This window comes from Yoonia sp. 67-2, assembly GCF_035117555.1.
In the GTDB taxonomy this organism is placed as follows: Bacteria; Pseudomonadota; Alphaproteobacteria; order Rhodobacterales; family Rhodobacteraceae; genus Yoonia.
On the sequence record NZ_JAYKPK010000002.1, the window covers coordinates 238,511 to 295,301 of the forward strand.

A 56,791-nucleotide genomic window follows, 5' to 3' on the forward strand; every position below is an offset into this window, starting at 1 on the left:
CAGATGGACAGCCAGGGCGACAAAATCCGGGTGATGACGGTGCATGGGGCCAAGGGGCTTGAAGCCCCTATCGTCATCCTGCCCGAAACCATGAAACGCCGGAATGATTACAAGGGCGAGATTTTGCCCGCCGGTGATGCGGTGATCTGGAAAACGCCCAGCGCCGGATCAGCCGCTGCCGTTGTCGATTTGCGCGAGGCCGCCTTGGCCAAGCAGGAAGAAGAACGCCTGCGGTTGCTCTACGTCGCGATGACGCGGGCCGAGAAATGGCTGATCATCGGGGCGTCAGGCGATGTCGGCGATGGGATGGAGAGTTGGTATAATATTGCCGCCAAAGGCATAAAAGACTGCCGCGGCACGCCTGCGCTGTCAGGCGATCTGGAAGTGATCCGCGTCAGTCATCTTGACTGGGACGCGGCAGCGCTGACGGAGACACCTGTTGCGCCTGCACGTGATATCACGCTGCCAGAATTTGGCGCAGTGCCGGACATCGTGGCGGCCAAGACGCTATCACCATCAGACCTGCCGGGGGCCAAGGCATTACCGGGCGACATCATCGGCGATGAGGAAGATGCCAAAGCGCGCGGCACGTTGATCCATCTTTTGCTGGAACATCTGCCCTTGGCGGCACCTGCGGAGCGCGCTGCCTTGGGACAGACGCTGGCGCCAGATGAAACTGGGCTGATGACTGATGTCATCGCCCTGCTCGATGCGCCTGATCTGGCGCATCTGTGGGGCGCGGAGGCTTTGGTCGAGGTGCCGATCACGGCTGATCTGCCAAATATCGGGCGCATTCATGGCGCGATTGACCGGCTGATCCTGACCGATGGGGCGGTGCTGGCTGTGGATTACAAATCCAACCGGCTGGTGCCCGACAGCGCGGCACAGATACCTTTGGGCGTTCTGCGGCAACAGGCGATTTATCATGCGGCTTTGGCGCAGGTGTTTCCCGACCGACAGATCAACGTGGCGATCCTGTGGACTGCGACGGCGCAGCTGATGGCATTGCCCGCTGACCTACTTCACGAAACCATGACGGGTATTTCATTGCCTTGACCTATCCGCCCTGCGTTCCTAGGTTCGCATTTCATTGATTTTCGCCAAGGAGCATCCCCAATGGCCACTGTAGCAGTAACAGACGCAACCTTTGACGCCGAAGTGCGCCAGTCCGATATCCCCGTTGTCGTGGATTTCTGGGCGGAATGGTGTGGCCCTTGCAAACAGATCGGCCCCGCTTTGGAAGAATTGTCGGTCGAGATGGCCGGCAAGGTGAAAATCGTCAAAGTGAATGTCGATGAAAACCCCAATTCCCCCGCACAGATGGGCGTGCGCGGCATCCCGGCGCTGTTCGTCTTCAAGGACGGTCAGGTCGTATCGAACAAGGCCGGTGCTGCGCCCAAAGCCGCCATTCAAGGCTGGATCGAAGACTCGATCTGATCTTCAACGGGCATGTTTTGACCGCACAGGACCCTGCCGCTGTCCTGTGCGGTTTTTTGTTGCGCCGCGACGCCCAAAACCGCGGGCGGCGGCTGCGGGGTTGTGTCACCCAGCCAGCACCGCCATATAAATCCAAACCGCAAGGAGATGATGATGGCGAATGATACTTTCCCCGGCTGGCACGGCACCACGATCATCGGGGTGCGCAAAGGTGGCAAGGTCGTCATCGCCGGTGACGGACAGGTCAGCCTGGGCCAGACCGTGATCAAAGGCACCGCGCGCAAGGTGCGCCGTCTGTCGCCCGGCGGGCAGGATGTGATCTGCGGTTTTGCCGGATCGACCGCCGATGCCTTTACCCTGCTGGAACGGCTGGAGAAAAAGCTGGAAGCGACGCCGGGGCAGTTGGCCCGCGCATCCGTGGAATTGGCCAAGGATTGGCGCACCGATAAATATCTGCAAAAGCTGGAAGCGATGCTGATCGTCAGTGACGGCAAGGACATGCTGGTCATCACAGGCGCGGGCGATGTGCTGGAACCTGAACATGATGTGACCGCGATCGGGTCGGGCGGCAATTACGCGCTGGCCGCCGGACGCGCGCTGATGGACAGCGATCTGGGTGCGGAAGAGATTGCCCGCAAGGCGATGGCGATTGCCGCCGATATCTGCGTCTACACCAATGGTAAACTGACGGTGGAGTCCATTGGATGATCGGCCGCGATGATCTGAAAGCGGCTGTTGGCAGCGGATTGTTGTCCGAACAACAGGCCGCAAATCTGATCAGCCTCGCTGATAGCCGCCGGGGCGCAAGGGAAGATCTGGCCGCTGGTGATGAACCATTTGAATTGTTCAAAGGCTTCAACGAGATTTTCATCGTCATCGGCCTGTTGATCTTGTCATTCGGCTGGTGGGGTGTCGTTGCCGTCGTGCTGAGCGACCGGATCGTGAATATCCCAACCTTTTCGGCAGTCACTGCAGGGCTGGGCGCGGTGTTTCTGTGGCTCTTGTCGGAATATTTCATCCGCAGACGCCGGATGGTTGCGCCTGCCATCGCCCTGTCGGTGATGTTTGCGGGCAATGCCGCCTTTGGCTTTATTGCCGCGATGTCGGAACCTTTCATGGTCGCGCAGGGTGATTATGCCAGCGTGCCTTGGCCGCTATTCCTCGCCACACTGACGCTGGGCGTCTACTGGTGGCGGTTCCGCGTGCCTTTCGCGATGGCGATGATCGCGGTCGGGTTCTTTGCCGTGGCGATCATCTATACCGCCAGCCGTGGTGGCAGGATTGAAGCAGTGAGCGATCTGTTCCTGCTCTCTGCCGGTGGGCCGTTTGCCTATATCACGCTGGCGCTGGGGCTGGTGGTTTTCGCTGTCGCCATGACATTCGACATGAGCGATCCGCATCGCGTGACCCGCCGGTCGGCCAATGGGTTCTGGCTGCATGTCGTGGCAGCACCGGCGCTGGTTAATACCGTCGCGCTGTCGCTGCTTGATCAGGACAGTGCCGGGTCAAATGTCATCCTGCTCGCCTTTCTGACCCTGTTCGCCCTTGTCGCCATTGTCATTGATCGCCGGTCTTTCCTAATTGCCGCCATCGGCTATATCGTCGTCTTGGCAGGCACTGTGCTGGACGGCGACGGTGCTGCGCTGACCGTGCTGGCGCTGGGTATCGTGCTGTTGCTGCTGGGTGCGTTCTGGGAACGAATCCGCGCGCGCATTCTCCGTATCATGCCGGACATTGTGCCGCTGCATAAACTTCCCCCCTCTCATATCTAAGGACTGACATGACAGACCTGACCCCCCGCGAGATCGTATCCGAACTGGACCGTTTTATCATCGGCCAGGCAGACGCCAAACGTGCCGTCGCCGTGGCTTTGCGCAACCGCTGGCGGCGCAAGCAATTGGGCGATGATCTGCGCGATGAGGTATATCCCAAGAACATCCTGATGATCGGCCCCACCGGGGTCGGGAAAACCGAAATCTCTCGCCGGTTGGCGAAACTGGCCCGCGCGCCTTTCATCAAGGTTGAGGCGACAAAATTTACCGAAGTCGGCTATGTCGGGCGCGATGTGGAACAGATTATCCGTGATCTGATGGATACCGCGATCATAGATACCCGCGAACATATGCGTGAGGACGTGAAGGCCAAGGCCTTTGCCGCCGCCGAAGAACGCGTGATCACCGCCGTCGCCGGCACCGATGCGCGCGAAGGCACGCGCGATATGTTCCGGCGCAAGCTGAAATCAGGCGAGCTGGATGATACGGTCATCGAGCTGGAACTGACCGACACATCCAACCCGATGGGCGGGTTCGAAATTCCCGGCCAGCCCGGTGGGATGATGAATATCGGTGATCTGTTCGGCAAGGCGATGGGCGGGCGCAAGGTCAAGAAACGCATGACGGTTGCCGAAAGCTATGACGCGCTGATCGCGGATGAGGCGGATAAACTGCTGGACGACGAAACCGTCACCAAGGCCGCGATTGAAGCTGTCGAACAATCCGGCATCGTGTTTCTGGATGAAATCGACAAGGTCTGCGCCCGCTCCGACGCCCGCGGTGCAGATGTATCGCGCGAAGGCGTGCAGCGCGATCTGCTGCCCCTGATCGAAGGCACGACGGTTTCGACAAAACACGGGCCGATCAAGACCGACCATATCCTGTTCATCGCCTCGGGCGCGTTTCATGTCGCGAAACCATCCGACCTTTTGCCGGAATTGCAGGGCCGTCTGCCGATCCGCGTCGAACTGCGCGCACTGACGGAGGATGATTTTGTCCGCATCCTGACCGAAACCGACAATGCACTGACCTTGCAATATTCCGCGCTGATGCAGACCGAGGATGTGACCGTCACCTTCACGCCGGAAGGGATCAAGGCTTTGGCCAAGATTGCCGCGAATGTGAATGAAGCGGTGGAGAATATCGGCGCACGCAGGCTGTATACCGTGATGGAACGCGTGTTCGAGGATCTGTCCTTCAACGCGCCGGACCGGGGTGGTGAAGAGATCGCTGTGGATGCTGATTTCGTTGAAAAGCATCTGGGGGAATTGTCCCGCTCGGTGGATGTCAGCCGCTACGTGCTGTAATTTCCAGTTAGCGCTATCATTTTGCGCTTTTAACTTTTGGCAGACCGGATCATTTAAATCTCATGACCGGTCTGCAGACTTACTTCAAATTCATCCGCGACAATGCCCCGTTCCTTGCAACGGGCGCGCTGTTGTCGTTTCTGTCCAGCTTTGGGCAGACCTTTTTCATCTCGATCTTCGGCGGAGAAATCCGCGCGGAATATGGGCTGAGCAATGGCGAATGGGGGCTGATCTATATGGTCGGCACCGGGGCATCCGCGGCGCTGATGGTTTTTGCGGGCGGGCTGGCGGACAGGTTCCGCGTGCGGGTGCTGGGCATTGTCGTGATCTGGATGCTGGCGCTGTCCTGTCTGGTCATGGCGTTCAATCCGGTGGCGGCTTTGTTGCCTGTGGTGATCTTTCTGCTGCGGTTCACCGGGCAGGGTATGACCAGCCATGTCGCCGTTGTCGCCATGGCGCGCTGGTTCGTCGCGACGCGGGGTCGGGCGCTGGCCATCGCCGCCTTTGGTTTCATGCTGGGCGAGGCGACCTTGCCACTGACGATGGTCTGGCTGAAATCCTTTGTCGACTGGCGGATGTTGTTTGTGGGCTGCGCTGTGTTCTGCATGCTGGCGAGCGGCCTGTTGTTCCGCCTGTTGCGGTTGGAACGCACGCCGCAATCTGTCGCAGAAACCAATCAATCTTTCGGGATGCATGGCCGGTTCTGGACGCGGGCAGAAGCTCTGCGCCATCCGTTATTCTGGGTCATGGTGCCTGCGGTGATGTCCTTTTCCGGCTTTGGCACCGCCTTCTGGTTCCATCAGGCGCATTTTGCGGAGATCAAAGGCTGGTCGCACCTATCCTTGGTCGCGGTCTTTCCGCTTGGCACGGCCGCCTTGTTGTTTTCGACAATCCTTTATGGCTGGGCGATTGATCGCTTTGGCGCGATACGGTTGTTGCCGGTCTATCTTGCCCCGCTGGTCATAGCCTTCGTGCTGCATTGGTATGCGCCATCGCTGTGGTGGTCGGCGCTCGCGATCATTCTGATGGGGTTGGCGGGTGGCGGGCAGGCGACGATCCTGAATGCGTGTTGGGCAGAGCTTTACGGCACTCGCCATATCGGGTCGATCAAATCGGTGGCAACCGCGCTGATGGTGCTGGGGTCAGCTATCGGGCCGGGGTTCAGTGGCTGGCTGATCGATATCGGTGTCGGGTTCGAAGTGCAGCAATTGGGCTATGCCGCGCTCTTTGCCTTTGCAGCGCTGGTGCTGATCGTGCCGGCGCGGCGGGCTTATGCGACCTTACCGACGACGCCGTAGATAGACGTAATAGGCTCCATAGCCGCCATGTTTGAAATGCGCGGGCGTGACCTGCAAGATTGCCTGCGACAGCGGCGGCAGGGCCAGCCATTGCGGCACCTGATGCCGCAGCACGCCGTTGCGGGTGGGGATCGGGCCGCCATCGTCACGCTCTTTGCCTTTGCCGGTGATCACCAGCACCAGCCTACGCCCCATCGCCTGTGAGCCGAGGATGAAATGCAACAATTCCGGATGCGCCTCGGCCATGGTCATGCCATGCAGGTCGATCCGGCCCTCTGGCAGCAGCTTGCCGCGTTTCATCTTGCCGAATGACTTGCTGTCCATATGCACCGGTGCATTGGCAAGGCGGTGGGTGATACCGGGCAGCAGGTCATTGGGGCGGTGGGCATTCGCCTTTTGACCGACTTGAAAGTCTGGCAGAGGATCGCGCGGTGCGACAGAGGGTTTCTGCACCGGGGCCAAAGGTGTGGGGTCAGGCCGCGCATCGGGATTCATCGGCGTGGCACTGTCTGCGACACGGTCCCATAGCGCGCGTTCTTCGGGGGACAGATGACGGGGGCGACGCATCAGACCTGCCCTGCAAGACGTTGCGCGACAGTGTTGGGCAAGAGCGTGACCATGCGACCACCATCCTTGATCCGGCCTGCCTGATCACCGGCCCCGGTGCCGGTGCCAAAGAAGATATCCGCACGCTGCGCGCCTTTGATCGCCGATCCGGTGTCTTGTGCGACCATCAGGCGGTTGATCGGCTCCACCCCCTGTTTTTCAATCCAGACCGGCGCACCAAGCGGCACGAAGGCCGGGTCAACTGCAATGGTGCGGCCTGCGGTGACAGAGCGTTTCATCGCGCCCAAAGGCCCGTCATCAGTGGACAGGTCGGTCAGTTCACGGAAAAAGACGTAGCTTTCGTTGACCCAGAGCAATTCACGGCCCGCATCTGGGTTCTGCCGGACCCAGTCTTGGATAAAGCCCGCGGATAGCTGATCTGCAGGCGCAATGCCGCGCGCGATCATTTCCTTGCCGATCGACGCATAGGGCCAGCCGTTCTTGCCCGCAAAACCCAGCCGCATGACTGACCCATCCGGCAGACGCACGCGGCCAGAGCCCTGCACATGCAGGAAAAACGCATCGACCGGGTCGGCCAGCCAGACAAGTTCATGCCCAGCGAAAAGCTGATCTTCCTCGATCTGGCGGCGACTCGCTTTGCCCGCATCGGGGGGGAGCGCATAGACCGGATTCTGATATTGCGCGTCAGCGACACGCGATCCGGCCAGTTCGGGCTCAAAATAGCCGGTGAACAGCATTGATGCGCCATCACTGATCAGGACCGGGGTGAAATACAACTCAAAAAACCCGCGCGGATCGGTGCTGGTGGGTGCTAGATGGCATGCGGCCTGCCAATAGGGATCACTGATCCGGTCGGCGGTTTTGCAAAAAACATCAAGGGCGGCCCGATGATCATCGGCCGCCCATCCGTTCAGGTCGTCAAAGGACAATATCTGATAGGCTGCATCGGCCATCACGTTGCCTCACGGCCGCTGCCGGATCATTCGCCGGTGGCGACCAGTTTCCAGTTCGGATCGTCGCCATCCATCCGGCGCGCAAAGGTCCATGTGTCCTTGAGGCGCTTGATCTCTTTTTCGCTACCTTCGACGATTTCACCATCGGCATTGCGGACGACAGATGTCATTTCGCTTTTGAAGCGGACCGAAATCTCGCCTTCTTTGGTGGATTCGTCAAATTCGGCATGGGCAAGGGTCATGTCGCTGATCCCGATGAATGTCGCCTTGACGGTCAGGCTCTGACGCTGGCGGTCATCGACGACGCTGGCGAAAGCTTCGTAAACATCCTGCGAGATGAACGGGACAATGCTGTCCATATCGCTGTTTTCAAAGGCCATGAGGATCATTTCATAAGCACCGCGCGCGCCGCCCAGAAAATCGCCCACGTTGAAACTCGGGTCCACGCGTTTCATAGCGGCCAATGCCTTGGCTGCAGCGGAATCTGCAGCGACATGGTCGGTGATATCAAGGTCCGGCCCACCTTCGATCACGTCGAAATCCGGTTTGCGGCGCGTTGCGGTGTCTTCCCGCGTGACGGCGGGTTTTTCAAAGCCTTCGCGCGTGCCCAGAACGCCGCGCAAGCGCAGGATCAGGAACACAGCAATGCCCGCAAGCACCAGAAGCTGGATAATCGGAGAATTCATCAGGACCTCGTGTCAGGATAAGGCATGGAAACACGCCCGTTGCCTACCTATGTAGGTCACGGGTCAGGTCAAGTCCACCATGCCCACAAGAAGTTATGAAAGGCACGCGCCATGTGGCTCCTCTTTGCATTCGTTGCGGTCCCGATGATCGAGATTGCGCTGTTCATCCAAGTCGGTGGGTTTATCGGTATCTGGTGGACCTTGCTGATCGTGCTCGCGACAGCGATAGCCGGGTCCTATCTGGTGCGTCAGCAGGGCCTGCGTGAATTGGGCAAACTGCAACGGTCGTTTTCAGAAATGAAAGACCCGTCAGAACCACTGGCCAATGGCGCGATGATCCTGTTTGCCGGGGCGATGCTGCTGACACCGGGGTTTTTCACCGATGCGGTCGGGCTGGCCTTGCTGATCCCGCCGGTACGCAGAACCGCGTTTCATTGGATCAAGGCGCGCCTCAAAGTCGCGCGGTTCGAGGCAGGTCAGCAGCAAGCAGAGCCGCAGCGCCCTGCTGATACCGTGATTGATGGCGATTTCGAAGAGATTGCACCCGATAAACGCCCGACACATGCACCTTCCAAATGGACCCGGCATTGAGCCTGCGGGCGCGGGCTGCTAGGAATAAGCAACCGAATTGCAATCAAAGCAGGTTTTCATGACTGATACACCCGATAACGCCGCCCCAGCCGCAGCCGGTGCCGCACAACAGCAACAACCGATCAACAGCCGCGTGCTGGCGCAATATATCCGCGATATGTCGTTCGAAAATATTCTTGCGCAAAAAGGCGTGAAGGGCGACGCGCAGCCGGAAATTCAGGTGCAGGTCAATCTGGACGCCCGCAAGCGCACGGCGGACCACCAGTTCGAAGTGATCACCAAGCTCAACATCACCAGCAAGACGAAAGCGGCGGGCGAGCCTTTGTTCGTGCTGGAAATCGAATATGCTGGTGTGTTCCACGTCGAAGGCGTGCCGGAAGCACAGATGCATCCCTATCTGCTGATCGAATGCCCGCGCATTACCTTTCCGTTCCTGCGCCGCATCGTCAGCGATGTGACACGCGATGGCGGTTTCCCGGCGCTGAACCTTGAAACCATTGATTTCCTGGCGCTTTACCGGGCAGAACTGGCCCGCCGGGCCGAAGCTGACAAAGCCACGGCGACGGTTAACTAAGCTTTTTCCAGACAGCAGCGTCGCCCAGGGCATCAATGAATGCCGCATGGGCGGCGCTTTCCTCTGCCGTGATCCGCGGCGGCAGCGGGGCAGGGCGGGGACCGACGCGCCATTGATCGATACCAACGGAATTCTGGCTATTGCTGCCTTCGGACAGCGCGAAATCGGGTTGGCGCCCGCCGATCAGTTCCAGATAGACCTCTGCCAGAATTTCACTGTCCAGCAACGCGCCGTGCAAAGTGCGTGACGTGTTATCAATCCCATAGCGGCGACAAAGCGCATCAAGTGATGCGGGCGAGCCCGGAAATTTGCGCCGCGCAATAGCCAGCGTATCAAGCGCACGGTCCATCGCTAGGGCGGGTTTATTGACCCAACTGAGTTCGGCGTTCAGAAACTTCATGTCAAACGCGGCGTTGTGGATCACCAGCTTGGCATCACCGATAAAGGTCAGAAAATCGTCAGCGATATCCTTGAACAAAGGTTTGTCGGCCAGAAAGTCATCGCCAAGCCCGTGGACGGCGAAAGCCTCGGCCGGCATTGACCGCTGGGGGTTGATATATTGGTGATAGGTGCGGCCTGTCGGCACGTGTCCCATGAGCTCAACCGCACCGATTTCGACGATCCGGTCGCCTTCGCCGGGTTCAAAGCCAGTGGTTTCGGTATCAAGAACGATTTCGCGCATATGTCACCCCGTCAGTTTGAGGATCAGTTCTTGCACGGCAGCGCGGGTGTCGTCCAGCGTCAGGGTTTCGATGACGTGATCCGCGCGGGCGCGTTTTTCAACATCCGGCATTTGACGGTTCAGGATCTGGGTCAGCTGCGCCTCTGTCATACCGGGGCGGGCAAGCACGCGGGATCTTTGCACTTCCGCCGGGGCAGTAACGACGAGCACGGAGGACAGCCAATCATCTGCGCCGGTTTCGAACAGAAGCGGGATATCGAAGACAATCAGCGGCGCGGTCTGGCAAGCGATGAATTCCTGCCGGTCAGCAGCGACAAGCGGATGCACAATATGTTCTATTTTGTGCAATGCTTGCTTATCAGCAGCTATTATCTCTTTCAGTTTATCGCGCGACACAGCGCTGTCCAAGATCGCATCGGGATAGATTGCCGCAATCGCAGGCACGGCAGCGCCACCTTTGGCATAGAGACGATGCACCGTGGCATCAGCATCCCAAACGGTAATGTCTGCATCACGAAACATCTGCGCGGTCGTGGATTTGCCCATACCGATTGACCCGGTCAGGCCAAGGGCATGTGTCATGCCAGCACGGCGCGGCGCAAAGCGTCGTCAACCTCTGGCCGCTGACCGAACCAGCGCTCAAATCCCGGCACGCCCTGATGCAGCAACATGCCGAGACCATCGACAGTGGTGCAGCCTTTGTCGGCGGCAGCATCCAGAAATTTTGTACGGAGCGGGTTATAGACGATATCGGTCACCACGGCAGAGGATCGCAGCCCATCGAGCGAGATTTTGAAATCCTGTCCGCCGGTCATGCCCAGCGATGTGGTGTTCACGACCGTCGCCGCATCCGCCAGAACCGTGCCGGCCTGCACCCAATCTACGATGCGGATACGTGCGCCAAAATCGGCACGTAAAGCTTCGGCCTTGGGGCGGGTGCGGTTAGTCAGGATGATTTCGGGTGCCCCAGCCTCGATCAGTGACACGATGATTGCGCGAGCCGCACCGCCAGCGCCAAAGACAAGTGCTGGCCCGACCTTGGCATCCCAGCCTGGCGCACCTTGGCGCAGGTTTTCCAGAAATCCGTAACCGTCTGTATTATCTGCGAAAATTCTTCCATCTTCTTTGAATGTCAAGGTATTGGCAGCACCGATCAGCGTGGCACGATCGGTCAATTGATCGGCCAATTGCATGACATTTACCTTATGCGGCAAGGTCACATTCAACCCGACAAAGCCCTGCGCGGGCAAGGATCGCAGCGTGTCGTGCAACGCATCTTCGGTCACATGCAATGCCTCGTAGCTGCCAGCGATGCCATAGCGCTGCAACCAATGCCCGTGTAATTTGGGCGAAAGAGAATGGCTGATCGGGTTGCCGATCACACCGGCGCGGGGGAAAGCTGTCATTTCGGCAATGTCCCGCGAAGCGTCAGATATGACAAGAGTTCAAGCAGCGGCAGACCCAGAACATTGAAATAATCCCCCTCGATGCGTGTAAAAAGTCGCACCCCTTCTTCCTCCAGCTTATAGGCACCGACGGCGTGACGCAGAGAATCCCAGTTCCGGTCGATGTAATCCGTCAGGTAATCGTCAGATGCGTCGCGCATATGAAGCCGGACGACACCGACATGCCGCCAGAGCGGTTTACCGTCACCATAGATCACCGCAGCAGAAAGAAGCTGGTGCTTTTTGCCCCGCAGCGCCTGTAACTGCGCAAGAGCATCCGCAGGCCTGGTCGGTTTGGCAAAGATCTGCCGGTCAAGCGCCAGAATCTGATCGCAACCGATCACAAGGGCATCTGGATATTTGCTGGCCACGCGCTGCGCTTTGAGTTCGGCGAGCGTGTCAGCGATATCGCGGGGCGAGGCATCTTCGGCCTGAAGCGAGGCACGCAGGGCATCTTCATCGATCCAGGCGACCTGAATATCAAGTGTGACACCGGCGTTGCGCAGCAATTGCGCCCGGATGGCGGAGCCGGAGGCGAGAATGATCTTGTCTTGCATGTGGATAACCTGCTGGAAAAACCCGTGGCAACTGGTCCTGAAAATGCGCTCAGATTTGGTGTTAGCGCCAGCCTGTGCAGAAACCTAGGCTTGTTGACTGCGAGATGGCGCTTTTTCCACGGTGGGAAAGGATAAAGTCTGCTTGTGGAAGAAATCTTGGGAGCGCGGTTGATGAGGGGTTCGTTCAAGGCTCATTTACAAAAAGTACAAATCACAAGCATATGTTTTAAAACATAAATACTATGACAGAGAATTTTTTTCGAAATTTTTATCCATCCTGCCAGCCTGTTGATAAGTCTGCGGATGAAAAAATTAACCACAGAAAAATGTGGCACTAAAATCAACATCATCTTTTCTTTCTATATAATTATTTATTAATGATGCCTGACCCAACCGGAGCGCTTTCGCACATGCCTGATTTTCTGTTCAGCCTCTATCCTTGGGTAAAGGCCCTGCACATCATGGCTGTCATCGCCTGGATGGCCGGGTTGTTCTATTTGCCGCGTCTCTATGTTTATCATGCAGAACGTGCGACGGTTGGATCGGAGCTCGACCAGACCTTTCAGGTGATGGAAGAAAAACTGCTGCGCCTGATCATGAACCCGGCGATGATCGTTGCGTGGCTGGCGGGGCTTTTCCTGCTGTCTCTGGGGGTCTTTGATTGGGGTGCAGCCTGGTCCTGGATCAAGATCGGCGCTGTGCTGGCCATGACAGGCGCGCATGGCTGGATGGCAAAGCGGCGCAAGGAATTCGTGGCAGGGCAGAATACGCGGACAGGGCGAACCTATCGGCTGTTCAACGAGGTGCCGACAGTTCTGATGGCGGTGATCGTGATCGCTGTCATTGTGCGACCGTTTTAAGGATACGTTGACTCTAGTTGTGAGCTTGATTAACAGGGGTCTGTGTTCCGTCCGGGACATTGATTTCCCTATCCGTCCCTATATCGCTGGCTGATTGGCCAGAACTGGATTCTCCCATGCAACAAGACCGTTTGAACCTTGCCGACCTGAAGGCGCAAAGCCCCAAGGACCTTTTGTCGATGGCTGAAGAGCTGGAGATTGAAAACGCATCGACGATGCGCAAGGGCGACATGATGTTCGCGATCCTCAAAGAACGCGCGGATGATGAATGGGTCATCGGTGGCGATGGTGTGCTGGAAGTGTTGCAGGACGGATTCGGGTTTCTGCGCTCGCCCTCGGCGAACTATCTGCCGGGGCCGGATGATATCTATGTCTCGCCCGATATGATCCGGCAATATTCTTTGCGCACCGGCGATACTGTCGAAGGTGTGATGAAGGAACCCAATGATAATGAACGTTATTTTGCGCTGACATCGGTTGAGCGGATAAATTTTGAAGATCCTGAAAAAGCGCGTCACAAGGTGGCTTTTGATAACCTGACACCGCTTTATCCCGAAGAACGGCTGATCATGGAAATCAATGATCCGACGGTCAAGGATCGGTCGGCGCGCATTATCGATCTTGTGGCACCGATCGGGAAAGGCCAGCGGTCGCTGATCGTGGCGCCACCGCGAACAGGTAAGACGGTGCTGTTGCAGAATATTGCCAATTCGATCGAAAAGAATCACCCGGAATGCTATCTGATCGTTTTGCTGATTGATGAACGGCCCGAAGAGGTGACCGATATGCAGCGGTCGGTGAAGGGGGAGGTTGTATCTTCGACCTTTGACGAACCGGCGACGCGGCACGTGGCTGTGGCCGAAATGGTGATCGAAAAGGCCAAACGTTTGGTCGAACATAAGCGCGATGTTGTTATCTTGCTTGATTCGATCACGCGCCTGGGTCGGGCGTTCAACACGACTGTGCCGTCCTCTGGCAAGGTCCTGACCGGCGGTGTGGATGCGAATGCGCTGCAACGGCCCAAAAGGTTCTTTGGCGCTGCGCGGAATATCGAAGAGGGCGGATCGCTAACGATCATCGCGACGGCGCTGATTGATACGGGCAGCCGGATGGATGAGGTGATCTTTGAGGAATTCAAAGGTACCGGTAACAGCGAGATCGTATTGGACCGTAAGGTCGCTGATAAGCGGGTCTTCCCGGCGATGGATATTTTGAAATCCGGGACTCGGAAGGAAGAATTGTTGGTTGATAAGTCGGATCTGGCGAAGACCTATGTGCTGCGGCGGATTCTGAACCCGATGGGAACGACAGATGCGATCGAATTCCTGATCGGCAAGCTGAAACAGACCAAGACAAATTCCGATTTCTTCGATTCGATGAACACGTAACTTATTGTTATTTAACAATGGGTTAGATTGATGGATACGATCTTTGCACTTGCCACCGCCCATGGCCGGGCCGGTGTTGCGGTTATCCGCATCTCTGGCCCGGCTGCGGTTTCGGCTTCTGCGCGTCTCATGTCATCTGTGCCTGCTGATCGCGGTTTGCGGGCTTTGGTCGACGGCCAGGGCGAGTTGATCGATCAGGCGCTGGTACTGCGTTTTGACGCAGGCAAAAGCTTTACTGGGGAAAAGGTGGTGGAGCTGCAATTGCACGGCAGCCCTGCGGTCGTGGCCGCGATGCTGCGCCTGTTAGGAGATGATCCAGCGCTGCGACCGGCGGAACCAGGTGAATTTACCCGAAGGGCGCTGGACAACGGGCGGCTTGATCTGGCGCAGGTCGAAGGGCTGGCCGATCTGATCGACGCAGAAACGGAAAGCCAGCGCAAACAGGCAGTAAGGGTGTTTTCGGGTGCCTTGGGTGCGATTGCGGAAAGCTGGCGAACAAGGCTGGTGCGTGCGGCGGCATTGCTTGAGGCGACCATTGATTTTGTCGATGAAGATGTGCCCGTGGATGTCGTGCCAGAGGTGCGCAGCTTGCTGATTGGCGTCCGCCATGAAATGGCGCGCGAAGCTGCTGGCGTGCGCATGGCAGAGCGGTTGCGCGATGGATTTGAGGTCGCCATCATCGGTGCGCCGAATGTTGGGAAATCGACCTTGATGAACCGGCTGGCCCGGCGCGATGTGGCGATTACGTCCGATATTGTGGGAACAACCCGTGACGTGATCGAGGTGCGGTTGGATCTGGATGGTATCCCGGTGACTTTGCTCGATACGGCAGGGTTACGTGACACGGATGATATTGTGGAAGGCCTGGGTGTCGCCAAGGCGCGCGCCAGGGCGGCGGATGCGGATCTGCGGGTGCATCTGCTGCTGGATGCTGACGTGCCTGACCATGATCTGGCAGCGGGCGATATCTACGTTCGGGCTAAGGCGGATGTGGCAGATGGGGCGGGGCTGCGCGTGTCCGGGCTGACCGGGTATGGCGTGGATGAGTTGGTGGGCTTGATCAGCAGCGAATTGAGCAGGCGTGTCAGCACAGTCGGCCTCGCGATGCGGGAACGGCACAGATTGGCCTTGCTGCGGGCAGTGACCTGTCTGGAGGCCGTGGAGGACGGGCTCGATGCCGATCATGGCATGGTTGACTTGATTGCAGAGGATCTCCGCTCTGCCATTCGTGCGGTGGATAGCCTTGTCGGCCGAGTTGATGTAGAACAGGTCTTGGACGAGATTTTTTCCAGCTTTTGCATCGGCAAATGAGGAGTGTTTCACGTGAAACATCATGACTACGACGTCATCGTGATCGGCGGAGGCCATGCCGGATCGGAGGCTGCGCATGCCGCCGCCCGGATGGGTGCGCGCACGGCTTTGGTCACGCTGACACGGCGGTCGATTGGTGTGATGTCCTGCAATCCGGCGATTGGCGGTCTCGGAAAAGGGCATCTGGTGCGCGAGATTGATGCGCTGGATGGCGTCATGGGGCAGGTGGCAGATCGCGCGGGTATTCAGTTCCGGCTGTTGAACCGCAAGAAAGGCCCGGCAGTGCAGGGGCCGCGGGCGCAGACTGATCGTGCGATCTATCGCGATACGATGCAGGCTATCCTGGCAGCGCACAACGGGCTGACGATTATCGAAGGTGAAGCGACCGATCTGGTGATCGACGGCAATCGCGTCGCCGGCGTACAGCTGCGCGACGGCACCAAGCTGTCAGCGCAGGGTGTGATCCTGACAACGGGCACTTTTCTGCGCGGTGTGATTCATATCGGTGATGTCTCGCGTCCCGGCGGACGGATGGGTGATGACCCATCCGTCGCGATGGCAGAACGGCTGGACAGTTTTGGCCTGCCGCTGGGCCGTTTGAAAACCGGCACGCCACCACGTCTGGACGGGCGTAGCATTGCCTGGGATCAGCTGGAAAGCCAGCCGAGCGATGATGATCCGGTGATGTTTTCCTTCTTGTCGAAAGGGGCATTCGTTCAGCAGGTCAATTGTGGGATCACCCACACCAATGAGAAAACGCATGACATCATCCGGGCCAACCTGGACCGCTCCGCGATGTATGGCGGGCATATTGCCGGGGTCGGTCCGCGCTATTGCCCATCCATCGAAGACAAGGTTGTGCGTTTTGCCGATAAGACGTCGCACCAGATTTTTCTGGAGCCAGAGGGGCTGAACGACCACACGATTTATCCCAATGGAATCTCAACCTCACTGCCGCAGGATGTGCAGGCTGATTATGTCAATTCGATCTACGGCCTTGAAAGGGCTGTGATTTTGCAGCCCGGATATGCGATCGAATATGATTATGTCGATCCGCGCGCCCTGCGGCCGACGCTGGAATTGCGTAACGTGCCGGGGCTTTATTTGGCGGGTCAGATCAACGGCACCACCGGCTATGAAGAGGCTGCGGCGCAAGGTCTGGTTGCGGGCCTGAACGCCGCTGCCTTTGCGCAGGGCAAGGATCCTGTTCAGTTCAGCAGGCGTGAATCCTATATCGGCGTCATGGTGGATGACCTGATCACGCGGGGCGTTTCAGAACCTTACCGCATGTTCACATCGCGGGCAGAGTTCCGCCTGTCGTTGCGTGCGGATAATGCGGATCAGCGGCTGACCGCACGCGGGCGCGATATCGGCTGTGTCGGTGATTCCCGGTGGGCTGCGTTTTCAGAAAAGATGGATCAGATCACGGCAGCACGGACCCGCCTGTCCGATATCAGCCTTTCGGCCCGCGACGTTGCAGCTTTGGGGGTGAAGCTCAATCCAGACGGCCCGCGCAAGACAGCATTGGAAGCACTGGCACTTGCGGATTTCGATTTCAGCCATTTGCGCAATCTTGCACCCGAGACGCAGGATATCGCGGCTGAGGTTCAAGATCAGGTCAAGAAAGACGCGCTTTATGCACATTACATCGCTCGGCAGGAACGGGATATTTCCGCCATGGAACGTGATGAGCAACAGGTGATTCCTGATGATCTGATCTATGCGGATGTCAAAGGCCTGTCCTTTGAACTTGTCACTAAGCTTGAGAAAGCGCGCCCCGTATCCATTGCGCATGCAGGCCGGATTGAGGGGATGACGCCCGCTGCGCTGATGCTGCTTGTCGGCGCGATCAAACGGCGGGCACTTGCCGCGACCGGAAGTTAACCGAATGGGAAATATGATCGGCGGCGTGAATGTTTCACGTGAAACATCTCAGGCGCTGGAAACCTTTGCCGCGCTGGTGCTGAAATGGACGCCGCGTATTAACCTGATCGGAGCGAGCACCAAAGCCGACATCTGGGAGCGACATATCGTCGATTCGGCACAAATCTACCGTTTCGCGCCGGAAAGTTTCGATATCTGGCTCGATATTGGCAGCGGTGGTGGCTTCCCCGGCATCGTCGCGGCGATTCTGGCTAAAGAACATGCGCCAAAGGCGCAGTTCGTATTGGTCGAAAGCGATCTCCGGAAAGCAACCTTCCTGCGCACCGCGATTCGCGACTGCGACCTTAACGCAAAAGTTCTGGCCGAACGGGTCGAAAACCTGCCGGTAGTTGGTGCTGATGTCGTCTCCGCGCGTGCTTTAGGGGCGTTGTCGATGCTGCTGCCGCTGGTCGCGCTGCATATGACGCCCTCTGGCTTGGCCCTGTTGCATAAGGGTCGCCAGGCCGAAAGTGAAATTGCGCTAGCGCGCCAAGATTGGCGCTTTGATCTTGAAGAAGTGGCCAGTATCACCGATCCTGACGCACGACTCCTCCTGATCCAAAGGATAGCCCGTGTCGCTTGATACCCCGCAGATTGCACCGAAGATTATCGCCATCGCCAATCAAAAGGGCGGGGTGGGCAAGACAACCACCACAATCAACCTCGGCGCGGCCTTCGCAGAGCTGAAAAAACGCGTGCTGCTGATCGACCTTGACCCGCAGGGTAACGCCTCAACCGGTCTGGGCATCGGGCCGGACCAGCGCGAGCTGACGACCTATGATGTCCTGTCCGGCGACGCGACTATTTCAGAGGCAACGCAGCCCACAAATGTTGATGGGATGCAGATTGTTCCAGCCACAACTGACCTCAGTTCTGCGGATATTGAGCTTCTGGACAATAAAAAGCGCAGCTTCCTGCTCCGTGATGTCCTGCAAGGGGTCACCGGCTTTGATTACATCCTGATCGACTGTCCGCCGTCGCTGAACATCCTGACCGTCAATGCCATGGTCGCGGCGCATTCCATCATCGTGCCATTGCAAAGCGAGTTTTTCGCCTTGGAAGGCTTGTCGCAGCTCATTCTGACCGTCCGGGACGTCCGCCAATCCGCCAATCCGGACCTGCGGATCGAAGGCATTGTGCTGACAATGTATGACAGTCGCAATAACTTGTCCTTGCAGGTCGAACAGGATGCGCGCGAAAATATGGGCGATATGGTGTTCAAGACGGTCATTCCCCGCAATGTCCGGCTGAGCGAGGCACCCTCTTTTGCAATGCCGGTTCTGGCTTATGATTCGGCCTCTAAGGGCAGTCTCGCCTATCGTGCCTTGGCCAAAGAAGTCATCAAAAAATCAACAAAAATAAAGGCTTAGCATCATGGCACGCAGCATCAAAAATCCGCGCGGTCTGGGCCGTGGTCTATCGGCCCTGATGTCTGATGTCGGCCAGTCAGAGACTGCCAATGCGCCAAAGCGCCCCGATCTGGTCGTGCCGGTCGAACGCGTGCGGCCGAATCCCGATCAGCCACGCCGGACCTTTGCTGAAGACGCGCTGCAGGAACTTGCCGCCTCCGTCGCGGAAAAGGGGATCATCCAGCCGCTGATCGTCCGTGTGTCACCCGATGACCCAGAAATGTTCGAAATCGTCGCTGGCGAACGCCGCTGGCGCGCGGCGCAGATCGCAAAACTGCACGAAATCCCGGTCTTGGTGCGCAGCTACACTGACACTGAAGTCCTGGAAGTCGCGATCATCGAAAACATTCAGCGCGCCGACCTCAACCCGGTGGATGAGGCTGCGAGCTACCGCCAGTTGATGGATAAGTTCGGCCATACCCAGGACCAGATGGCCACCGCCCTTGGCAAAAGCCGCAGCCATATCGCCAATCTTCTCCGGCTGCTATCGCTGCCTGATGAAGTGCAAACCTATCTGGTGTCCGGTGCTTTGACCGCCGGTCATGCCCGCACCCTTGTCGGTCATCCACAGGCCGTCAACTTGGCCCGCGAATATATCCAGCGCAAATTATCGGTCAGAGAGGCGGAAAGCCTGTCAAAGAAAGGCCCGGCGCTGAAACGCCGCTCTGTCCCAGGCGCGCCGGTGCCCAAAGACCCCGACACGGTCCAGATCGAAAACGAACTCACCGCCACCCTGCATATGAAGGTCACCATCGACCACAAAGCGGGTGAGGAGGGCGGCAAAATCACGATTAACTATAAATCGCTCGATCAACTGGATGATCTGCTGCGCGCACTCGCGGGCAATTAATCGGCCAGCAGCGCCCGCAGAACCGCGTTGAGGACCGGACGGCCAGCTGTCGTCACCCGCAGCCTCTCAGCGGTCACTTCAACCATGCCCATATCGCTTAATTCATTGATCTTACGTGATAATTTATCCACATCCAACCGCTCAATCAGCACGCCCTCGGCCAACCGCATCCCCATCAGCAACCGTTCCGTGGCCTGCGCCTCTTCATCCAGCAGACTGCGCGCCAGATTACCATTGCCGGTCTTGCGCACCTGCGCGAGCCAGGGCAAAGGCGCCAACCCCGCTTCGGTCGCATAGCGCTGCCCGTCCAGTGTCAGCCGCCCATGTGCGCCCGGCCCGATCCCCGCGTAATCGCCATAACGCCAGTAAATCTGGTTATGCAGGCTCTCAAATCCCGGTTTCGCATGGTTTGACACTTCATAGCCGTCAAATCCTGCCGCGCCGCAGATATCCTGCGTCAGCGCATATATATCCGCCGAAAGATCATCATCCGGCAAACCGCGCAATTTGCCTGCCGCATAACGATCACCAAATGCCGTGCCATCCTCGATCGTCAGTTGATACAGCGACAGATGATCCACCGCCAAGCCCAGCGCTTCGCGCAATTCTGCTTCCCAGGCGGCCAATGTTTGCCCTTGGCGCGCATAGATCAGATCAAAACTGACCCGGTCAAACACGCTGCGTGCAATCTCGAAGGCGCGCAACGCTTCATCCCGGCTGTGCAGACGCCCCAGCGCCTTCAGATCCGTATCATTCAGCGCCTGAATGCCCATCGACACCCTGTTCACACCGGCATCGCGATAACCGGCAAAACGCCCCGCCTCGACCGAGGTCGGATTGGCCTCCAGCGTGATCTCAATATCATTTGCCATTGGCCAGGTCGCGCGCACCCGCGTCAGCACCGCATCGACCAGACCCGGGTCCATCATGCTCGGTGTGCCACCGCCAAAGAACACCGAGCGCAGTACACGGCCTTGGGTTTGCGCGCCTAACCTGCTGATTTCGCTCAGATAGGCCTCTTCCCACGCCTTCTGGTCAATCTGCGCCACAACATGGGAATTGAAATCGCAATAGGGGCATTTCGCCTGACAAAACGGCCAATGGATGTAAAGCCCAAAGCCGCCATATTCCCAATCCTCAGCCAAAACAGCCTGCAATCAACTTGGCAAAGGCATCCGCACGGTGGCTGATCTTGTTCTTTTCCCAACGGTCCATTTCGCCAAAGGTCTGCGCGTAACCATCCGGCTGGAAAATCGGATCAAAGCCGTGGCCTTGATCACCGCGCATCGGCCAGACGATCTGCCCCGGCATCACGCCTTCGAACACTTCGTCATGCCCATCAGGCCAGGCCAGCACCATGGTGCAACGGAACTGCGCCAGACGGGGGAAGGGGGCTGATACAGCCTCCAATTCCGCCCAGGTCCGCTCCATCGCCATCACAAAATCGCGGCCCTGCGGGGTTTCGGCCCAATCGGCGGTATAAACCCCCGGCGCGCCATTCAGACCGTCAATCGTGATGCCGCTGTCATCGGCCAGCGCGGGCAGTCCGGTCGCCTGCATCGCCGCATGCGCCTTGATCCGTGCATTGCCGATAAACGTCGTCTCGGTCTCTTCCGGTTCCGGCAAGCCATGATCTGCATTGCAACTCAGCGTCACGCCAAAAGGCGCCAGCAAATCTGTCATCTCTTCCAGTTTGCCTTTGTTATGCGTCGCAATCAGCAACTGGCTTTCGGTAAACTTCCGCATCAGCGCACCGCCGCCAATTGCAGCGCCGTCAGTTCCGCCACACCTTTTTCCGCCAGCCCCAGCAACCCGTCCATCTGCGTCCGGCTGAAGGTTGATCCTTCCGCTGACATCTGCACTTCAACCAACCGCCCGCCGGTCATCACGAAATTGCCGTCGACACCCGCTTCGCTGTCTTCGGGATAATCCAGATCCAGCACTTCTTGTCCCGCATAAATCCCGCAGGAAATCGCCGCCACCGGATCCACCAAAGGATCGCTGATCACCTGACCTGTCTTCATCAGCTTCAGCACCGCCAGTTTCAGCGCGACCCAACCGCCGGTGATCGCCGCACAGCGCGTGCCGCCATCGGCCTGAATCACATCGCAGTCCACGATGATCTGCCGCTCGCCCAAGGCGACCCGGTCAACGCCCGCGCGCAGCGACCGTCCGATCAGCCGCTGGATCTCCTGCGTGCGGCCCGACTGGCCTTCCTTCGCTTCACGCCGCATCCGCGTATTGGTCGCGCGCGGCAGCATGCCATATTCCGCCGTGACCCAGCCCAACCCGGAGTTTTTCATGAATGGCGGCACCCGTTCGTCAATCGTCGCCGTGCATAACACATGCGTATTGCCGCATTTGATCAGACAGGACCCTTCCGCATGCATCGTGACATTAGTCTCGATGGTCACGTTGCGCATTTCATTGATCTGACGGCCGGATGGGCGCATGGGAATACTCCTGTTGCTTGCACAGCGGGCATAGTATGCCCACATCTGAAATCCAACCCCGATTGACGCCGCTGCCCGTTTGGCCTTTACTGCCATCGCCCTGAAAGAGGACAATTTGCCGGATCAAACGCCCAATATCGCCCAGATGAACGCCCGCTCGCGCGAGGTTTTTCGCCGCGTCGTCGAAGGCTATCTGGAAAGCGGCGCGCCGGTGGGCTCCCGCAGCCTGACACGGACCCTATCCGAACAGGTCAGCGCCGCAACGATCCGCAATGTAATGCAAGATCTCGAATATCTCGGCCTGCTCGGCAGCCCCCATGTCAGCGCCGGACGTGTGCCCACACAGCTTGGTCTACGCATGTTTGTGGATGGCTTGCTGGAGATTGGCGATCTCGACGGCAAGGACCGCCAAACCATCGACCAGACCATGCAATCCACCGATACCGATGTCGCAACGATGCTGGATCAGGTCGGTCAGGCGCTGTCGGGCGTCACCCATGGTGCCAGCCTCGTGCTGACCCCGAAACATGAAGCCGCGATCAAACATATTGAATTTGTCTCACTCAACAAGGATCGCGCCCTTGTGGTGCTGGTCTTTGCTGACGGCCATGTTGAAAACCGGATATTCACGCCACCCCCCGGCCAGACCCCGTCATCCATGCGCGAGGCTGCGAATTTCCTCAACGCCATTGCCGAAGGGCATACATTGTCCGAACTCGGCGATGTCATCGCGCGCGAGATCAAGGCGCGGCGGCGCGAAATCGACACGCTCGCCACTGATCTGGTGCAAAGCGGTCTGGCGCTGTGGCAGAACGAAGGCGAAGCAACCGAACGCCTGATCGTGCGCGGCCGTGGCAACCTTCTGACCGAGGCGGAAAATGATGGCGACCTCGACCGCATCCGCAGCCTGTTTGACGATCTGGAACGCAAGCGGGATATCGCCCAGTTTCTGGATCTGGCGCAGGATGGCGACGGCGTGCGGATTTTTATCGGGTCTGAGAACAAATTGTTCTCTTTGACGGGTTCATCTCTGGTCGTTTCCCCTTATATGAACGCCGACCGCAAGATCATTGGCGCCGTGGGCGTCATTGGGCCGACACGGCTGAACTATGGCCGGATCGTGCCAATCGTGAATTACACTGCACAGCTGGTGGGCAAGATGATTGCCGACCGCTCTTGAAGGAAAGACAAATGGCCGAAAAAGATGCCGCATTCCAAAGCCTCGATGAAATGGCCGCTGAAGGCGATGCCATGGACCTGAACGCCGAGGCGAGCCTTGAGGAACTCGACGCCCTGCGCGCTGAGCGGGATGAATTCCGCGACAAATTCATGCGCGCTTTGGCCGATGCCGAGAACACCCGCAAACGCGCGGATCGCGACCGGCGCGAGGCTGAAAACTACGGCAGCACCAAATTCGCCCGCGACATGCTGCCGATCTACGACAACCTGCGCCGCGCCCTGCAATCGGCTGATGAGTCAGAGCAGGAAGTGAACAAAGCCCTGCTGGAAGGTGTCGAACTGACGATGCGTGAATTGATTTCCGTCTTCAAACGCCACGGCATCGATCCGATCGTGCCGCAGGTCGGTGACCGTTTCGATCCGCAATTGCATCAGGCAATGTTCGAAGCCCCACTGCCCGGCACGAAGGCGGGCGATATCATTCAGGTCGCCGCCGAAGGGTTCATGCTGCATGACCGCCTGCTGCGCCCTGCGCAGGTGGGTGTGTCCTCAACACCGGCGTCATGATTGCCAATTGGCAATCTGCTGTTATTTGCTGTGATATCAGGGCGCTACGCTGAATCTCGTTTTCCAGCGTCACAGCCGTAGGTCGGGGTTTCACCCCGACCTCACCATCCCGCGCAATTCATAAATCAACGCCAGGGCTTGCTTCGGCGTCAATTCATCCGGCATCACATCTTTCAACCGCGCCTCGACCAATGACGCCTCCTGTTTCACGGGTGGTGGCGCGGGGATCGCAGCAAACAGCGGCAGATCATCCACAAAGGCCTTGCGCCCACCCTCACGTTCGCCCTTCTCCAACGCCTCAAGTACCACCTTTGCGCGTTCCACCACGACCTGCGGCAGGCCAGCCAGCCGCGCCACCTGCACGCCATAGCTGCGATCCGCCGTGCCGCGTTTCACCTCATGCAGGAAGATCACGTCGCCATCCCATTCCTTGACCGTCACGGTGGCGTTTTCGACACCATCGAGCTTGGCCGACAGCGCCGACATCTCATGGTAATGCGTGGCGAACAAAGCCCGGCAGCTGTTCACATCATGCAGATGTTCCAGCGTCGCCCAGGCAATCGACAGCCCGTCATAAGTCGCCGTGCCGCGCCCGATTTCATCCAGGATCACCAGCGCCCGGTCATCCGCCTGATTGAGGATCGCGGCAGTTTCCACCATCTCGACCATGAAGGTCGACCGCCCGCGCGCCAGATCATCGGACGCGCCGACGCGGCTGAAAATCTGGCTAACGATGCCGATATGCGCCGCCGTGGCAGGCACAAATCCCCCCATCTGCGCGAGGATGGCGAGCAGCGCATTCTGCCGCAGGAAGGTCGATTTACCCGCCATATTCGGCCCGGTCAGCAGCCAGATCGGCGCCTGCGTCAGCGCGCAGTCATTGGCGACGAACGGTGTACCCTGCTTTTGCAGCGCCATTTCCACGACAGGATGCCGCCCGCCGGTAATCTCGAAGGCGCGGCTGTCGTCCAGTTTCGGACGCACCCAGTTTTCGGTCCGCGCCAGATGGGCCAAAGCGGTGGCCAGATCAATCTCGGCTAAGGCCCGCGCCAATGCGCCCAAAGGCCCGGCCTGCGCCAGAATGGCCTCACGTAGGTTGGTATAAAGCCGCTTTTCAATCTCCAACGCATGGCCGCCCGCGTTCAGGATGCGGGTTTCGATCTCGGACAATTCCACCGTCGTAAACCGCACTTGGTTGGCGGTGGTCTGGCGGTGAATGAACGTCTCGTTCAGGGGTGCCGCCAGCATCTTTTCGGCATGGGTCGCGGTGGTTTCGATAAAATAGCCTAACACATTATTATGCTTGATCTTCAGCGAGGTAATCCCCGTCTGCGCAATGAAATCCGCCTGCATTCCCGCGATGACAGACCGACCCTCATCCCGCAGCTTACGTGCCTCATCCAGATCAGCATCATAGCCTGCCGCGATAAACCCGCCATCGCGCGCTAGCAAAGGCGGTTCGGCAATCAGCGCCGCGTCCAGAAGGTCCAGCAAGGCGTCATGCCCCGCCAGATCGCGCGTCACCTCGGCCAGCATTGCGGGCAAATCAGCATGCACCGGCAACCGTGCTGCCTGCGCAATCGTGTTGCGGATCGCGGCCATGTCGCGTGGCCCGCCCCGGTCCAGCGCCAGCCGCGACAGCGCGCGGTCCAGATCATGGGTGCCGCGCAAAGCGTCGCGGATATCATCGCAGAGCCGCGCTTGATCTGCCATGAACGCAACCGCATCTTGCCGTGCGGTGATCACGCCAAGATCGCAACTGGGCGCGGCCAGCCGCCGCTCCAGCAACCGCGCACCGCCTGCAGTGACCGTGCGGTCGATGCAATGCAGCAGCGACCCTTGCCGCCCGCCCGCCATCGCATGGGTCAGTTCCAGTGACCGACGTGTCGCGGCGTCGATCTGCATCGCGGATTTCTGCGTTTCACGCACTGGCGGGCGCAGCAGCGGCAGGTTGCCGCGCTGGGTGATTTCCAGATATTCGGCGACGGCGGACATCGCCGCGACCTCGGCCCGTTCGAAACTGCCGAAAGCATCCAGCGAGCCGACCTTGAACAAGGCACAAAGCCGCTTTTCCCCCGCCGTGCTGTCAAAGGCCGCAGCGCCCAAAGTGGTCAGCGTGGCCCCGGATTCTGACACTAAATCAGCCCAATCCGCCTGCGCGCTGTCGACCACGATCACTTCACGCGGGGTCAGCCGGGCCAGTTCCGGCCCCAGCTTGGCCCCGGCACAGGGCATTACGTGAAACGCCCCGGTCGAAATATCGACCCAGGCCAGTGCGCCCTGTTCACGCACCACGTGAAATGCCGCCAGAAAATTATGCCGCCGGGCATCCAGCAGAGAATCTTCCGTCAGGGTGCCGGGGGTGACAAGGCGCACGACCTCGCGCCGGACCACGGACTTATAGCCACGTTTCTTCGCCTCTGCCGGGCTTTCCATCTGTTCGCAGACCGCCACGCGAAACCCCTTGCGGATCAGGGTCAGAAAATACCCCTCGGCGGCGTGATGGGGGACGCCGCACATCGGGATGTCTTCATCCCCGTGCTTGCCGCGCTTGGTCAGGGCGATGTCCAGCGCCTCTGCCGCCGCCACAGCGTCGTCAAAGAACATCTCGTAAAAATCGCCCATGCGGTAGAAGAGCAAGGCGTCAGGATGCTGGGCTTTCAGCTCCAGATATTGGGCCATCATTGGTGTGGTTGTGGCAGACATAGAACCCCCGGGAACATCTGTCGCACCCTATCCAGCCCATGTTAGCGGCGAAACCCCGAAATGTATCCGTTGCGACTGTCGCCGCGAACCCGTTATGAATGTCGGGCAAGAGGGGGAACCACATGGCCAAGAACAAACTGACCCGCGAAGACGCGCTTGATTTTCATATGCAGCCGACACCGGGCAAATGGGAAATTCAGGCTACAGTGCCGATGACCACGCAGCGCGATCTGTCGCTGGCCTATTCCCCCGGCGTGGCGATCCCCTGCGAGGAAATACACGCCAACCCCGCCACCGCCTATGATTATACCAACAAGGGCAATCTGGTCGCCGTAATTTCTAACGGGACGGCTGTGCTGGGGTTGGGCAACCTCGGCGCGCTGGCCTCCAAGCCGGTGATGGAGGGTAAATCGGTCCTGTTCAAACGTTTCGCCGATGTGAATTCTATCGATATCGAGCTTGATACCGAAGATGCCGATGCATTCTGCAATGCCGTCCGTCTGATGGGCCCGACCTTTGGCGGGATCAATCTGGAAGATATCAAAGCGCCCGAATGTTTCATCATCGAACAGCGTCTGAAGGAAGAAATGGACATTCCCGTCTTCCACGACGACCAGCATGGCACTGCCGTGATCTGTGCGGCGGGCCTGTTGAACGCGCTGCATCTGTCGGGCAAGAAGATTGAGGATGTCAAAATCGTGCTGAACGGCGCGGGGGCTGCGGGGATCGCTTGTCTGGAACTGCTGAAATCCATGGGTGCGCGGCACGACAATTGCATCATGGCCGACACCAAGGGCGTGATCTATCAAGGCCGCACCGAAGGCATGAACCAGTGGAAATCGGCCCATGCTGGGGTGACAGAGGCGCGCACATTGGCCGATGCGATGAAAGGGGCCGATGTGTTTCTGGGCGTCAGTGCCAAGGGGTCGGTTACGCAGGATATGGTCATCAGCATGGCCCCGAACCCGGTGATCTTTGCGATGGCGAACCCTGATCCGGAGATTACCCCGGAAGAGGCGCATGCCGTCCGCCCTGATGCCATCGTCGCCACGGGCCGCAGCGATTATCCCAATCAGGTCAATAACGTGCTGGGCTTTCCCTATCTCTTCCGTGGTGCGCTGGATATCCACGCCCGCGCGATAAATGATGAGATGAAGATTGCCTGCGCTGAAGCGCTTGCCGCTTTGGCGCGAGAGGATGTGCCGGATGAGGTCGCGCTTGCCTATGGCAAGAAACTGTCCTTTGGCCGCGATTACATCATCCCCACGCCGTTTGATCCGCGCCTGATCCACCGCATCCCGACCGCTGTCGCCCGTGCAGGCATGAAAACCGGCGTTGCGCGTCGGCCTATCGTGGATATGGACGCTTACGAAGTTTCGCTCAAATCCCGCATGGACCCGACGGCATCTATCCTGCGCAGCCTGAACGCGCGCGCGCGGGCCGCGCAATCCACCGTGATATTTGCCGAGGGCGATGACCCCCGTGTGTTGCGCGCTGCCGTGCTGTATCAGCGCGCGGGCATGGGCAAGGCGTTGGTCGTGGGGCGGTCCGATGACGTGCGCACCAAACTGACCGCCGAAGGGCTGGCAGAGGCGGTGGAGGAGATCGAAGTCGTCAATGCCGCCAATACCCCTCATCTGGAGACCTATAAGGCGTTTCTGTACCAGCGTTTGCAGCGCAAGGGTTTTGACGCGCAGGATGTCCACCGTCTGGCGGCGCGGGACCGGCATGTCTTTGCCGCGCTGATGCTGGCACATGGCCATGGCGACGGGATGGTCACCGGCGTCACCCGCAAATCCGCGCATGTGCTGGAAATGCTGAACCATGTGTTCGACGCGCAGCCGCATGATGGTGCGGTGGGTGTGACGGCTGTCCTGCATAAAGGGCGGATCGTGCTGATCACCGATACTCTGGTCCATGAATGGCCGGATGAGAATGATCTGGCCGATATCGCCGAACGTGGTGCATCCGTTGCCCGTGATCTGGGGTTGGAGCCGCGTGTGGCCTTCCTGTCCTTCTCGACCTTTGGCTATCCGGTGTCTGAACGCGCCGAAAAGATGCATAAAGCGCCCAAGGTGCTGGACGCCCGCGGCGTTGATTTTGAATATGAGGGCGAGATGACGGTCGATGTCGCGCTGAACCTCAAGGCGCAGGAAAACTATCCGTTCTCACGCCTGACCGGCCCCGCCAATGTGCTGGTCGTGCCGGCGCGGCATTCCGCGTCGATTTCCGTGAAACTGATGCAGGAAATGGCGGGCGCGACGGTGATCGGGCCGATCCTGTCGGGCGTGGGCAAGCCGGTGCAGATCTGTTCGACCGTGTCTACCGTCAACGATATCCTGAACATGGCAGTGATCGCCGCCTGCGGGGTCGATTGATGGCGATCTGGAACCTTGGGTCGATCAACGCCGATATCGTCTATGCGGTGCCGCATATCCCGGCCCCGGGAGAGACTTTGGGCACGACAGGCCGCCAGATGTTTCTGGGCGGCAAGGGGGCCAATATGTCGGTCGCCGCTGCCCGTGCGGCGGCACGGGTGAACCACATCGGCGCCGTGGGCAAAGACGGTCTGTGGACCGCGCAGCGTTTGCTGGAATATGGCGTCGATACCCGCAATATCGCCGTGTTAGACACTGAAACGGCGCAGGCGATCATTCTGGTGGACCCTGCCGGGGAAAATGTGATCCTGCTGCATCCCGGCGCCAATGTGGAAATTCCCCAGACCGTGCTGCAAACTGCGATGGCCGAGGCGCAGACGGGTGACTGGCTGGTGATCCAAAACGAAACCAACCTGCAACGCACCGCTGCCAGCCTTGGCCGCAAGATGGGTCTGCGTGTGGCCTATGCCGCCGCACCTTTTGACGCGGACAGGGTGATGGCGGTGCTGCCCTATCTGGATTTCCTGATCCTGAACGCGGTGGAGGCAGAGCAATTGCACAAGGCCACCGGCAAGACGCCGGATCAACTGGACATCGCCGATGTGATCGTCACGCTTGGTGCGGATGGGGCAGATTGGTATGGGGTCGCGGGCAAGCAGCATTTCGATGCGATCAAAGTCGACCCGGTCGATACCACGGGGGCTGGCGATACATTTACCGGCTATGTCCTGGCAGGTCTGGATCGCGGGATGCCAATGGCGCAGGCCATCGGGCAGGCGATGCGTGCAGGCGCGCTGATGGTCACCCGCCACGGCACCGCCGATGTGATCCCGGACCTGTCAGAAGTGCAGGCGTTTAATCCCTAATTCTTCAGCAATTCGCCCAGTTTCAGCGCGATCCTTGCGTCGCCGGAGACTTTCAGCTTGCCAGTGACCACGCCGGTCATCGGGTTCAACTTGCCTTTGACCAGCTTGGCAAGGTTGTCCTGCGTGATCCTGATCGTGCAATCGGCGGGGCGGTCGGTGTTGGACGTTGTGTTATCTTCAAGGATCACGACGCCATCTGCACCGCAGTCGAATTTCAACGACCCCTGCAACGGCGCATGGTCGACGCCCCGTTGCAGCAGGGCTGTGATTTCTTCCATCGTCATTTCAGACGCCGCGCGCGGGACGCGAGCAGTTTCAGACGCAGCGCGTTCAACTGGATGAACCCTTGCGCGTCTTTCTGGTCATAGGCACCGGCGTCATCCTCGAACGTCACATGAGCCTCGGAATACAGCGACCGGTCCGACCAGCGTGCGACAGTCGTTGCAGAGCCTTTGTAGAGTTTCACCCGCACGGTGCCGCTGACATGTTCCTGGCTTTTGTCGATCAGCGCCTGCAACATCTCGCGTTCGGGGCTGAACCAGAAACCGTTGTAGATCAGTTCGGCATAGCGCGGCATGATGCTGTCTTTCAGGTGACCTGCGCCGGAATCGAGCGTGATCTGTTCGATACCGCGATGCGCCTCCAGCAAAATCGTGCCGCCCGGCGTTTCATAGATGCCGCGCGATTTCATGCCGACAAAGCGGTTTTCGACCAGATCAAGGCGACCCACGCCGTGCTTGCCGCCCAGTTCGTTCAGCTTTGTCAGGATCGTGGCGGGCGACATCGCCTCGCCATTGATCGCTGTGGCATCACCCTTCTCAAAAGTGATCTCGACCATTTCAGGTGTATCCGGCGCATCTTCGGGGGCGACGGTGCGCTGATAGACGTAATCGGGCGCTTCCTGACCGGGGTCTTCCAGCACTTTGCCTTCGGATGATGTGTGCAGCAGGTTCGCATCGACGCTGAACGGCGCTTCGCCGCGCTTGTCCCTGGCGACGGGGATTTGGTTCTTTTCAGCAAATTCCAGCAGCTTGGTGCGGCTGGTCAGATCCCATTCGCGCCAGGGGGCAATTACCTTGATATCGGGGTTCAGCGCATAGGCGGCCAATTCAAACCGCACCTGATCATTGCCTTTGCCGGTGGCACCGTGTGCGACGGCATCGGCACCTTCGAGGGCGGCAATTTCCACCAGACGTTTGGAGATCAGCGGCCGCGCGATCGAGGTGCCGAGCAGATAGAGCCCCTCATACAACGCATTGGCGCGGAACATCGGAAAGACGAAGTCCCGCACGAATTCTTCGCGCAGGTCTTCGATATAGATGGATCTGGCACCCATCATTTCGGCCTTGGCGCGGGCTGGTTCCAGTTCTTCGCCCTGACCTAGATCGGCGGTGAATGTCACTACCTCGCAGCCATATTCGGTCTGCAACCATTTCAGGATGATGGATGTATCAAGGCCACCGGAATAGGCCAGAACAACTTTTTTCGGAGCGGTCATGAAAGCAGCCTTTGCGTCAATATGTCTGGGGTCTGGCGATATCGGGTTTTGGGGGCCGGGGCAAGGATGTGGCGGGGTTGGTAATTGATCCTTCTGCGTCTGCGACGCAGAAGGGCCTCCGGCGGGAGTATTTCGCACAAAGCGAGAAAACCTTCCCCGCGGGGAAGGTCGGCGAACTGCAGGATAGATAAAATTTTAGTTAAATGAGTGGCTAAGCCATTGTGTCACAAAGGCTGCATCGCCCTCGTTATATAATTCCACCAGTGCATCTTCGGGTGCCATCCAGATCGCCAGATGGCCGGATTCGCTGGGCGGGCCGTGGGGGCGCACCGGGAAGGCCAGATAGATATGGCACAGTTTTTCTGCCCAAAGGTCATATTCCGGCATGAAGGTGAACCGCCGGAACGTGCCGAGCTTGCGAGGGTGGGCGATGGAATAGCCGGTTTCCTCGAACACTTCGCGGTGCAGCGCGCGTAGCGGGCTTTCGCCGGGGTCGATGCCGCCGCCGGGCAATTGCACCTCACGATGTGGCGCGCCTTGATAGGTCAGCAGCAATTTGCCACCACGCGGCAGGATCGCATAGGCGCCGGGGCGTAATTTATACCGCTGACCCACCTGCGGGACCGTGCCATACCGTCTGATCATAGCTTTGCCTCTTGGACGCCGGGTTGCCCCGCCTATATAGGCGCGGTATGCCAATTCCTGACAATTAAGGAAAGCCCATGAGCCTCAGCGCCAAAATCGCTTGGGACGATACCGTCCTGCCGTTTCAACTTGATGCCTCCGACATCCGTGGCCGGGTGGCGCGCCTTGATGGCGTGCTGGAACAGGTCCTGCGCCAGCATGATTACCCACCGGTGATCGAGGCTTTGGTGGCCGAGATGGCGCTATTGACCGCGCTGATCGGGCAATCGATGAAATTGCGCTGGAAACTGTCCTTGCAGGTGCGCGGGTCAGGTGCGGCGCGGTTGATCGCGACGGATTATTATGGCCCGACCGATGATGGCGAACCGGCCCGCATCCGCGCCTATGCGTCCTATGATGCGGACAGGCTGGATCATGATGCCGAACCGTTCAGCCATGTCGGCAACGGCTATTTCGCGATCCTGATCGATCAGGGCGAGGGGACGACACCTTATCAGGGGATCACGCCGCTGGCTGGTGGGTCGCTGGCGGCCTGTGCGCAGACTTATTTCGCGCAATCCGAGCAATTGCCGACCCGTTTCGCGCTGAGCTTTGGCCAGTCACAGGTGCCGGGTGAGGCATCCAACTGGCGCGCTGGTGGCGTGATGTTGCAGCATATGCCGAAAGCCTCGCCCTTTGCCAGCAGTGGCGAGGGTGGGTCGGGCGAGGAAGGTCTGCTGGAAGCGACCGATCTGCTGAACGAGGATGAGGGCGAAAACTGGACCCGGGCCAATCTGCTGCTGGATACGGTAGATGAGCTGGAACTGATCGGTCCCTCGGTGACGCCGACCGACCTGCTGGTGCGCTTGTTTCACGAAGAAGGGCCGCGCGTGTTTGACGCGCAGCCGGTGACTTTCGGCTGCACCTGTTCGGAAGATCGTGTGCGGCAAAGCCTGTCGATCTATTCGGCCAAGGATATCGCGACGATGACGACGGATGAAGGCACCGTCACGGCTGATTGTCAGTTCTGTGGCGCGCATTATGTGTTTGCGCCGGAAACTTTGGGGTTTGAAGCCAAGGATGGCAGTGCCTGATCTGCACCAACGCCTGATGAATGCGCTGTCCGTTCCGGGCGGCGCATCGACGGATTATGACTTAAACAAGGATATCACGGTGCCGCCGGGGCCATTGACCCCGGCGGCTGTGTTATTTGCTGTGCGCGAGGACAGCGAAACGGTGATCCTTACGAAACGTTCTGCGCGGTTGAAACATCATCCCGGCCAGATCGCCTTTCCGGGCGGTAAGCAGGACCCGATTGATGCGACGCTGACAGATGCGGCCTTGCGCGAAGCGCGCGAGGAGATTGGCCTGCCGCCGGAACAGGTTGATGTGCTGGGCGTCTTGCCGTCGCATCAGACGGTGACCGGCTATCTGATCACGCCGGTATTGGCGATGGTGCGCGGACCATTCACCCCGATCCCCGAGGCGGGCGAGGTCAGTGAAGTGTTCGAGGTGCCGCTGGCGCATCTGAGCGATCCAGCACTTTACCGTATCGAGGGGCGTTATTGGCAGGGGCGCAAGCGGCTTTATTATACGGTGCCATTCGGCCCTTACTACATCTGGGGTGCCACCGCGCGGATTTTGCGTGCCTTTGCGGACCGCGTGTCATGACACGCGTGACGGGTGCCTGGCTGACAGATCCGGCGGCGCAGCAGGTCTGTGCTGTGTTGACTGATGCCGGATATCAGGCATGGTTTGTCGGTGGTTGCGTGCGCAATGATCTGTTGGGTGCGCCTGTCGCTGATCTGGACCTCTGCACCGATGCCACGCCAGATGTGGTGACAAGGCTGGCCAAGGCGGCGGGGCTGAAGGTGATCCCGACCGGCATTGACCATGGCACGGTGACGGTGATTGCGCGCAAGATTGCTTTTGAGGTCACCACCTTTCGCCGCGATGTCGCGACCGATGGCAGGCGCGCGATTGTCGCTTTTGCCGATAATATGCGCGACGATGCCCGCAGGCGCGATTTCACGATGAATGCGCTTTATGCCGGGGCGGATGGGATTGTGGTCGATCCTTTGGGTGGGCTGCCTGATCTGCGCGCCCGGCGCGTCCGGTTCATCGAGGATGCCGACCGGCGGATCAAGGAAGACTACCTGCGCATCCTGCGGTTTTTTCGTTTTCATGCCTGGTACGGGGCAGATGGGATCGATGCGGAGGGTCTGGCCGCCTGTGCAGCCAATATCGAGGGGTTGCAGAACCTGTCGCGCGAACGTGTGACGGCCGAGCTGTTCAAGCTATTGTCCGCACCTGTCCCGGCCCCGGCTGTCGTGTCGATGGCGGCGACGGGAGCGCTGGCGCAGATCCTGCCGGGTGCGCAGGCGCAGGTTTTGGCCGTGCTAGTGCATATTGAAGAGGCGGCGGGGCTGGACCCGTCGCCGATCCGCCGCCTTGGGGTTCTGGGCGGTGATCCGACGACCGCATTACGTCTGTCCAAGCAAGAGGTCCTGGCGTTGGAGCGGATGACATCCGACCTTCCGCTGGCAGAGCTGGCCTATCGCGCGGGTGCTGATGCGGCGATCAACAAGGCGGCGATCACGGCGGCGGCGCTGGGGGTTGAGCTGGATGCCGCGATTATCAGCAAGGCCCGCTTTGCCGCAGAACAGGTTTTTCCGCTGCAGGCGGCTGATCTGATGCCAGATTTGCAGGGCCCTGCCTTGGGCAAAGCGTTGAAAGCGGCGGAACAACGCTGGATCGATTCGGGCTTTACCCTGAGCAAGTCGGCGGTGCTGGCTGGCGTGCGCTAGTCGTTTTCCTTCGACCGGAAAGGTTGTATTAGGGCCGCCTAACCGCTGAAGGCAGGCCCCATGTTCCGGTTTTTCGAAAATCTTGTCGATCCTTATACAAAATATCAGGAAAACGATACGCCGCCGACCCGGCTTTACCGGTTTCTGCGTGCCTATGCGGAACCCTTCATGCCAGTTTTCTGGGTCACGGGGGCTTTGTCGGTCATCGTCGCCGGTGTCGAAATCTGGCTGATCGCCTATCTGGGTCGGTTGATCGATATCCTGTCCGGCGGCACGCCAGCAGAGGTTTGGGCGCAAAGCGGGACAGAACTGATCCTTGTTGCATTGTTCATCCTGACTTTGCGCCCCTTGGTGCATATCCTGCAGGTGATGTTGCTGAACAACACGATCCTGCCGAACTTTGGCACTTTGGTTCGCTGGCGCGCACATCGGCACGTGTTGCGCCAATCGGTCGGGTGGTTCGAGGATGACTTTGCCGGACGTATCGCCAACCGGATCATGCAGACCCCACCGGCGGCGGGCGAGGTGGTGTTTCAACTGTTCGATGCGATCACCTTTGCCATCGCCTATATCATCGGGGCGATCATCCTGCTGGGTGATGCTGATCTGCGGCTGATCCTGCCTTTGCTGGTCTGGCTGATCCCTTATTTGCTCCTGCTGCGTTGGGTCGTGCGCAAGATCGGCCCGGCGTCGGAAGCGTCGTCCAACGCGCGCTCTGTCGTGACGGGCCGGGTCGTGGACAGCTATACCAATATCCATTCGGTCAAGATGTTCGCGCATCATGACAGCGAAATCCACTACGCCAAAGACGCCATCGAAAATGCGCGCCGCACGTTCCAGACCGAAATGCGGCTTTATACGCTGATGGATGTGGTGCTGATGCTGCTCAATGGCGTGTTGATCGTTGGCGTCGTCGGCTGGTCGATCTGGCTTTGGGGGATGGGCACGGCGACCATTGGCGTGGTTGCGGTGGCGACGTCGCTGACCTTGCGGTTGAATGCGATGTCGGGCTGGATCATGTGGGCGATCAGCAACTTTTTCCGCGAATTGGGTGTCGTGGCCGAAGGGATGCAGACGATTGCGCAGCCAGTCACCCTGCTTGACCAGACCAGCAATGAATTGCGGGTCACAGGTGGCGCTGTCACAATCAGTGATCTGTCGCATCATTACGGGCGCGCGGCAGGCGGGCTGGACCGGATCAACCTGACGATTGCGCCGGGGGAGAAGGTTGGTCTTGTCGGCCAGTCCGGCGCGGGCAAATCGACTCTCGTGAAGCTGCTATTGCGGTTTTACGATGCGGAACAGGGTGTGATCGCGATTGACGGGCAGGATATTTCACAGGTGACGCAAGACAGTCTGCGTCGCGCGATCGGGATGGTGCAGCAGGATTCGTCGCTGCTGCATCGGTCGGTGCGGGCGAATATCCTTTATGGCCATCCTGACGCGAGCGAGGATCAGATGATCGCGGCTGCCAAACAGGCCGAGGCGCATGAGTTTATCCTTGGGCTGGAGGACAGCGAGGGGAACAAAGGCTATGATGCCCGCGTTGGGGAACGTGGCGTGAAGCTGTCTGGTGGGCAAAGGCAAAGGATCGCCCTAGCACGGGTCATGCTGAAAGACGCGCCGGTGCTTTTGCTGGACGAAGCGACCAGCGCGCTAGATAGCGAGGTTGAAGCCGCCATTCAGCAAACGCTTTATGGAATGATGGCGGGTAAGACGGTGATCGCGATTGCGCACCGGCTTTCGACAATCGCACAGATGGACAGGATTATCGTCATGGAACAAGGCCGGATTATCGAAGACGGCACGCATGACGCCTTGTTGGCCAAAGGCGGGCAATATGCACGGTTCTGGGCGCGGCAATCGGGCGGGTTTCTGGGGCAGGATGCGACATGATCAAACCTGAACGCTGGATCGACCCGTTTCGGCGCGCCGAAGGGCCGCCGCCGCAGACCTTGCTGGCTTTCCTGAACTGGTGCCTGAGCGGCGCCAAGAAGGTGATCGGGGCAGGTGCTTTCGTTTCGGCCTTGGCCGGAACGTTGGAGGTTGCGACAGCCCTGATGCTGGGCTGGGTGATCGACGCCGCCCTTGGCGGTGAGGCGCAGGGCTATTTCAGCACCAATTTCTGGCTGCTCTTGGGTGTTGGTGCGTTTTTCGTGATCCTGCGCCCGGTCATTCTGGGCCTGTCGGGGATGTTTCAGGGCGTGGTCCTTGGCCCCGCATTGAACAATCTGGTGCTGTCGCGGCTGCATCGGCATTCGCTCGGGCAATCCGTCACCTTCTTTGACAATGACTTTGCCGGGCGCATCTCGCAAAAGCAGATGCAAGGCGCGCGGGCGACGACCGATTTCGTCGTCGATATGATCCAGACGGTCGCCTATGCGCTGGCGTCCTTGGTGGGGTCGGTGATCTTGCTGCTGACGATTGATTACCGCACGGCGGGGGTGCTCGCGCTTTGGGTGCTGGGCTATGCCGGGCTGATCACGTTCTACATGCCGCGGATCCGCACAAGATCGCAGGCACGTGCCGCCAAACGGGCGATGGTGACGGGGCAGGTTGTCGACACGATCACCAATATCAAGACGGTCAAGCTTTTCGCCCATGACGCGCATGAAGACCGCGCCGCGACCGATGCGATGGAAACCTATTGGGGTAGCGCCGTGCATTTCGGCTGGCTGTCTACCGCGTTCCGGTTCTGGCTGATGGCGCTGGGCGGGCTGCTGCCGGTGCTGCTGGTGGGCACGACGCTGTATTTTTGGTCGCTGGGCGCTGCGACACCCGGCGACATTGCTGCCGCTGGCGCGATTTCGCTGCGGCTGGCGCAGATGACGGGCTGGGTCAGTTTCACGCTGATGGGGATCTACGCCAATGTGGGCGAGATCGAGGATGCGATGCAGACCCTGTCGCCCGCGCATCAGCTGACCGATGCGCCGGATGCTGTCGTGCTGCAGGCCGATCAGGGAGCGATTGATCTGCGCGATGTGACCTTCAGCTATGGCGGCGGGCCGGGCGGGCTTGAGGGCGTCAGCCTGTCCATCGCGCCGGGTGAAAAGCTGGGGATTGTCGGGGCCTCGGGTGCGGGGAAATCCACCTTGGTCGCTTTGCTCTTGCGGCTTTACGATACCGAACAGGGGCAGGTCCTGATCGATGGCCATGATATCCGCGATGTCACGCAGGAAAGCCTGCGCCGCCAGATTGCCATGGTTACGCAGGAAACCGCGATGTTCAACCGCTCTGCCCGCGATAATATCCGCTATGGCAAACATGATGCGACGCAAGACGAGGTCGAAGCCGCCGCTGTCAAGGCAGAGGCGCATGATTTCATCCAGTCGCTTCGTGATCACCGGGGCCGCAAAGGCTATGACGCGCATCTGGGCGAACGTGGTGTGAAACTGTCGGGCGGTCAGCGCCAGCGCATCGCCATTGCCCGCGCGATCCTGAAAGATGCGCCTATTCTTGTGCTGGATGAGGCGACAAGCGCGCTGGATTCCGAGGTCGAGGCCGCCATTCAGGATTCGCTCGAAACCATCATGGACGGCAAGACGGTCATCGCCATCGCGCACCGGCTGTCGACTTTGGCGGTGATGGACCGGATCGTCGTGCTTGACGGCGGGCGCATTGTGGAACAGGGAACCCATGATCAATTGCTGGCCAAGAACGGGCTTTATGCCCGTTACTGGAACCGGCAATCGGGTGGTTTCATCAATGTGCAGGATGCTGCGGAATAAATGCTGACAATCGAAAGCCTGACCCATCTGGGCCTTGGTCGCGCCTCTGACGGGCGGTCGCTGATCGCCCGCGTGCTGCCGGGTGAAGAAATCGACGTGGCGCAGGACGGCACAATGCGAATTGTGACGCCCTCGGTGGATCGTGTGGCGCCACCTTGCCGACATTTCAAAACCTGTGGCGGTTGCGCGATGCAGCATGCCAGCGATGATTTCGTCGCCGCGTGGAAACAGGATATCGTGCAGCGGGCCTTGGCCGCGCATGGGCTGACGCCGGAGTTTCGCGCGATCGCGACATCGCCCGCACAATCGCGCAGGCGTGCCAAATTTGCGGGGCGGCGCACCAAGAAAGGCGCCTTGGTGGGCTTTCACGGCAAGGCGTCGCATACGCTGATCGATGTGCCGGATTGCCGGTTGGTCACACCGGCCTTGCTAGCCAGCTTTCCGGCCTTGCAGGAACTGACGGTGATCGCCGCCTCTCGCAAGGGCGAGGTTGATCTGACCGTCACCGAAACCGCCCATGGCCCGGATGTGTTGGTCGGCACGGATAAGGACCTGACGCCGGATCTGCGCGTCACCTTGGCGGTCTTGGCAAATACCCATGGATTATCGCGGCTGGTGTGGAATGACGAACCCGTCGTCACGATCAACCCGCCCGATCAGGATTTCGGCGGCACCAAGGTGGCCCCACCCCCCGGTGCTTTCCTGCAGGCCACCAAAGCTGGCGAGGCGGCGCTGCTCGCAGCTGTGGAAGAGATCACAGCCGGGGCGGGGCGGATCATCGACCTGTTCGCCGGTTGTGGCACCTTTACCCTGCCTTTGGCCAAACGGGCCGAGGTCCATGCCGTCGAATCAGAGGCGGCGATGTTGCAGGCGCTCGACCGTGGCTGGAGAGCGGGGCGCAACCTGCGCAAGGTCACGACCGAGACGCGCGATCTGTTCCGTCGCCCGCTGGAACCCGATGAACTCGCCAGCTTCAACGCGGCTGTCATCGACCCGCCGCGCGCGGGGGCCGAAGCGCAGATCGAGGCGCTGGCACGCTCTGATATCAAGGTGATCGCCATGGTGTCCTGCAATCCCGTGACATTTGCCCGCGATGCAAAGGTGCTGATCGCGGCGGGTTTCACCATGCCTTGGGTGCAGGTCGTGGATCAGTTCCGCTGGTCGCCACATGTTGAAATCGTGTCACCGTTCACACGAAAATGACCCCTGCGACAGAATTTCTGCTAGGCTGAACGAAATCTTCACCGTATGGCTAGATAAAAGCGGCGAAGACCGCGTTTATTGGGCAGAGACATGATTACACGACGTTCCATGATGATCGGCGCAGCTGCCGGTATCGCCGGGTGTTCCCGTACAACAGGTCCCGATGTGCCGAATTATTTCGGCCCGGATGTCACCCGGATTCAGGTGTTTAAACAACATCGTACGATGCAATTGCTGCATAACAACACGTTGCTTCGGCAATATAAGGTCGATCTGGGTTTCAATCCGACCGAGCATAAGCAACAGGAAGGTGACGGTCGCACGCCCGAGGGTGCCTATCGAATCGACCGGCAGAACCCCAACAGCCGATTCCATCTGTCAGTGGGCATATCCTATCCCAATGTCGACGATGCTGCGCGCGCCCGCGACATGGGTGTGCAGCCGGGTGGTGATATCTTCATCCATGGCACACCCAATGAATGGGTTGGCGTGCCGGATTGGACATGGGGCTGCATTGCCGTGACGAATACGGAAATGGAGGAAGTCTATTCCATGGTCCGGCTGAATACGAAGATCTTCATCTACGCCTGATGACGATCAGCTGACGCCGCCGCCAAAGCCGGGCGCTGCACCCATGTTCAGCGTCCACCACAGCTTGCCTGCGGGTTCCTGATACCAGGCAAAGCCCATCAACCGTGCCTCTGGGTCCAGAATAACGCTGCGGGTGCGTTCGTCATTCATCCAGGCGGTTAGGGTGGCGAGTTCTGATTCGTATGATTCAGAAATCGTCTGGCCCAAAAACCGACCCGTGAAGCCGACGCGCTGGGCGCGCAGCACCGGGCTTGACCCGTCAGACCCGAACAGCCAGGGCCGGTTCTGCACCGACATATCGCGCGCATGGGTCGCAGCGGCGGCGGTCAATTGCGGATCAAGTTGCACAGGTGCCACATTTGCGGCCTGACGCAGTGAATTGACGCTGTCGAGCATACGGAAATTGACGGCCGCTTCCTGACCCGGCGCAATGATATAGGCGGTGGGCGCAGGCAATCCGTCCGGGCCCAAAGCCCGGTTCGGCGCTGCGGCACAGGCGGAAACGCCAACACCGATAAGACCAAGGATCATTGTGCGTCTGTACATGCGAATACTCATTTTTTGCGTTCAGAATTCTTTATCGGCAATACCGAAAGACTTCAAACACACAACAACGTCATCGGGTGAAGTTACCGGAAAGGCGGGCAAAAATACCATTGCCACCGCAAGGTGATCAGCCCAGCCAGCCCTGCAGGTTCTTGTCGATCACACCGCAGAGCGCGTCGATATGCGCCGCGTCGTCATTGAGGCAGGGAATATAGGTGAAATGTTCGCCACCGGCCTCTTCAAAGCTTTCCTTAATCTCTTCGTTGATCTCTTCCAGCGTTTCGATGCAATCGGCGGAAAAGGCAGGCGCGCAGACGGCGATATTCTTGATGCCTTCTTCCTCGGCCAGACGCGCGACTTCTTTCACGGTGTAAGGCTTCAACCATTCCTCTGGGCCAAAGCGCGATTGGAAGGTCGTCTTGATCTGGGTATTGTCCCAGCCCAGCCGTTCTTTCAGCAGGCGCGTGGTTTTCTGGCATTGGCAATGATAGGGATCGCCTTCGCGCAGATAACGTTCTGGCACGCCGTGATAGGAACAGATCAGCATTTCGGGCTTTGTCTCGGCCGCAGCATAGGCCTTTTCAATCGACTGCGCCAAAGCCTCAATATAGGCGGGTTCGGCGAAATAAGGTTCCACGACGCGGGCGATGGGTTGCCATTTTTCATCCATCAGGGCGCGGAAAAACTGGTCATTCGCAGTCGCCGATGTAGCGCCTGCGTAATGCGGATAAAGTGGGAAGAACAGGATCTTGGTGCAACCCGCCTCGACCATTTCGCGGACCTTGGATTTGGTCGATGGATTGCCATAGCGCATGCAGAAATCAACGCGGACGTCGTCGCCGTAGCGCTCCACCATCTGTTTCTTGATCGCAGCAGTCTGCGCCTTGGTGATCGTCAGCAGCGGGCTTTCATTCGCTTCTTCGTTCCAGATCGATTTATAGGCGGCACCGGATGAAAATGGCCGTTTGGTCAGGATCACCAGCTGCAACAATGGCTGCCAAAGCCAGGCGGAATAATCCACCACGCGCTTATCGGACAGAAATTCATTCAGATAGCGGCGCATGGACCAATAGTCAGTGCCATCGGGCGTCCCGAGGTTGGCGACCAGAATGCCGACCCGCGCCGGTTTGATCGCCGGGTGATCCTTGGCGGCATGCACCGGGCAAGTCGCGGGGCGTTCCGTTTCACCGGATTTCTGGGCGTCGAACATGGTCATGCGCTTTCTGCTATCGTCAATTTATCGGCAGTTAAATGGTTTACGTGGTAAATCAATCCTTGGACCTCTCTAGCGGCAATTCTTTCGCGCCCAAAGCATCGGCAAGCCTGCTTTTTGCGCTACCGGGGCGTAACGGCTGCGGTTGGCTGTCGGCAGGGGCCCAGCCGGTCAGAGTGATCAATTCGAACGTGGCATCGACGCGACCTGCCGCATTGCGGAAATGCTGTGCATAAATGCTGGAGGCCTGGGTCAGCACCTGCCGCCGCGTCAGATGCCGGATGCGCTGGGTCAGGGCATTGGTTTCCCCCATTTTGCGCAGATCATGCATCAGGTGGAACATATTGGCATAGCTTGCGGTCAGCCTGTTGCCATCCGCCACCGGCAAGGTCAGCCCGGCGCGTTGCAGCAAAGCACCCAGGTCGCGGATTTCGCCCATTGGCGCGACGCGCGGGGACAGACCGCCGGTGATCTGCGCCTCCGCCTCGGCCAATGCCACGCGCAATTCGTTCAGGGTCTGGCCGCCAAGGCAGAACACCAGCAGCAATCCATCCGGGCGCAGGGCATGGCGGCATTGCACCAATTGCCCGACCGGATCATTCGCCCAATGCAGGCCCATGATATGCAGCACCAGATCATGCGCGCCGGGTTGCAGCGCCAAGGTGTCATCATCGGCGACAATCGTGGCGTCCGGGAAACGGGCGCGCCAGAAATCCGGAAAACCGGTGACAATCGCCGGGGCTGTAAAGCTTCTGTTAACCTCAATCAGTCTTTCATGCAGTTCATCGGCAATCGCCTCATGCAGGAACAGATGTTCCGGCTGGGCGCGGGCGCGGTGGCGCAACAGGGCGCTGCGATCAACAAGGGCGGGAGGCATGGTCATGGCCCCCATGTAAGGTGCAATCATGCGGATGCAAAGCATCATCAGGGCGATCTACCCGGCGCAATGCGTCGCATGCGATACGCTGACAGAGGTGGACAACGGGCTCTGCGGCCCTTGCTGGCGCGAGACGCAATTTATTGACGGCACGATCTGCGATACCTGCGGCGCGCCCTTGCCGGGCGAGGGGGATGGTCAGCGCCTGACCTGCGATGATTGCATGGTGGTCGCGCGGCCGTGGGGCCGGGGCCGCGCGGTGCTGGTCTATGCGGGCATCGGTCGCAAATTGGTGCTGGGGCTGAAACATGGCGACCGCACCGATCTGGCACAGCCTGCGGGGATCTGGATGGCGCGGCTGGCGCAGGCGTTGATCCGGCCTGACACGGTGATCGTGCCGGTGCCGTTGCATTGGGCGCGCTTGCTGCGCAGGCGATATAATCAATCGGCTTTGCTGGCGCAGTCGCTGGCGCGGCAGATCGAACGGCCTGTCTGCGTCGATGCCTTGCTGCGCCCGCGCAAGACCGCCTCGCTTGAAGGGCACAGCCGTGATGCGCGCTTTGCCGTGCTGTCTGGCAGCATCAGCATCAACCCCAGACAGCAGGCGCAGATTGCGGGCAAACCGGTGCTGCTGGTCGATGATGTGATGACCTCTGGCGCGACACTTGCGGCCTGTGCAGAGGTGCTGTTGCAGGCGGGCGCCACAGATGTGTCCATGATAACACTGGCACGGGTCGTCAAAGATGCTTAAGTCAGCATGATCCCGAAAAAAGGAGTGCTGTCATGCAGAACGTCGAAATCTATACCAAGCCAACCTGTGGTTTCTGCCATATGGCCAAACGGTTGCTGACATCCAAAGGCGTCAGCTTTGCTGAGGTGAATATCACAGCCCAGCCCGACAAGCGCGCCGAGATGATCCAGCGCGCCAAGGGCGGCAGCACCGTGCCGCAGATTTTCATTGGTGGCACACATATCGGCGGCTGCGATGATCTGATGACTTTGGACCGGCAGGGCAAGCTGGACGCTTTGCTGTCGGCATGAAGGCGGGGCTGCTGCAACTGACGTCGGGCGATGATCCGGTTGCCAACCTTGCGATGACGCGCGATCTGATCGCGCAGGCGACAGCCGAAGGCGTGGGTTTCGTCCTGACGCCCGAGGTCACGAATTGCGTCTCACAGGATCGCGCGCATCAAAATGCTGTGTTGCAACTCGAAAGCGATGATATCACGCTTGCGGGGCTGCGTGAAGCGGCGCGGGATCACGAAATTTGGCTGTCGATAGGGTCACTCGCGCTCAAGACCAATGATGCGGATGGGCGGTTTGCGAACCGGTCCTTTCTGATTGATCCGACTGGAGAGATCGTCGCGCGGTATGACAAGATCCATATGTTCGATGTGGATGTTTCTGCAACGGAAACATTCCGCGAATCAGCAGGGTATCGACCCGGCACACGGGCTGTGGTAGCGACGACGCCTTTTGCAAAGATCGGCCTGACCATCTGCTATGATCTGCGGTTCCCCTATCTGCACCGCGCGCTGGCCCATGCCGGGGCCGAGGTGCTGCTGGTCCCCGCTGCCTTTTCCCCCGTCACCGGTGCGGCGCACTGGGAGCCGCTGCTGCGTGCGCGGGCCATTGAAACAGGGTGTTACGTGCTGGCATCAGCGCAAACCGGGCAGCACAATGTCAGTACGGGAAAGCCCCGGCAGACCTATGGTCACGCGATGGCGGTTTCACCTTGGGGCGAGGTTCTGGTGGATATGGGCACTGACACAGGATTTGCGATTGTTGATCTCGACCTTGCGGAAGTGGCACAGTCACGCAAGCGCATTCCGGCGCTGACCCATGACCGCCCCTTTGAAGGACCCTGATGCCCGACACCGCGACCAGTCTTGCCGTCTCCTTGTTCAGTGAAATTCTGGCGGTTGATCAGCTTGCCCGCCATTCCGTGGCCAAGGTTTTGCCCAAGGGAATGGAATTGTCGCATTTTTCAGTGCTGAACCATCTGGCGCATAGCGGTGCCGAACGGTCCCCCGCACAATTGGCCAAGACATTTCACCTGACGCGCGGCGCGATGACCAATACCTTGCACAAATTGCAATGGGCCGGCTGGGTGCATATCCGCCCTGATTGGGATGATGCGCGGCGCAAGATGGTGTCGATCAGCCCCTCTGGACTGGCTGCCCGCGATGCCGCCATCGCCGCCATCGCCCCGGTGATCGCCGAAGCGGTGGCAAAAGTGGGTGAGGAAAAGGTCCGCATCGCCTTGCCGGTTTTGCGGGAAATGCGGTTGAAACTAGGGCAGATTGATTGAGCGCAGGCATCTGCTGCCTGCGCCTGGGACTAGCCTGCCTTTTGAAGCTGCAGCATATCCGCCGCAGCCGTGCTCCGCTTGCCGTAGGGCAGAACGGATGGACCATAAAGGGCCGCAACGTCATCCTTTTCGCCAATATTCTGTAGCTCCGGGAAGATCGCGAACAGTTCTTCACGCTGGGCATCGTCAAGTGACCCGATCATCATCGGTCCGGGATACATGCTCTCGCTCGGCACACCTTCGGCGATGATAATGTCGTGTTGTTCCAACATGATATGCAGATAGGTCACAGAGCGCTTGTTTTGCGCGACCCGCACGCCTTTCCAGCCGTTTTTGACCATATGCACAGCGCGTATAAGAACCCCGGTATCGCCGTTGACGACAAAGGCATGCTGCGGCGACACGGTCAGGTCACGGTCCGATCCCAGCACTGAGCGGTCGATCACGACAGGTTTCAGCTTGGGGTTGGCATCAAGTTGTGACTTGGACAATTCTGTTTTGCCAATCCAGCGGATCGGTTTGTCTACACCGTTCATTGTCGAAACCAGATCGCCGATCTGCAGCGTTTCCACTGGCACGTCGCCCTGCGGTGTGCGGATCATCGTGCCGGAGGCGAAGCAGGCCACGCCGGTGGTTTCGAAATTCAACACGCTCAGGTCATCAGTGCTGGCAATGTTGGAAAAGGTCAGTGACCCGCCAGCAAAACTTGTCTTGGCCGAATAATCGACGGGGATGTTATTATCGCGGGTGGTATTGGAGTGGTTCAGCAGGCCATCATCGGCGTAATCCGCGCGCATGGCTTTGAGGCCGTCATAATAAGCCGTTAAGTCAACACGGTCGTTGGTCGTGCTATCACCATCATCGATGTTGTTGTTGGGGTCGGCATTGAAATCGGTGATCGTGACCGTGCTGCCTGCATTATAGACAAAGGTGTCGTTGCCAGTACCACCTGTCAGTGTGTTGGTACCGCTGCCGCCGTCCAGCGTGTCATCGCCTGCACCACCGAAAAGCTGATCATTTCCGTCACCGCCGAAAAGCTGATCATGCCCGTCACCGCCATAAATGACATCATTGCCGGCACCACCACGAATGACGTCGGATCCGCTGCCGCCGTAGATCACATCATTCCCGGCACCTGCCGTAATCGTATCGTTACCGGCAAAGCCACGGATGTAATTGCCACTGTCATCAATGACCTGCCTGTCAGGCAATTCGAGATAGCTGGTGCTGTCTTTATACCCGGGTCCCATCGTGTCATCGCCGGATGTCCCGTCAATCACCTCAACAAAATCAGGATCAGGGCGGACGGACTGCATGTTGTTGTTGTCGGAAACAACCGTTCCAAAAGTCACAAAGGCAATCGGCTTGGCCGTCAATGCGTTCAAGGCATCGCCGGGTCCAATCGGAGGCACGATCCATAATTGTGGCCCGCTCGGGCCAGCGCCCTGGACCACATTCGCAACAACGGTATCGCTGGTTGTGCCATCGATATAAGTATAGGTCGCATTGATCAGGACATAAGCGTCGAAGTCAAATTTGAAACCGCCGCCAGGATTGTTGTCATTGATGATGAATTTGTCGCGCGCGCCGCCGGCGCCGACCGCGTAATCATATGCGCCATTTGGTATGACGTTGTCCGGCCCCCCGTCGACTGGCTTCCATATCTGGATGCGATTGAACAAAGGGTTGGCATCACTGCCAAACTGCTGCCCTTCCAAATCCGCAGCTTTATCGACCCTAAAACTGGCACTGCTTTTGTCGGTATCAAGCTGGCTGAAACCGAGGGTCAGGTTGAGCACTTTGAAGGTTGTCGGCATAGTTGGATCCTAACTCGTAAAACATGCACAAATACCATAAAACTATGAGCCAAAACGAGGGCAAAGTCAATCGGCGCGGTTCTGTCTCTCGTGGGTCCACAGGGCGTCTGATTGTTTCCAATTTACGCTTATTGATCCAGGAAAGTGACCCTGCCAAGCCTGCTTGAGGAACGGACTTGTCATCGATTAACCGGCTGAACATAAATCATACATTGGCGCGTGTCGTGGGCGTACTCCTGACCTCGCCTGTTGAATTGCTGAAACCTTTTCCACGCTATTTAACGCTATTAATGAGATAATCTATTTTTCCCTGCCGGGCGGTGGTTAAAAGCTGATCTACGCTTTTGTAGCAGTTGTGACATAATTGACAGACAGGTCCCGGTCGCTGATCGACCAGTCGAACCGCAGTGGGTTGAACACATAGCCCTTGCGATCCACCGGCGTCAGCCCCGCTTTTTCCAGCAGCGCGAATAACTCGTCCGGGGTGATGAATTTTGCCCATTCATGCGTGCCTTTGGGCAGCCAGCGCATCACCCATTCCGCGCCCACAATCGCCATGGCGAAAGACTTGGGGTTGCGGTTGATCGTCGAACACAGATGCAACCCACCCGGTTTCAGCAATTGCTGGCAGGCGGTCAGATAGCCAAGAGGGTCGGCCACGTGTTCGACCACCTCCATGTTCAGCACGACGTCGAATTGTTCGCCTGCCTCTGCCATCGCTTCTGCCGTGGTGTGGCGGTAGTCGATGGTCAGGCCCGATTGCGCCGCATGGACCTGTGCGACCGGGATATTGCGTTCTGCCGCATCGGCACCAACTACCGTCGCCCCCAGCCGCGCCATCGGTTCGCACAAAAGCCCGCCGCCGCAGCCGATATCCAGCAAGCGCAGCCCGGCAAAGGGTGCCGGCCCTTGCAGATCGCGGCCAAATTCTGCGGCAATCTGGCGCGTGATGTAATCGAGCCGCACCGGATTCATCATATGTAACGGCTTGAATTTGCCGTTCAGGTCCCACCATTCGGCGGCCATCGCCTCAAACTTGGCGATCTCGGAGGGGTCGACGGTATTGGTGGCGGACATTTTCTTCGCTCCGGTCGTGACAGGGGTCATGGTTTGTGGTTTCAAAGCGCGATATAGGATGATTATGGACAAAGTCGTAGGACAAAACCGCCAAGGTGCCCACCTTTATCCCCCCGTTGATCCCTTTGATCAGCGGATGCTGGATGTGGGCGATGGCCACAGGCTCTATGTGGAACAATGCGGCAATCCGCAGGGGATTCCTGTTGTCGTGCTGCATGGTGGCCCCGGTGGCGGATGCAGCCCCGCGATGCGGCGCTATTTTGATCCTGCTGTGTTTCGGATTGTTTTGTTCGATCAGCGCGGCTGCGGCAGATCGCGCCCGCATGCCAGTGTTGACGCCAATACGACATGGCATCTGGTCGCTGATATTGAAACGATCCGAAAGACTTTGGGCATCGACCGCTGGATTGTCTTTGGCGGGTCATGGGGGGCGACGCTGGCGCTGATCTATGCGCAGGCGCATCCCGCGCAGGTCGCGGCGCTGACTTTGCGCGGTGTGTTCCTAATGACGCAGCCGGAGCTGGACTGGTTCTATGGTGGCGGCGCGGGCAAATTCTGGCCCGACCTTTGGGCGCGGTTTTCCGGGATGATCCCTGCGGATGAACATGATGACCTGATCGGTGCCTATCACCGGCGGCTGTTTTCCGGCGATCTGCATATGGAAACCCGCTATGCCCGTGCCTGGGCGTCTTGGGAAAACGCGCTGGCGGCAATGGACAATGACGGCATGACCGGGGAAAGCCCGGCGGATTATGCACGCGCCTTTGCCCGGTTGGAGAACCATTATTTCGTCAATGCGGGCTTTCTGTCGGCAGATCAGCAAATCCTGAACCCTGCGCAGATGGCGAAGATCGCGCATATCCCCGGTGTCATCGTGCAGGGCCGCTATGATATGATCTGCCCGCCGGTATCGGCCTATACTTTGGCGCAGGGCTGGCCCAAGGCGCGGCTGGCGCTGATCGGGCGCGCGGGACATGCTTTGTCCGAACCGGGTATCTCTGCTGAATTGGTGCGCAGTATGGATCTTCTGGGTGCGCAAAAGGCGGCATTGGGGCTTTAGACTTTACAGTCGGGGGTCAGACGTTAAGCTTACTGGAAATAAACGGGGAATTGACGGCTTGGGCAACGTCCTGACGATTATTTTGCAGCGGCTTGCATTGGGCTTTCTGACTTTGCTGATCGTGTCAGTGGTGATCTTTGTGGCAGTGAACCTGCTGCCGGGTGACTTTGCGCAATCCATCCTTGGCCAAGGGGCCACGCCGGACTCCGTCGCCGCGATCCGCCGCGATCTGGGGTTGGATCAGCCGATGGTCACGCGGTATTTCAACTGGCTTGGTGGGGCGTTGCAGGGTGATTTCGGGTCCAGTTTCGCACAGGCGAGTTTCGCCAATTTTACCGGAAGCGCGTCAGGTGCGGGCAGCGTCGCGGACCAGATCGCACCGCGCTTTGCCAATACGATGTTTCTGGCGGCCGTCAGTGCTGCTATCGCCGTGCCTTTCGCGATTGTGCTGGGAGTGCTGGCAGCGCTTTACCGCAATTCTGTTTTTGACCGGGCGACCAATATTTTCACCCTGTCGTCGATTTCCAGCCCCGAATTTTTCCTTGCCTATATCCTGATCCTGTTTCTGGCTGTGCTGAACCCGATGCTGCCTGCCGTGTCGAACATTTATGATGGGATGCCCTTTGGCGAGCGGCTGGAAAAATCGCTGCTGCCCGCCCTGACGCTGACGCTGGTTGTGACCGCGCATATGATGCGGATGACGCGGGCCGCGATTATCAATCTGCTCGCCTCTCCATATATCGAGATGGCACGGCTCAAGGGGCTGTCACCGATGCGGGTCATCGTGCGCCATGCTTTGCCAAATGCGCTGGCCCCGATCATCAATGTGGTCGCGATCAATCTGGCCTATCTGATCACCGGCGTCGTCGTGGTCGAGGTGGTTTTTGTCTATCCCGGCATCGGCCAATTGTTCGTGGATAGCGTGAAATTCCGCGATATCCCCGTGGTGCAGGCCTGCTGCCTGATCTTTGCCACCGCCTATATCCTGCTGAACCTGACGGCGGATATCATGTCGATCCTGTCGAACCCCAGGATGAGGCATCCCAAATGATCGTCTGGTTTGCTGTCGCCTTGATCGGTTTCGCCGCTGTCGCCTGGGGCTTCCGCTTTGCCGGGCAGGTCGCGACCAGCCGCGCGCCTTACTTTCGCGATATGCCGTTCAGCGTGGCCTATGGCTATATCTTTGCCGTCGCGGCGCTGATCTGGCTGATCTGGGCCTATACTCAGGGGCGCAGTGCCGATCCTTTGGTCGCCAATAAGTTCTTTTTCCTGCGTGTCGCGGTGGAAGGATTTATCCTGTTTTCCATCGCAGCGTGGCTGTTCCGGCTGTTGGGCCGCAATGTTGGGACCAGCCAGAGCAAGCGGCTATTCCGCGCCATGCCGCTGACTGCCGCATTTGGGGTCATGATCATCCTGATCTATGTCTTTGTGGCCGTCTTTGCCGGTGTCTTGGCACCTTATGGACAGGCAGAGATTATTCGCGGTGTTGCTGCTAATATCATGCCGGGCGGTGATATTGCGCTGGGCGGCAATCCGGATTTCCCCTTGGGCACCGACCAGATCGGCCGCGATATCTTGAGCCGGTTGATCTATGGCGCGCAGAACACGGTTGGCATTGCTTTCGTGACCACGGTGATTGCCTTCCTGCTGGGTGGCACAATGGGGTTTCTGGCATCGATCTTGGGTGGCTGGCTGGATCAGGTGCTGTCACGCCTTGTCGATGTGCTGATGGCGATTCCGTCGCTGATCTTTGCGCTGCTTTTGATGACCATCGCCAGCGTTTGGGCGCCCCGCCTTGGCATTCCGCAGACTTATTTCATGATCCTGATCATCGCCGTGATCGACAGCACCCGCGTTTACCGGCTGGCCCGTGCGGTGGGGCAGAACATCGTCGTGATGGATTATATCGAGGCGGCGAAGTTGCGCGGTGAAGGTCTGGGGTACCTGATGTTCAAGGAAATCCTGCCCAATGCCATGGCCCCTTTGCTGGCAGAATTCGGCTTGCGGTTCTGCTTCGTTTTCCTGACCATTGCCTCATTGTCCTTCCTTGGCGTGGGTATTCAGCCGCCCTTGGCCGATTGGGGCACCATGGTGCGCGATCTGGGCGGTTTCGTGAATTTTGCACAATTTGCGCCGATGACGGCGACGCCGCCCTTGTTGGCGGCGGGCGCGATTGCCTTGCTCGCAGTGGCGGTGAATTTCGTTGTGGACTGGATGCTGCACAGATCATCGGGGTTGAAAGATTGACATGACTCAAGACCCCCTGTTGAAAATCCGCGGGATCGAGATTGAAGGGCGCAGTGACGAAACCTGGACCCCGATCATCAAAGGCGTGAACCTGACCTTGCAGCGCGGGCAGGTCATGGGGCTGATCGGGGAATCCGGGGCGGGGAAATCCACGCTCGGGCTGGCTGCGATGGGCTATACCCGGGACGGCGTGCGCATCAGCGGCGGCAGCGTGGAATTTGACGGGATCGACCTGCTGACAGCCTCTGCCGCCGTCAAACGCGATTTGTTAGGAAAACGCATCGCCTATGTCGCGCAATCGGCAGCGGCAAGTTTCAACCCATCACATCGCCTGCTTGATCAGCATGTCGAAGCGCCGATGCAGCATGGCATCGCCGGGCGCAAAGAAAGCGAAGAAGACGGGATCACGCTGTATCGCAAATTGCGCCTGCCCAATCCCGAGGAAATCGGCTTTCGCTATCCGCATCAGGTGTCCGGCGGGCAATTGCAGCGTGCGATGACGGCGATGGCGATGTCATGCCGTCCTGATCTGATCATCTTTGACGAACCAACCACGGCGCTGGATGTGACCACGCAGATCGAGGTGTTGTCCGCAATCCGTGATATCGTCGCGCAGTACAACACGGCCGCGATCTATATCACGCATGATCTCGCGGTCGTGGCACAGATGGCGGACCGGATCAAAGTTTTGCTGAAAGGCGAAGAGGTCGAGACCGCCGAAACCCGCACGATGCTGGATGCACCGACTGAAGCCTATACCAAATCGCTGTGGGCGGTCCGCAGCTTTGAACGGCCCACTAAGCCTGTCGTGCAGACAGGCGCCGTACCTGTGGTCTCTGTCCAGCATGTCGATGCAGCCTATGGCAAGGAAAAGGTCCTACACAATGTCAGCTTCGACATCTTCGCAGGTCGCACCATGGCCGTGGTCGGCGAAAGCGGGTCTGGCAAATCCACCACAGCGCGCTGTATCACGGGCCTTTTGCCACCCACTGCAGGGCAAATCCTGTTTGACGGCACGGCGCTACCTGCCGATTACCGCAAGCGCAGCAAGGATCAGTTGCGCCAGATCCAGATGATCTATCAGATGGCCGATACTGCGCTGAATCCGCGTATGTCGATCGGCCAGATCATCGCGCGGCCTGTGCAATTCTACCTTGGGCTGACCGGCAAGGCAAAGCGCCGCCGCGTCGATGCCTTGCTGGACCAGATCGAGCTGGAACCGTCGGAATATTATAACCGCCTGCCGTCCGAATTATCCGGCGGGCAGAAACAGCGGATCGGGATTGCCCGCGCGCTGGCCGCTGAACCACGGTTTATTATCTGTGACGAGGTGACATCCGCGTTGGACCAATTGGTTGCCGAAGGTATCCTGCGGCTTTTGGCGAGGTTGCAGGACGAGCTGTCCTTGTCGTATATGTTTATCACCCATGATCTGGCGACGGTGAAAGCCATCGCTGACGAAGTGGTCGTCATGAAAGATGGCCGTGTTGTTGAACAAGGACCAAAGGAAGAAATGTTCAGCCCGCCGCATCACGCCTATACTGATTTGCTCTTGTCATCGGTGCCGGAAATGGACCCCGATTGGCTGACCAATCTGCTGGCGGAACGCGGCGTTGATAATATCGGCGATGCAGCCGTTAAGAAAATGTAACATTATCATGGCCCAAAGGGTCAACAGACCAAACAGGGAGATTATGACATGAATGGAATTAGCAGACGCGGTCTATTGAAATCGGGTGTCGCGGCGGGTGTGCTTGGCCTGTCCGGCATGCCGTTGCGCGCGCAAAGCCGGGGTGGAAAATTCACCGCAGGCCTGAGCGGGGCCAATACATCCGATAGCTGGGACAGCCGGACACATGCCGATGTTTTCATGATCGCCGCAGCCCTTGGCGGTGTCTATGACGCGCTGACCGAGGTTGCCGCTGATGGGTCGCTGGTCGGCGAATTGGCCACAAGCTGGGAAGCCAGCCCTGATGCCAAGGTCTGGACATTCAACCTGCGCGAAGGCGTGACCTTCCACAATGGCAAGGCATTCGGCGCTGATGACGTCATCGAATCGCTGCAACTGCATGTCGCCGAAGGGTCCCGCTCTGCTGCGGCCCCGCTGGTTGCCGCAATCACCGAGATGAAAAAGATCACCGATCATCAGGTGCAGTTCACGCTGGAATCCGGCAATGCCGACTTCCCCTATATCCTGTCGGATTATCATCTGCTGATCTATCCCGCAGGCCAGATCGAAGAATCCATCGCCCAAGGTATCGGCACAGGTCTTTATGAAGTTGTGGCGTTCGACCCCGGTGTCCGTTTCGTCGGGCGTCGCGTGGCGGATCACTACAAAGGCGACACTGCCGGTTTCTTTGAAGAGGTCGAGTTCATCGCCATCAATGACAACACCGCGCGGATGAATGCGCTGATGACGGGTCAGGTCGATGCAGTGAACAGGATTGATTTCCGTTTGGAGCCTTTGCTGCGCGCCAACCCGAATATCCGCATTCAGGAAGTGACCGGCAACCAGCATTACACTTTCCCGATCCATACCAACACAGCACCTTTCGATGATGTGAACGTGCGCCGCGCGCTGAAATACGGGATCGACCGGCAGGATATGGTCGATAAAATCCTGCTGGGCCATGGCATGGTCGGCAATGACAGCCCGATCGGCCCGGCCAATCAATATTACAACGCCGAAATGGAGCAGCTGGCCTATGACCCGGATCAGGCGCGCTATTATCTGCAACAGGCCGGTCTGGATTCGCTGAACATTGATTTGTCTGCCTCGAACGCCGCCTTTGAGGGCGCGGTCGATGCGGCGCAATTGTATCAATCCACGGCTGCGGCTGCCGGGATCAATATCAACGTGGTGCAGGAACCGGCGGATGGCTATTGGTCGAATGTCTGGCTGGTCAAGCCATTCTCGGCCTCTTACTGGACCGGCCGATCGACCGAAGACTGGATGTTCTCGTCCGCTTATGAGGCAGGCGTTCCGTGGAACGACACGAAATGGGACAACGACCGGTTCCATGAATTGTTGATCGCCGCCCGTGCCGAGCTCGACACTGACAAGCGGCGCGAACAATATTTCGAGATGCAGCAGATCCTGCGCGACGATGGCGGCGCGATCATCCCGATGTTCGCGAATTTCGTCGAAGCCGTCAGCACCCGTGTGGTGACGCCGGATGTGATCGGCAACACCGCCCAGATGGACAACAACCGGGCTCTGGAGCGCTGGTCGCTGGCGTAAGCATTCCTGAAACGCCCCGCCGCAAGGTGGGGCGTTTTTTCCGCGTTGGCATGGCCCTTGCAATTCCCCGCAACAGCGCGTAAATCATCCTCAATAGCGGCGTCTTGGCTTCCACCCCCAAGGTTCCACCGGGAAACACCAACGGGCCGCGCGCCCGTTTTTTTTATGCTTGGTATAAACCCATGAATGACCTGATCGCCAAAGCGGCCATTGACCGCCGGATCGCCGAGATCATCACCCCCGTCATCGAGGATATGGGGTTTGAGGTTGTGCGCGTCCGGTTGATGACCGGCAAGGAAAGCACCCTGCAAATCATGGTGCAGCGTCCTGACGGCACGATTGAAGTCGACGAATGCGCCCAGATTTCGACCGCCATCAGCGCGGTGCTGGATGTCGAAGACCCGATTGTCGATGTCTACACGCTCGAAGTGTCCAGCCCTGGCATCGACCGTCCGCTGACACGGTTGAAGGATTTCGACCAGTGGAAGGGCTTTGAAGCCAAGATCGAGACCGAAGAACTGATCGACGGGCGTCGTCGTTTCAAGGGTGAACTGGCGGGCATCGAAGGGGACGAAGTCCTGATCGATATCGAAGAAGGCACCATCGGCCTGAAATTTGAATGGCTGTCAGATGCCAAACTGGTGCTGACAGATGATCTGATCCGTGACGTGCTGCGCGGCCGCAAAGATGCGGGCCAGATCGACGAGGCACAATTTGACGAAATTGAAACCATCATTGATGGCGAGGAGAACACCTGATGGCCTATACTTCCGCAAACCAGCTTGAGCTTCTGCAAACTGCAGAGGCCGTGGCCCGCGAAAAGAACATCGAACCCGGTCTGGTGGTCGAAGCGATGGAAGAATCGCTCGCCCGTGCGGCCAAGTCGCGGTACGGCGCAGAGATGGATATTCGCGTGAATATCGACCGTAAGACTGGTCGCGCGACATTCACCCGCGTCCGCACTGTGGTCGCTGATGATGAAGTCGAGAATTATCAGGCCGAATTTACCGTCGCCCAGGCGAAGGATTACATGACTGATCCGCAGATCGGCCAGGAATACAGCGAAGAAGTGCCGCCCGTGGAACTGGGCCGGATCGCCGCGCAATCGGCCAAGCAGGTGATTCTGCAAAAGGTCCGCGAAGCCGAGCGTGACAAACAATACGAAGAATTCAAGGATCGCGCTGGCACGATTATCAACGCGCTGGTCAAGCGCGAAGAATACGGCAACGTCATTGTCGACGTGGGTTCGGGCGAGGCTGTGCTGCGTCGCAACGAAAAGATCGGGCGCGAAGCCTATCGCCCCAACGACCGCATCCGTTGCTACATCAAGGAAGTGCGTCGCGAACAGCGCGGCCCGCAGATTTTCCTGTCGCGCACTGCGCCCGAATTCATGGCCGAATTGTTCAAGATGGAAGTCCCTGAAATCTACGAAGGCATTATTGAAATCAAGGCCGTCGCCCGTGACCCCGGTTCGCGCGCCAAGATCGCTGTCATCAGCTACGACAGCTCGATCGACCCGGTCGGTGCATGTGTGGGTATGCGCGGCAGCCGTGTGCAGGCCGTGGTGAACGAATTACAGGGCGAAAAGATCGACATCATTCCTTGGAATGAAGATATGCCGACCTTCCTTGTGAACGCGCTGCAACCTGCCGAGGTCAGCAAGGTCGTTCTGGACGAAGAAGCCGGCAAGATCGAAGTCGTCGTTCCTGATGAGCAATTGTCGCTCGCCATTGGTCGTCGCGGCCAGAACGTGCGTCTGGCCAGCCAGTTGACGGGTCTGGATATCGACATTCTGACCGAAGCCGAAGAATCCAAGCGCCGTCAGGCCGAATTTGAACTGCGTACCAAGTTGTTCATGGATACGCTGGATCTGGATGAATTCTTTGCCCAGTTGCTCGTCGCCGAAGGCTTTACCAACCTCGAAGAAGTCGCCTATGTCGAACAGGACGAACTTCTGGTGATCGAAGGTGTCGATGAAGGCACCGCAGGTGAATTGCAGGCCCGTGCCCGCGATTACCTTGAAGCGCAGGCAAAAAAGGCGATGGATGCCGCGATTGCGACGGGTGTCGAACAAAGCCTGATCGATTTCGAAGGTCTGACACCGCAGATGCTGGAAGCCTTGGGCAAGGATGGCGTCAAGACGCTGGAAGATTTTGCCACTTGCGCGGATTGGGAACTGGCCGGTGGCTGGA

General features: G+C 58.8%; 56 protein-coding genes (2 of these 56 cut by a window edge). 37 read left to right on the forward strand and 19 right to left on the reverse strand.

Features of this window, described 5'->3' with window-relative positions; genetic code table 11:
• The 6 genes from addA to VOY09_RS04450 form a co-directional block, all read left to right on the forward strand.
• Nucleotides 1-1,056, forward strand: partial view of a double-strand break repair helicase AddA gene (gene addA / locus VOY09_RS04425; RefSeq protein WP_322893176.1) — the 3' portion only. It extends 2,268 nt beyond the left edge of the window; the window shows 1,056 of its 3,324 coding nt (coding positions 2,269-3,324); its start codon lies beyond the left edge, outside the window; it ends in the stop codon at nt 1,054-1,056.
• A gap of 60 nt (nt 1,057-1,116) precedes the next feature.
• A complete protein-coding gene (gene trxA, locus VOY09_RS04430; protein ID WP_322893177.1) occupies nt 1,117-1,437 on the forward strand; it encodes a thioredoxin in 321 nt (106 codons plus the stop codon).
• A 153-nt stretch (nt 1,438-1,590) separates the two neighbouring features.
• Complete coding sequence (gene hslV, locus VOY09_RS04435) at nt 1,591-2,145, forward strand: ATP-dependent protease subunit HslV (RefSeq protein ID WP_322893178.1); 555 nt, start codon at nt 1,591-1,593, stop codon at nt 2,143-2,145.
• Nucleotides 2,142-3,209 carry a hypothetical protein gene (locus VOY09_RS04440; RefSeq protein ID WP_322893179.1) on the forward strand — a complete coding sequence of 356 codons (1,068 nt, stop codon included), beginning with the start codon at nt 2,142-2,144 and terminating at the stop codon, nt 3,207-3,209. The genes hslV and VOY09_RS04440 overlap by 4 nt, the downstream gene beginning before the upstream one ends.
• Before the next feature lie 8 nt (nt 3,210-3,217).
• A complete protein-coding gene (gene hslU, locus VOY09_RS04445; protein ID WP_322893180.1) occupies nt 3,218-4,516 on the forward strand; it encodes an ATP-dependent protease ATPase subunit HslU in 1,299 nt (432 codons plus the stop codon).
• Nucleotides 4,517-4,578: 62 nt separating this feature from the next.
• Entirely contained in the window at nt 4,579-5,814 is a 1,236-nt protein-coding gene (locus VOY09_RS04450; RefSeq protein ID WP_322893181.1) for an MFS transporter, read from the forward strand.
• On the opposite strand, the gene VOY09_RS04455 is transcribed toward VOY09_RS04450, so the two are convergent.
• The 3 genes from VOY09_RS04455 to VOY09_RS04465 are packed head-to-tail and all read right to left on the reverse strand — an operon-like array spanning nt 5,797 to nt 8,020.
• Entirely contained in the window at nt 5,797-6,381 is a 585-nt protein-coding gene (locus VOY09_RS04455) for a Smr/MutS family protein (RefSeq protein ID WP_322893182.1), read from the reverse strand. The two genes, VOY09_RS04450 and VOY09_RS04455, sit on opposite strands and share 18 nt — an antisense overlap.
• Nucleotides 6,381-7,334, reverse strand: a complete 954-nt coding sequence (locus VOY09_RS04460) for a murein transglycosylase A (RefSeq protein WP_322893183.1) — start codon at nt 7,332-7,334, stop codon at nt 6,381-6,383. The genes VOY09_RS04455 and VOY09_RS04460 overlap by 1 nt, the downstream gene beginning before the upstream one ends.
• Before the next feature lie 26 nt (nt 7,335-7,360).
• On the reverse strand, nt 7,361-8,020 hold the full coding sequence (locus VOY09_RS04465; protein WP_322893184.1) for a Tim44/TimA family putative adaptor protein: 660 nt from the start codon (nt 8,018-8,020) through the stop codon (nt 7,361-7,363).
• A gap of 111 nt (nt 8,021-8,131) precedes the next feature.
• Between VOY09_RS04465 and VOY09_RS04470 the strand changes: the two genes are divergently transcribed.
• Both VOY09_RS04470 and secB read left to right on the forward strand, forming a co-directional pair.
• Complete coding sequence (locus tag VOY09_RS04470; RefSeq protein WP_322893185.1) at nt 8,132-8,611, forward strand: FxsA family protein; 480 nt, start codon at nt 8,132-8,134, stop codon at nt 8,609-8,611.
• A 58-nt stretch (nt 8,612-8,669) separates the two neighbouring features.
• Entirely contained in the window at nt 8,670-9,185 is a 516-nt protein-coding gene (gene secB, locus VOY09_RS04475) for a protein-export chaperone SecB (protein ID WP_322893186.1), read from the forward strand.
• Here secB and dnaQ read toward each other — a convergent pair.
• Genes dnaQ through VOY09_RS04495 form a run of 4 tightly spaced genes read right to left on the reverse strand, consistent with a single transcriptional unit; the run spans nt 9,178 to nt 11,869 of the window.
• Nucleotides 9,178-9,867 (reverse strand): DNA polymerase III subunit epsilon, encoded by a 690-nt coding sequence (dnaQ, locus tag VOY09_RS04480; RefSeq protein WP_322893187.1) that lies wholly within the window; start codon nt 9,865-9,867, stop codon nt 9,178-9,180. The two genes, secB and dnaQ, sit on opposite strands and share 8 nt — an antisense overlap.
• A gap of 3 nt (nt 9,868-9,870) precedes the next feature.
• The gene (coaE, locus tag VOY09_RS04485; protein ID WP_322893188.1) at nt 9,871-10,449 is read right to left on the reverse strand and encodes a dephospho-CoA kinase; all 579 of its coding nucleotides are present in this window, start codon (nt 10,447-10,449) and stop codon (nt 9,871-9,873) included.
• Entirely contained in the window at nt 10,446-11,273 is an 828-nt protein-coding gene (locus tag VOY09_RS04490; RefSeq protein ID WP_322893189.1) for a shikimate dehydrogenase, read from the reverse strand. The genes coaE and VOY09_RS04490 overlap by 4 nt, the downstream gene beginning before the upstream one ends.
• On the reverse strand, nt 11,270-11,869 hold the full coding sequence (locus tag VOY09_RS04495; protein WP_322893190.1) for a Maf family protein: 600 nt from the start codon (nt 11,867-11,869) through the stop codon (nt 11,270-11,272). The genes VOY09_RS04490 and VOY09_RS04495 overlap by 4 nt, the downstream gene beginning before the upstream one ends.
• 410 nt (nt 11,870-12,279) lie before the next feature.
• On the opposite strand from VOY09_RS04495, the gene hemJ reads away from it, so the two are divergent.
• From hemJ to VOY09_RS04530, 7 genes are all read left to right on the forward strand, one after another.
• On the forward strand, nt 12,280-12,729 hold the full coding sequence (gene hemJ / locus VOY09_RS04500; RefSeq protein WP_322893191.1) for a protoporphyrinogen oxidase HemJ: 450 nt from the start codon (nt 12,280-12,282) through the stop codon (nt 12,727-12,729).
• A 116-nt stretch (nt 12,730-12,845) separates the two neighbouring features.
• Nucleotides 12,846-14,117: a transcription termination factor Rho gene (gene rho, locus VOY09_RS04505; RefSeq protein ID WP_322893192.1), complete on the forward strand. Its 1,272-nt coding sequence runs from the start codon at nt 12,846-12,848 to the stop codon at nt 14,115-14,117.
• Between the two features lie 30 nt (nt 14,118-14,147).
• Nucleotides 14,148-15,428 carry a tRNA uridine-5-carboxymethylaminomethyl(34) synthesis GTPase MnmE gene (gene mnmE, locus VOY09_RS04510; protein WP_322893193.1) on the forward strand — a complete coding sequence of 427 codons (1,281 nt, stop codon included), beginning with the start codon at nt 14,148-14,150 and terminating at the stop codon, nt 15,426-15,428.
• 12 nt (nt 15,429-15,440) lie between these two features.
• Nucleotides 15,441-17,312 carry a tRNA uridine-5-carboxymethylaminomethyl(34) synthesis enzyme MnmG gene (gene mnmG / locus VOY09_RS04515; protein WP_322893194.1) on the forward strand — a complete coding sequence of 624 codons (1,872 nt, stop codon included), beginning with the start codon at nt 15,441-15,443 and terminating at the stop codon, nt 17,310-17,312.
• A gap of 4 nt (nt 17,313-17,316) precedes the next feature.
• Nucleotides 17,317-17,934 carry a 16S rRNA (guanine(527)-N(7))-methyltransferase RsmG gene (gene rsmG, locus VOY09_RS04520; RefSeq protein WP_322893195.1) on the forward strand — a complete coding sequence of 206 codons (618 nt, stop codon included), beginning with the start codon at nt 17,317-17,319 and terminating at the stop codon, nt 17,932-17,934.
• On the forward strand, nt 17,924-18,721 hold the full coding sequence (locus tag VOY09_RS04525; RefSeq protein WP_322893196.1) for a ParA family protein: 798 nt from the start codon (nt 17,924-17,926) through the stop codon (nt 18,719-18,721). Before rsmG ends, VOY09_RS04525 begins: the two co-directional genes overlap by 11 nt.
• Before the next feature lie 4 nt (nt 18,722-18,725).
• Nucleotides 18,726-19,610: a ParB/RepB/Spo0J family partition protein gene (locus tag VOY09_RS04530; RefSeq protein WP_322893197.1), complete on the forward strand. Its 885-nt coding sequence runs from the start codon at nt 18,726-18,728 to the stop codon at nt 19,608-19,610.
• Here VOY09_RS04530 and hemW read toward each other — a convergent pair.
• The 3 genes from hemW to rph are packed head-to-tail and all read right to left on the reverse strand — an operon-like array spanning nt 19,607 to nt 22,063.
• A complete protein-coding gene (gene hemW / locus VOY09_RS04535; protein ID WP_322893198.1) occupies nt 19,607-20,755 on the reverse strand; it encodes a radical SAM family heme chaperone HemW in 1,149 nt (382 codons plus the stop codon). The two genes, VOY09_RS04530 and hemW, sit on opposite strands and share 4 nt — an antisense overlap.
• Nucleotides 20,748-21,356, reverse strand: a complete 609-nt coding sequence (gene rdgB / locus VOY09_RS04540) for an RdgB/HAM1 family non-canonical purine NTP pyrophosphatase (protein WP_322893199.1) — start codon at nt 21,354-21,356, stop codon at nt 20,748-20,750. The genes hemW and rdgB overlap by 8 nt, the downstream gene beginning before the upstream one ends.
• Nucleotides 21,356-22,063 carry a ribonuclease PH gene (rph, locus tag VOY09_RS04545; protein WP_322893200.1) on the reverse strand — a complete coding sequence of 236 codons (708 nt, stop codon included), beginning with the start codon at nt 22,061-22,063 and terminating at the stop codon, nt 21,356-21,358. The genes rdgB and rph overlap by 1 nt, the downstream gene beginning before the upstream one ends.
• 115 nt (nt 22,064-22,178) lie before the next feature.
• Here rph and hrcA point away from each other — a divergent pair, with 115 nt between their 5' ends.
• Both hrcA and VOY09_RS04555 read left to right on the forward strand, forming a co-directional pair.
• On the forward strand, nt 22,179-23,243 hold the full coding sequence (hrcA, locus tag VOY09_RS04550; protein ID WP_322893201.1) for a heat-inducible transcriptional repressor HrcA: 1,065 nt from the start codon (nt 22,179-22,181) through the stop codon (nt 23,241-23,243).
• Between the two features lie 11 nt (nt 23,244-23,254).
• On the forward strand, nt 23,255-23,809 hold the full coding sequence (locus VOY09_RS04555; RefSeq protein WP_322893202.1) for a nucleotide exchange factor GrpE: 555 nt from the start codon (nt 23,255-23,257) through the stop codon (nt 23,807-23,809).
• 90 nt (nt 23,810-23,899) lie between these two features.
• Here the strand turns inward: VOY09_RS04555 and mutS are convergent, their stop codons facing one another.
• Nucleotides 23,900-26,515, reverse strand: a complete 2,616-nt coding sequence (gene mutS / locus VOY09_RS04560; RefSeq protein ID WP_322893203.1) for a DNA mismatch repair protein MutS — start codon at nt 26,513-26,515, stop codon at nt 23,900-23,902.
• Between the two features lie 122 nt (nt 26,516-26,637).
• On the opposite strand from mutS, the gene VOY09_RS04565 reads away from it, so the two are divergent.
• Both VOY09_RS04565 and VOY09_RS04570 read left to right on the forward strand, forming a co-directional pair.
• Nucleotides 26,638-28,893, forward strand: coding sequence for an NADP-dependent malic enzyme (locus tag VOY09_RS04565; protein ID WP_322893204.1), 2,256 nt, complete (start codon nt 26,638-26,640; stop codon nt 28,891-28,893).
• Entirely contained in the window at nt 28,893-29,759 is an 867-nt protein-coding gene (locus tag VOY09_RS04570; protein WP_322893205.1) for a ribokinase, read from the forward strand. Before VOY09_RS04565 ends, VOY09_RS04570 begins: the two co-directional genes overlap by 1 nt.
• On the opposite strand, the gene VOY09_RS04575 is transcribed toward VOY09_RS04570, so the two are convergent.
• The 3 genes from VOY09_RS04575 to VOY09_RS04585 all read right to left on the reverse strand — a co-directional run bounded on the left by VOY09_RS04575 (nt 29,756) and on the right by VOY09_RS04585 (nt 31,902).
• Nucleotides 29,756-30,043: an SCP2 sterol-binding domain-containing protein gene (locus VOY09_RS04575; RefSeq protein ID WP_322893206.1), complete on the reverse strand. Its 288-nt coding sequence runs from the start codon at nt 30,041-30,043 to the stop codon at nt 29,756-29,758. The two genes, VOY09_RS04570 and VOY09_RS04575, sit on opposite strands and share 4 nt — an antisense overlap.
• On the reverse strand, nt 30,040-31,257 hold the full coding sequence (locus VOY09_RS04580; RefSeq protein WP_322893207.1) for an argininosuccinate synthase: 1,218 nt from the start codon (nt 31,255-31,257) through the stop codon (nt 30,040-30,042). Before VOY09_RS04580 ends, VOY09_RS04575 begins: the two co-directional genes overlap by 4 nt.
• Nucleotides 31,258-31,452: 195 nt before the next feature.
• Nucleotides 31,453-31,902: an NUDIX hydrolase gene (locus VOY09_RS04585; protein WP_322893208.1), complete on the reverse strand. Its 450-nt coding sequence runs from the start codon at nt 31,900-31,902 to the stop codon at nt 31,453-31,455.
• A 77-nt stretch (nt 31,903-31,979) separates the two neighbouring features.
• Between VOY09_RS04585 and VOY09_RS04590 the strand changes: the two genes are divergently transcribed.
• The 7 genes from VOY09_RS04590 (at nt 31,980) to VOY09_RS04620 (ending at nt 40,210) form a co-directional block, all read left to right on the forward strand.
• Nucleotides 31,980-32,975: an Hsp33 family molecular chaperone HslO gene (locus tag VOY09_RS04590; protein WP_322893209.1), complete on the forward strand. Its 996-nt coding sequence runs from the start codon at nt 31,980-31,982 to the stop codon at nt 32,973-32,975.
• Complete coding sequence (locus VOY09_RS04595; protein ID WP_322893210.1) at nt 32,968-33,552, forward strand: CoA pyrophosphatase; 585 nt, start codon at nt 32,968-32,970, stop codon at nt 33,550-33,552. Before VOY09_RS04590 ends, VOY09_RS04595 begins: the two co-directional genes overlap by 8 nt.
• Nucleotides 33,549-34,688, forward strand: coding sequence for a CCA tRNA nucleotidyltransferase (locus VOY09_RS04600; protein WP_322893211.1), 1,140 nt, complete (start codon nt 33,549-33,551; stop codon nt 34,686-34,688). The genes VOY09_RS04595 and VOY09_RS04600 overlap by 4 nt, the downstream gene beginning before the upstream one ends.
• 60 nt (nt 34,689-34,748) lie before the next feature.
• Nucleotides 34,749-36,584 (forward strand): ABC transporter ATP-binding protein, encoded by a 1,836-nt coding sequence (locus tag VOY09_RS04605; RefSeq protein WP_322893212.1) that lies wholly within the window; start codon nt 34,749-34,751, stop codon nt 36,582-36,584.
• Nucleotides 36,581-38,416 carry an ABC transporter ATP-binding protein gene (locus VOY09_RS04610; RefSeq protein WP_322893213.1) on the forward strand — a complete coding sequence of 612 codons (1,836 nt, stop codon included), beginning with the start codon at nt 36,581-36,583 and terminating at the stop codon, nt 38,414-38,416. Before VOY09_RS04605 ends, VOY09_RS04610 begins: the two co-directional genes overlap by 4 nt.
• The gene (locus VOY09_RS04615) at nt 38,417-39,619 is read left to right on the forward strand and encodes a class I SAM-dependent RNA methyltransferase (RefSeq protein WP_322893214.1); all 1,203 of its coding nucleotides are present in this window, start codon (nt 38,417-38,419) and stop codon (nt 39,617-39,619) included.
• Between the two features lie 90 nt (nt 39,620-39,709).
• Nucleotides 39,710-40,210, forward strand: coding sequence for a L,D-transpeptidase family protein (locus VOY09_RS04620; protein ID WP_322893215.1), 501 nt, complete (start codon nt 39,710-39,712; stop codon nt 40,208-40,210).
• A gap of 6 nt (nt 40,211-40,216) precedes the next feature.
• Here VOY09_RS04620 and VOY09_RS04625 read toward each other — a convergent pair whose 3' ends face one another.
• From VOY09_RS04625 to VOY09_RS04635, 3 genes are all read right to left on the reverse strand, one after another.
• Nucleotides 40,217-40,756 (reverse strand): CAP domain-containing protein, encoded by a 540-nt coding sequence (locus tag VOY09_RS04625; protein WP_322893216.1) that lies wholly within the window; start codon nt 40,754-40,756, stop codon nt 40,217-40,219.
• Between the two features lie 127 nt (nt 40,757-40,883).
• Entirely contained in the window at nt 40,884-41,972 is a 1,089-nt protein-coding gene (hemH, locus tag VOY09_RS04630; RefSeq protein ID WP_322893217.1) for a ferrochelatase, read from the reverse strand.
• A gap of 52 nt (nt 41,973-42,024) precedes the next feature.
• On the reverse strand, nt 42,025-42,861 hold the full coding sequence (locus tag VOY09_RS04635; protein WP_416236730.1) for a methyltransferase domain-containing protein: 837 nt from the start codon (nt 42,859-42,861) through the stop codon (nt 42,025-42,027).
• A gap of 13 nt (nt 42,862-42,874) precedes the next feature.
• On the opposite strand from VOY09_RS04635, the gene VOY09_RS04640 reads away from it, so the two are divergent.
• From VOY09_RS04640 to VOY09_RS04655, 4 genes are read left to right on the forward strand one after another with little or no spacing between them, the layout of a single operon-like run.
• Nucleotides 42,875-43,597, forward strand: coding sequence for a ComF family protein (locus tag VOY09_RS04640; RefSeq protein WP_322893219.1), 723 nt, complete (start codon nt 42,875-42,877; stop codon nt 43,595-43,597).
• 32 nt (nt 43,598-43,629) lie between these two features.
• The gene (gene grxC, locus VOY09_RS04645) at nt 43,630-43,887 is read left to right on the forward strand and encodes a glutaredoxin 3 (RefSeq protein WP_322893220.1); all 258 of its coding nucleotides are present in this window, start codon (nt 43,630-43,632) and stop codon (nt 43,885-43,887) included.
• Nucleotides 43,884-44,714, forward strand: coding sequence for a carbon-nitrogen hydrolase family protein (locus VOY09_RS04650; RefSeq protein WP_322893221.1), 831 nt, complete (start codon nt 43,884-43,886; stop codon nt 44,712-44,714). Before grxC ends, VOY09_RS04650 begins: the two co-directional genes overlap by 4 nt.
• The gene (locus VOY09_RS04655) at nt 44,714-45,157 is read left to right on the forward strand and encodes a MarR family winged helix-turn-helix transcriptional regulator (RefSeq protein ID WP_322893222.1); all 444 of its coding nucleotides are present in this window, start codon (nt 44,714-44,716) and stop codon (nt 45,155-45,157) included. The genes VOY09_RS04650 and VOY09_RS04655 overlap by 1 nt, the downstream gene beginning before the upstream one ends.
• 29 nt (nt 45,158-45,186) lie before the next feature.
• Here the strand turns inward: VOY09_RS04655 and VOY09_RS04660 are convergent, their stop codons facing one another.
• Nucleotides 45,187-46,974 carry a Hint domain-containing protein gene (locus VOY09_RS04660; protein ID WP_322893223.1) on the reverse strand — a complete coding sequence of 596 codons (1,788 nt, stop codon included), beginning with the start codon at nt 46,972-46,974 and terminating at the stop codon, nt 45,187-45,189.
• A 336-nt stretch (nt 46,975-47,310) separates the two neighbouring features.
• Nucleotides 47,311-48,051, reverse strand: a complete 741-nt coding sequence (ubiG, locus tag VOY09_RS04665; RefSeq protein WP_322893224.1) for a bifunctional 2-polyprenyl-6-hydroxyphenol methylase/3-demethylubiquinol 3-O-methyltransferase UbiG — start codon at nt 48,049-48,051, stop codon at nt 47,311-47,313.
• 64 nt (nt 48,052-48,115) lie between these two features.
• On the opposite strand from ubiG, the gene pip reads away from it, so the two are divergent.
• The 7 genes from pip to nusA form a co-directional block, all read left to right on the forward strand.
• Nucleotides 48,116-49,111 (forward strand): prolyl aminopeptidase, encoded by a 996-nt coding sequence (gene pip, locus VOY09_RS04670; RefSeq protein ID WP_322893225.1) that lies wholly within the window; start codon nt 48,116-48,118, stop codon nt 49,109-49,111.
• Between the two features lie 58 nt (nt 49,112-49,169).
• On the forward strand, nt 49,170-50,162 hold the full coding sequence (locus tag VOY09_RS04675; RefSeq protein ID WP_322893226.1) for an ABC transporter permease: 993 nt from the start codon (nt 49,170-49,172) through the stop codon (nt 50,160-50,162).
• A complete protein-coding gene (locus tag VOY09_RS04680) occupies nt 50,159-51,358 on the forward strand; it encodes an ABC transporter permease (protein ID WP_322893227.1) in 1,200 nt (399 codons plus the stop codon). Before VOY09_RS04675 ends, VOY09_RS04680 begins: the two co-directional genes overlap by 4 nt.
• A 1-nt stretch (nt 51,359) precedes the next feature.
• A complete protein-coding gene (locus VOY09_RS04685) occupies nt 51,360-53,009 on the forward strand; it encodes an ABC transporter ATP-binding protein (protein WP_322893228.1) in 1,650 nt (549 codons plus the stop codon).
• Nucleotides 53,010-53,057: 48 nt separating this feature from the next.
• On the forward strand, nt 53,058-54,599 hold the full coding sequence (locus VOY09_RS04690) for an ABC transporter substrate-binding protein (RefSeq protein ID WP_322893229.1): 1,542 nt from the start codon (nt 53,058-53,060) through the stop codon (nt 54,597-54,599).
• A gap of 182 nt (nt 54,600-54,781) precedes the next feature.
• On the forward strand, nt 54,782-55,357 hold the full coding sequence (rimP, locus tag VOY09_RS04695) for a ribosome maturation factor RimP (protein WP_322893230.1): 576 nt from the start codon (nt 54,782-54,784) through the stop codon (nt 55,355-55,357).
• A protein-coding gene (nusA, locus tag VOY09_RS04700; protein ID WP_322893231.1) for a transcription termination factor NusA crosses the window boundary here: on the forward strand, nt 55,357-56,791 show its 5' portion. It continues 167 nt past the right edge of the window; the window shows 1,435 of its 1,602 coding nt (coding positions 1-1,435); the start codon lies at nt 55,357-55,359; its stop codon lies beyond the right edge, outside the window. Before rimP ends, nusA begins: the two co-directional genes overlap by 1 nt.

Coding starts and splice junctions, on each gene's coding strand:
- trxA (WP_322893177.1), top strand. CDS start 1,117: ATGGCCACTGTAGCAGTAACAGACGCAACCTTTGACGCCGAAGTGCGC.
- hslV (WP_322893178.1), top strand. CDS start 1,591: ATGGCGAATGATACTTTCCCCGGCTGGCACGGCACCACGATCATCGGG.
- VOY09_RS04440 (WP_322893179.1), top strand. CDS start 2,142: ATGATCGGCCGCGATGATCTGAAAGCGGCTGTTGGCAGCGGATTGTTG.
- hslU (WP_322893180.1), top strand. CDS start 3,218: ATGACAGACCTGACCCCCCGCGAGATCGTATCCGAACTGGACCGTTTT.
- VOY09_RS04450 (WP_322893181.1), top strand. CDS start 4,579: ATGACCGGTCTGCAGACTTACTTCAAATTCATCCGCGACAATGCCCCG.
- VOY09_RS04455 (WP_322893182.1), bottom strand. CDS start 6,381: ATGCGTCGCCCCCGTCATCTGTCCCCCGAAGAACGCGCGCTATGGGAC.
- VOY09_RS04460 (WP_322893183.1), bottom strand. CDS start 7,334: ATGGCCGATGCAGCCTATCAGATATTGTCCTTTGACGACCTGAACGGA.
- VOY09_RS04465 (WP_322893184.1), bottom strand. CDS start 8,020: ATGAATTCTCCGATTATCCAGCTTCTGGTGCTTGCGGGCATTGCTGTG.
- VOY09_RS04470 (WP_322893185.1), top strand. CDS start 8,132: ATGTGGCTCCTCTTTGCATTCGTTGCGGTCCCGATGATCGAGATTGCG.
- secB (WP_322893186.1), top strand. CDS start 8,670: ATGACTGATACACCCGATAACGCCGCCCCAGCCGCAGCCGGTGCCGCA.
- dnaQ (WP_322893187.1), bottom strand. CDS start 9,867: ATGCGCGAAATCGTTCTTGATACCGAAACCACTGGCTTTGAACCCGGC.
- coaE (WP_322893188.1), bottom strand. CDS start 10,449: ATGACACATGCCCTTGGCCTGACCGGGTCAATCGGTATGGGCAAATCC.
- VOY09_RS04490 (WP_322893189.1), bottom strand. CDS start 11,273: ATGACAGCTTTCCCCCGCGCCGGTGTGATCGGCAACCCGATCAGCCAT.
- VOY09_RS04495 (WP_322893190.1), bottom strand. CDS start 11,869: ATGCAAGACAAGATCATTCTCGCCTCCGGCTCCGCCATCCGGGCGCAA.
- hemJ (WP_322893191.1), top strand. CDS start 12,280: ATGCCTGATTTTCTGTTCAGCCTCTATCCTTGGGTAAAGGCCCTGCAC.
- rho (WP_322893192.1), top strand. CDS start 12,846: ATGCAACAAGACCGTTTGAACCTTGCCGACCTGAAGGCGCAAAGCCCC.
- mnmE (WP_322893193.1), top strand. CDS start 14,148: ATGGATACGATCTTTGCACTTGCCACCGCCCATGGCCGGGCCGGTGTT.
- rsmG (WP_322893195.1), top strand. CDS start 17,317: ATGGGAAATATGATCGGCGGCGTGAATGTTTCACGTGAAACATCTCAG.
- VOY09_RS04530 (WP_322893197.1), top strand. CDS start 18,726: ATGGCACGCAGCATCAAAAATCCGCGCGGTCTGGGCCGTGGTCTATCG.
- rdgB (WP_322893199.1), bottom strand. CDS start 21,356: ATGCGGAAGTTTACCGAAAGCCAGTTGCTGATTGCGACGCATAACAAA.
- rph (WP_322893200.1), bottom strand. CDS start 22,063: ATGCGCCCATCCGGCCGTCAGATCAATGAAATGCGCAACGTGACCATC.
- VOY09_RS04555 (WP_322893202.1), top strand. CDS start 23,255: ATGGCCGAAAAAGATGCCGCATTCCAAAGCCTCGATGAAATGGCCGCT.
- mutS (WP_322893203.1), bottom strand. CDS start 26,515: ATGTCTGCCACAACCACACCAATGATGGCCCAATATCTGGAGCTGAAA.
- VOY09_RS04565 (WP_322893204.1), top strand. CDS start 26,638: ATGGCCAAGAACAAACTGACCCGCGAAGACGCGCTTGATTTTCATATG.
- VOY09_RS04570 (WP_322893205.1), top strand. CDS start 28,893: ATGGCGATCTGGAACCTTGGGTCGATCAACGCCGATATCGTCTATGCG.
- VOY09_RS04575 (WP_322893206.1), bottom strand. CDS start 30,043: ATGACGATGGAAGAAATCACAGCCCTGCTGCAACGGGGCGTCGACCAT.
- VOY09_RS04580 (WP_322893207.1), bottom strand. CDS start 31,257: ATGACCGCTCCGAAAAAAGTTGTTCTGGCCTATTCCGGTGGCCTTGAT.
- VOY09_RS04585 (WP_322893208.1), bottom strand. CDS start 31,902: ATGATCAGACGGTATGGCACGGTCCCGCAGGTGGGTCAGCGGTATAAA.
- VOY09_RS04590 (WP_322893209.1), top strand. CDS start 31,980: ATGAGCCTCAGCGCCAAAATCGCTTGGGACGATACCGTCCTGCCGTTT.
- VOY09_RS04600 (WP_322893211.1), top strand. CDS start 33,549: ATGACACGCGTGACGGGTGCCTGGCTGACAGATCCGGCGGCGCAGCAG.
- VOY09_RS04605 (WP_322893212.1), top strand. CDS start 34,749: ATGTTCCGGTTTTTCGAAAATCTTGTCGATCCTTATACAAAATATCAG.
- VOY09_RS04610 (WP_322893213.1), top strand. CDS start 36,581: ATGATCAAACCTGAACGCTGGATCGACCCGTTTCGGCGCGCCGAAGGG.
- VOY09_RS04615 (WP_322893214.1), top strand. CDS start 38,417: ATGCTGACAATCGAAAGCCTGACCCATCTGGGCCTTGGTCGCGCCTCT.
- VOY09_RS04620 (WP_322893215.1), top strand. CDS start 39,710: ATGATTACACGACGTTCCATGATGATCGGCGCAGCTGCCGGTATCGCC.
- VOY09_RS04625 (WP_322893216.1), bottom strand. CDS start 40,756: ATGTACAGACGCACAATGATCCTTGGTCTTATCGGTGTTGGCGTTTCC.
- hemH (WP_322893217.1), bottom strand. CDS start 41,972: ATGACCATGTTCGACGCCCAGAAATCCGGTGAAACGGAACGCCCCGCG.
- VOY09_RS04635 (WP_416236730.1), bottom strand. CDS start 42,861: ATGGGGGCCATGACCATGCCTCCCGCCCTTGTTGATCGCAGCGCCCTG.
- VOY09_RS04640 (WP_322893219.1), top strand. CDS start 42,875: ATGCGGATGCAAAGCATCATCAGGGCGATCTACCCGGCGCAATGCGTC.
- grxC (WP_322893220.1), top strand. CDS start 43,630: ATGCAGAACGTCGAAATCTATACCAAGCCAACCTGTGGTTTCTGCCAT.
- VOY09_RS04650 (WP_322893221.1), top strand. CDS start 43,884: ATGAAGGCGGGGCTGCTGCAACTGACGTCGGGCGATGATCCGGTTGCC.
- VOY09_RS04655 (WP_322893222.1), top strand. CDS start 44,714: ATGCCCGACACCGCGACCAGTCTTGCCGTCTCCTTGTTCAGTGAAATT.
- VOY09_RS04660 (WP_322893223.1), bottom strand. CDS start 46,974: ATGCCGACAACCTTCAAAGTGCTCAACCTGACCCTCGGTTTCAGCCAG.
- ubiG (WP_322893224.1), bottom strand. CDS start 48,051: ATGTCCGCCACCAATACCGTCGACCCCTCCGAGATCGCCAAGTTTGAG.
- pip (WP_322893225.1), top strand. CDS start 48,116: ATGGACAAAGTCGTAGGACAAAACCGCCAAGGTGCCCACCTTTATCCC.
- VOY09_RS04680 (WP_322893227.1), top strand. CDS start 50,159: ATGATCGTCTGGTTTGCTGTCGCCTTGATCGGTTTCGCCGCTGTCGCC.
- VOY09_RS04685 (WP_322893228.1), top strand. CDS start 51,360: ATGACTCAAGACCCCCTGTTGAAAATCCGCGGGATCGAGATTGAAGGG.
- VOY09_RS04690 (WP_322893229.1), top strand. CDS start 53,058: ATGAATGGAATTAGCAGACGCGGTCTATTGAAATCGGGTGTCGCGGCG.
- rimP (WP_322893230.1), top strand. CDS start 54,782: ATGAATGACCTGATCGCCAAAGCGGCCATTGACCGCCGGATCGCCGAG.